The organism is Sphingomonas sp. 10B4 (genome assembly GCF_035019905.1).
Taxonomy (GTDB): domain Bacteria; phylum Pseudomonadota; class Alphaproteobacteria; order Sphingomonadales; family Sphingomonadaceae; genus Sphingomonas; species Sphingomonas glacialis.
The window spans coordinates 1-54,758 of sequence record NZ_JASJVC010000012.1 but is presented as its reverse complement, the minus strand read 5'-3'; the positions used below and the strand labels follow the sequence as shown (position 1 = coordinate 54,758).

Annotated in this window: 57 protein-coding genes, 3 tRNA genes and 3 pseudogenes (1 of these 63 running past the window's edge); 30 read left to right on the top strand and 33 right to left on the bottom strand. The window is 67.2% G+C overall.

What is annotated here, in order from left to right; genetic code table 11:
• Both cysN and QN347_RS05875 read left to right on the top strand, forming a co-directional pair.
• Positions 1 to 734, top strand: partial view of a sulfate adenylyltransferase subunit CysN gene (cysN, locus tag QN347_RS05880; RefSeq protein WP_322163009.1) — the 3' portion only. The gene continues 1,285 nt to the left of window position 1, outside the view; only the last 734 of its 2,019 coding nucleotides appear in the window; its start codon lies off the left edge, out of view; it ends in the stop codon at positions 732 to 734.
• Positions 731 to 1,486, top strand: coding sequence for a 3'(2'),5'-bisphosphate nucleotidase CysQ (locus QN347_RS05875; RefSeq protein ID WP_322163008.1), 756 nt, complete (start codon positions 731 to 733; stop codon positions 1,484 to 1,486). Before cysN ends, QN347_RS05875 begins: the two co-directional genes overlap by 4 nt.
• Before the next feature lie 292 nt (positions 1,487 to 1,778).
• Here the strand turns inward: QN347_RS05875 and QN347_RS05870 are convergent.
• Positions 1,779 to 1,855, bottom strand: a tRNA-Arg gene (locus tag QN347_RS05870).
• Between the two features lie 131 nt (positions 1,856 to 1,986).
• Between QN347_RS05870 and QN347_RS05865 the strand changes: the two genes are divergently transcribed.
• The gene (locus QN347_RS05865; protein ID WP_322163006.1) at positions 1,987 to 2,460 is read left to right on the top strand and encodes a hypothetical protein; all 474 of its coding nucleotides are present in this window, start codon (positions 1,987 to 1,989) and stop codon (positions 2,458 to 2,460) included.
• Here the strand turns inward: QN347_RS05865 and QN347_RS05860 are convergent.
• The 11 genes and pseudogenes from QN347_RS05860 to QN347_RS05810 form a co-directional block, all read right to left on the bottom strand.
• Positions 2,457 to 4,674: pseudogene (locus QN347_RS05860) on the bottom strand (spermidine synthase). The gene QN347_RS05865 and the pseudogene QN347_RS05860 overlap by 4 nt on opposite strands.
• Positions 4,671 to 5,201, bottom strand: coding sequence for a GNAT family N-acetyltransferase (locus tag QN347_RS05855; protein WP_322163005.1), 531 nt, complete (start codon positions 5,199 to 5,201; stop codon positions 4,671 to 4,673). The pseudogene QN347_RS05860 and the gene QN347_RS05855 overlap by 4 nt, the downstream one beginning before the upstream one ends.
• On the bottom strand, positions 5,198 to 5,743 hold the full coding sequence (locus QN347_RS05850) for a GNAT family N-acetyltransferase (RefSeq protein ID WP_322163003.1): 546 nt from the start codon (positions 5,741 to 5,743) through the stop codon (positions 5,198 to 5,200). Before QN347_RS05850 ends, QN347_RS05855 begins: the two co-directional genes overlap by 4 nt.
• Positions 5,740 to 6,732, bottom strand: a complete 993-nt coding sequence (hemB, locus tag QN347_RS05845; protein ID WP_322163001.1) for a porphobilinogen synthase — start codon at positions 6,730 to 6,732, stop codon at positions 5,740 to 5,742. The genes QN347_RS05850 and hemB overlap by 4 nt, the downstream gene beginning before the upstream one ends.
• Before the next feature lie 49 nt (positions 6,733 to 6,781).
• Positions 6,782 to 8,233 (bottom strand): MATE family efflux transporter, encoded by a 1,452-nt coding sequence (locus QN347_RS05840; RefSeq protein ID WP_322162999.1) that lies wholly within the window; start codon positions 8,231 to 8,233, stop codon positions 6,782 to 6,784.
• 127 nt (positions 8,234 to 8,360) lie between these two features.
• Complete coding sequence (locus QN347_RS05835) at positions 8,361 to 11,039, bottom strand: valine--tRNA ligase (protein ID WP_322162997.1); 2,679 nt, start codon at positions 11,037 to 11,039, stop codon at positions 8,361 to 8,363.
• 198 nt (positions 11,040 to 11,237) lie between these two features.
• On the bottom strand, positions 11,238 to 11,786 hold the full coding sequence (locus tag QN347_RS05830) for a hypothetical protein (protein ID WP_322162996.1): 549 nt from the start codon (positions 11,784 to 11,786) through the stop codon (positions 11,238 to 11,240).
• 217 nt (positions 11,787 to 12,003) lie between these two features.
• Positions 12,004 to 14,085, bottom strand: a complete 2,082-nt coding sequence (locus QN347_RS05825) for a S9 family peptidase (protein WP_322162994.1) — start codon at positions 14,083 to 14,085, stop codon at positions 12,004 to 12,006.
• A gap of 57 nt (positions 14,086 to 14,142) precedes the next feature.
• Positions 14,143 to 14,622 carry a DUF2497 domain-containing protein gene (locus QN347_RS05820; RefSeq protein WP_322162992.1) on the bottom strand — a complete coding sequence of 160 codons (480 nt, stop codon included), beginning with the start codon at positions 14,620 to 14,622 and terminating at the stop codon, positions 14,143 to 14,145.
• Positions 14,623 to 14,683: 61 nt separating this feature from the next.
• Positions 14,684 to 16,195, bottom strand: a complete 1,512-nt coding sequence (locus tag QN347_RS05815) for a TolC family outer membrane protein (RefSeq protein ID WP_322162990.1) — start codon at positions 16,193 to 16,195, stop codon at positions 14,684 to 14,686.
• A 20-nt stretch (positions 16,196 to 16,215) separates the two neighbouring features.
• Positions 16,216 to 16,881, bottom strand: coding sequence for a protein-L-isoaspartate O-methyltransferase (locus QN347_RS05810; protein WP_322162989.1), 666 nt, complete (start codon positions 16,879 to 16,881; stop codon positions 16,216 to 16,218).
• Between the two features lie 198 nt (positions 16,882 to 17,079).
• On the opposite strand from QN347_RS05810, the gene QN347_RS05805 reads away from it, so the two are divergent.
• Positions 17,080 to 17,153 (top strand) — tRNA-Cys (locus tag QN347_RS05805).
• A gap of 39 nt (positions 17,154 to 17,192) precedes the next feature.
• Here QN347_RS05805 and QN347_RS05800 read toward each other — a convergent pair.
• Positions 17,193 to 17,630, bottom strand: coding sequence for a (deoxy)nucleoside triphosphate pyrophosphohydrolase (locus tag QN347_RS05800; protein ID WP_322162988.1), 438 nt, complete (start codon positions 17,628 to 17,630; stop codon positions 17,193 to 17,195).
• Positions 17,631 to 17,684: 54 nt separating this feature from the next.
• Here QN347_RS05800 and QN347_RS05795 point away from each other — a divergent pair, with 54 nt between their 5' ends.
• Entirely contained in the window at positions 17,685 to 17,870 is a 186-nt protein-coding gene (locus QN347_RS05795) for a Flp family type IVb pilin (protein WP_322162987.1), read from the top strand.
• Positions 17,871 to 17,990: 120 nt separating this feature from the next.
• Positions 17,991 to 18,164, top strand: coding sequence for a Flp family type IVb pilin (locus QN347_RS05790; RefSeq protein ID WP_322162985.1), 174 nt, complete (start codon positions 17,991 to 17,993; stop codon positions 18,162 to 18,164).
• A 318-nt stretch (positions 18,165 to 18,482) separates the two neighbouring features.
• Here QN347_RS05790 and QN347_RS05785 read toward each other — a convergent pair whose 3' ends face one another.
• Genes QN347_RS05785 through QN347_RS05770 form a run of 4 tightly spaced genes read right to left on the bottom strand, consistent with a single transcriptional unit; the run spans position 18,483 to position 22,340 of the window.
• Complete coding sequence (locus tag QN347_RS05785; RefSeq protein WP_322162983.1) at positions 18,483 to 19,430, bottom strand: acetyl-CoA carboxylase carboxyltransferase subunit alpha; 948 nt, start codon at positions 19,428 to 19,430, stop codon at positions 18,483 to 18,485.
• Between the two features lie 12 nt (positions 19,431 to 19,442).
• The gene (locus tag QN347_RS05780; protein WP_322162981.1) at positions 19,443 to 20,378 is read right to left on the bottom strand and encodes a tyrosine-type recombinase/integrase; all 936 of its coding nucleotides are present in this window, start codon (positions 20,376 to 20,378) and stop codon (positions 19,443 to 19,445) included.
• Complete coding sequence (locus QN347_RS05775; RefSeq protein ID WP_322162979.1) at positions 20,375 to 22,222, bottom strand: hypothetical protein; 1,848 nt, start codon at positions 22,220 to 22,222, stop codon at positions 20,375 to 20,377. Before QN347_RS05775 ends, QN347_RS05780 begins: the two co-directional genes overlap by 4 nt.
• Positions 22,203 to 22,340: a hypothetical protein gene (locus tag QN347_RS05770; RefSeq protein ID WP_165954491.1), complete on the bottom strand. Its 138-nt coding sequence runs from the start codon at positions 22,338 to 22,340 to the stop codon at positions 22,203 to 22,205. The genes QN347_RS05775 and QN347_RS05770 overlap by 20 nt, the downstream gene beginning before the upstream one ends.
• Before the next feature lie 85 nt (positions 22,341 to 22,425).
• On the opposite strand from QN347_RS05770, the gene QN347_RS05765 reads away from it, so the two are divergent.
• From QN347_RS05765 to QN347_RS05755, 3 genes are read left to right on the top strand one after another with little or no spacing between them, the layout of a single operon-like run.
• The gene (locus QN347_RS05765; protein WP_322162977.1) at positions 22,426 to 22,980 is read left to right on the top strand and encodes a shikimate kinase; all 555 of its coding nucleotides are present in this window, start codon (positions 22,426 to 22,428) and stop codon (positions 22,978 to 22,980) included.
• Positions 22,977 to 24,068 (top strand): 3-dehydroquinate synthase, encoded by a 1,092-nt coding sequence (gene aroB / locus QN347_RS05760; protein ID WP_322162975.1) that lies wholly within the window; start codon positions 22,977 to 22,979, stop codon positions 24,066 to 24,068. Before QN347_RS05765 ends, aroB begins: the two co-directional genes overlap by 4 nt.
• Before the next feature lie 37 nt (positions 24,069 to 24,105).
• Entirely contained in the window at positions 24,106 to 24,255 is a 150-nt protein-coding gene (locus QN347_RS05755) for a DUF2256 domain-containing protein (RefSeq protein ID WP_133189151.1), read from the top strand.
• Between the two features lie 326 nt (positions 24,256 to 24,581).
• On the opposite strand, the gene QN347_RS05750 is transcribed toward QN347_RS05755, so the two are convergent.
• The 5 genes from QN347_RS05750 to radA are packed head-to-tail and all read right to left on the bottom strand — an operon-like array spanning position 24,582 to position 29,170.
• On the bottom strand, positions 24,582 to 24,911 hold the full coding sequence (locus QN347_RS05750) for a DUF423 domain-containing protein (protein ID WP_322162973.1): 330 nt from the start codon (positions 24,909 to 24,911) through the stop codon (positions 24,582 to 24,584).
• Entirely contained in the window at positions 24,908 to 26,707 is a 1,800-nt protein-coding gene (locus QN347_RS05745; RefSeq protein ID WP_322162971.1) for a cation:proton antiporter, read from the bottom strand. Before QN347_RS05745 ends, QN347_RS05750 begins: the two co-directional genes overlap by 4 nt.
• Positions 26,704 to 27,138, bottom strand: coding sequence for an iron-sulfur cluster assembly scaffold protein (locus QN347_RS05740; RefSeq protein ID WP_322162970.1), 435 nt, complete (start codon positions 27,136 to 27,138; stop codon positions 26,704 to 26,706). Before QN347_RS05740 ends, QN347_RS05745 begins: the two co-directional genes overlap by 4 nt.
• A 45-nt stretch (positions 27,139 to 27,183) precedes the next feature.
• The gene (locus QN347_RS05735) at positions 27,184 to 27,753 is read right to left on the bottom strand and encodes a CvpA family protein (protein ID WP_322162969.1); all 570 of its coding nucleotides are present in this window, start codon (positions 27,751 to 27,753) and stop codon (positions 27,184 to 27,186) included.
• 43 nt (positions 27,754 to 27,796) lie between these two features.
• Positions 27,797 to 29,170, bottom strand: a complete 1,374-nt coding sequence (gene radA, locus QN347_RS05730) for a DNA repair protein RadA (protein ID WP_322162967.1) — start codon at positions 29,168 to 29,170, stop codon at positions 27,797 to 27,799.
• A gap of 148 nt (positions 29,171 to 29,318) precedes the next feature.
• On the opposite strand from radA, the gene QN347_RS05725 reads away from it, so the two are divergent.
• Positions 29,319 to 29,729, top strand: coding sequence for a BLUF domain-containing protein (locus QN347_RS05725; protein ID WP_322162965.1), 411 nt, complete (start codon positions 29,319 to 29,321; stop codon positions 29,727 to 29,729).
• A 3-nt stretch (positions 29,730 to 29,732) separates the two neighbouring features.
• Here QN347_RS05725 and QN347_RS05720 read toward each other — a convergent pair whose 3' ends face one another.
• The gene (locus tag QN347_RS05720; protein ID WP_322162963.1) at positions 29,733 to 30,437 is read right to left on the bottom strand and encodes a glutathione binding-like protein; all 705 of its coding nucleotides are present in this window, start codon (positions 30,435 to 30,437) and stop codon (positions 29,733 to 29,735) included.
• A 76-nt stretch (positions 30,438 to 30,513) separates the two neighbouring features.
• On the opposite strand from QN347_RS05720, the gene QN347_RS05715 reads away from it, so the two are divergent.
• A complete protein-coding gene (locus QN347_RS05715; protein ID WP_322162961.1) occupies positions 30,514 to 31,692 on the top strand; it encodes a glycosyltransferase family 1 protein in 1,179 nt (392 codons plus the stop codon).
• Positions 31,693 to 31,766: 74 nt separating this feature from the next.
• Here QN347_RS05715 and QN347_RS05710 read toward each other — a convergent pair whose 3' ends face one another.
• Both QN347_RS05710 and QN347_RS05705 read right to left on the bottom strand, forming a co-directional pair.
• The gene (locus QN347_RS05710) at positions 31,767 to 32,081 is read right to left on the bottom strand and encodes a DUF2218 domain-containing protein (RefSeq protein WP_322162960.1); all 315 of its coding nucleotides are present in this window, start codon (positions 32,079 to 32,081) and stop codon (positions 31,767 to 31,769) included.
• Positions 32,081 to 32,620 (bottom strand): PadR family transcriptional regulator, encoded by a 540-nt coding sequence (locus tag QN347_RS05705; RefSeq protein WP_416350851.1) that lies wholly within the window; start codon positions 32,618 to 32,620, stop codon positions 32,081 to 32,083. The genes QN347_RS05710 and QN347_RS05705 overlap by 1 nt, the downstream gene beginning before the upstream one ends.
• A gap of 169 nt (positions 32,621 to 32,789) precedes the next feature.
• On the opposite strand from QN347_RS05705, the gene QN347_RS05700 reads away from it, so the two are divergent.
• The 4 genes from QN347_RS05700 to QN347_RS05685 all read left to right on the top strand — a co-directional run bounded on the left by QN347_RS05700 (position 32,790) and on the right by QN347_RS05685 (position 35,284).
• Positions 32,790 to 34,100, top strand: coding sequence for a replication-associated recombination protein A (locus QN347_RS05700; RefSeq protein ID WP_322162958.1), 1,311 nt, complete (start codon positions 32,790 to 32,792; stop codon positions 34,098 to 34,100).
• A complete protein-coding gene (locus tag QN347_RS05695; RefSeq protein WP_323493985.1) occupies positions 34,097 to 34,333 on the top strand; it encodes a hypothetical protein in 237 nt (78 codons plus the stop codon). The genes QN347_RS05700 and QN347_RS05695 overlap by 4 nt, the downstream gene beginning before the upstream one ends.
• A complete protein-coding gene (locus QN347_RS05690; protein WP_322162955.1) occupies positions 34,330 to 35,190 on the top strand; it encodes a hypothetical protein in 861 nt (286 codons plus the stop codon). The genes QN347_RS05695 and QN347_RS05690 overlap by 4 nt, the downstream gene beginning before the upstream one ends.
• Before the next feature lie 18 nt (positions 35,191 to 35,208).
• A tRNA-Thr gene (locus QN347_RS05685) sits at positions 35,209 to 35,284 on the top strand.
• Positions 35,285 to 36,294: 1,010 nt separating this feature from the next.
• Here QN347_RS05685 and QN347_RS05680 read toward each other — a convergent pair.
• The 5 genes and pseudogenes from QN347_RS05680 to QN347_RS05660 form a co-directional block, all read right to left on the bottom strand.
• The gene (locus QN347_RS05680; protein ID WP_323493984.1) at positions 36,295 to 36,810 is read right to left on the bottom strand and encodes a DNA-binding domain-containing protein; all 516 of its coding nucleotides are present in this window, start codon (positions 36,808 to 36,810) and stop codon (positions 36,295 to 36,297) included.
• Positions 36,807 to 37,658 (bottom strand): DUF692 domain-containing protein, encoded by an 852-nt coding sequence (locus tag QN347_RS05675; RefSeq protein ID WP_322162952.1) that lies wholly within the window; start codon positions 37,656 to 37,658, stop codon positions 36,807 to 36,809. The genes QN347_RS05680 and QN347_RS05675 overlap by 4 nt, the downstream gene beginning before the upstream one ends.
• 73 nt (positions 37,659 to 37,731) lie before the next feature.
• Positions 37,732 to 37,992 (bottom strand): annotated as a pseudogene (locus tag QN347_RS05670) (hypothetical protein).
• Between the two features lie 82 nt (positions 37,993 to 38,074).
• Positions 38,075 to 38,716 carry a DUF1109 domain-containing protein gene (locus QN347_RS05665; protein WP_322162951.1) on the bottom strand — a complete coding sequence of 214 codons (642 nt, stop codon included), beginning with the start codon at positions 38,714 to 38,716 and terminating at the stop codon, positions 38,075 to 38,077.
• Positions 38,713 to 39,252 carry a sigma-70 family RNA polymerase sigma factor gene (locus tag QN347_RS05660; protein ID WP_322164188.1) on the bottom strand — a complete coding sequence of 180 codons (540 nt, stop codon included), beginning with the start codon at positions 39,250 to 39,252 and terminating at the stop codon, positions 38,713 to 38,715. Before QN347_RS05660 ends, QN347_RS05665 begins: the two co-directional genes overlap by 4 nt.
• A 233-nt stretch (positions 39,253 to 39,485) precedes the next feature.
• Here QN347_RS05660 and QN347_RS05655 point away from each other — a divergent pair, with 233 nt between their 5' ends.
• From QN347_RS05655 to QN347_RS05645, 3 genes are read left to right on the top strand one after another with little or no spacing between them, the layout of a single operon-like run.
• Positions 39,486 to 39,761, top strand: a complete 276-nt coding sequence (locus tag QN347_RS05655) for a DUF2282 domain-containing protein (RefSeq protein WP_322162950.1) — start codon at positions 39,486 to 39,488, stop codon at positions 39,759 to 39,761.
• Positions 39,762 to 39,820: 59 nt separating this feature from the next.
• Entirely contained in the window at positions 39,821 to 40,279 is a 459-nt protein-coding gene (locus tag QN347_RS05650) for a DoxX family protein (RefSeq protein ID WP_322162948.1), read from the top strand.
• Between the two features lies 1 nt (position 40,280).
• Positions 40,281 to 40,967: a DUF1223 domain-containing protein gene (locus tag QN347_RS05645; RefSeq protein WP_322162946.1), complete on the top strand. Its 687-nt coding sequence runs from the start codon at positions 40,281 to 40,283 to the stop codon at positions 40,965 to 40,967.
• 22 nt (positions 40,968 to 40,989) lie between these two features.
• Here the strand turns inward: QN347_RS05645 and QN347_RS05640 are convergent, their stop codons facing one another.
• Positions 40,990 to 41,895: a LysR family transcriptional regulator gene (locus QN347_RS05640; RefSeq protein ID WP_322162945.1), complete on the bottom strand. Its 906-nt coding sequence runs from the start codon at positions 41,893 to 41,895 to the stop codon at positions 40,990 to 40,992.
• 114 nt (positions 41,896 to 42,009) lie between these two features.
• Here QN347_RS05640 and QN347_RS05635 point away from each other — a divergent pair, with 114 nt between their 5' ends.
• From QN347_RS05635 to QN347_RS05620, 4 genes are all read left to right on the top strand, one after another.
• Complete coding sequence (locus QN347_RS05635) at positions 42,010 to 42,555, top strand: carboxymuconolactone decarboxylase family protein (RefSeq protein ID WP_322162943.1); 546 nt, start codon at positions 42,010 to 42,012, stop codon at positions 42,553 to 42,555.
• A gap of 60 nt (positions 42,556 to 42,615) precedes the next feature.
• Positions 42,616 to 43,140, top strand: coding sequence for a pyridoxamine 5'-phosphate oxidase family protein (locus QN347_RS05630; protein WP_322162941.1), 525 nt, complete (start codon positions 42,616 to 42,618; stop codon positions 43,138 to 43,140).
• A 104-nt stretch (positions 43,141 to 43,244) separates the two neighbouring features.
• The gene (locus tag QN347_RS05625; RefSeq protein ID WP_322162940.1) at positions 43,245 to 43,724 is read left to right on the top strand and encodes a nuclear transport factor 2 family protein; all 480 of its coding nucleotides are present in this window, start codon (positions 43,245 to 43,247) and stop codon (positions 43,722 to 43,724) included.
• Positions 43,721 to 44,149, top strand: a complete 429-nt coding sequence (locus tag QN347_RS05620; protein WP_322162939.1) for an NADPH-dependent FMN reductase — start codon at positions 43,721 to 43,723, stop codon at positions 44,147 to 44,149. Before QN347_RS05625 ends, QN347_RS05620 begins: the two co-directional genes overlap by 4 nt.
• 310 nt (positions 44,150 to 44,459) lie before the next feature.
• Here QN347_RS05620 and QN347_RS05615 read toward each other — a convergent pair whose 3' ends face one another.
• On the bottom strand, positions 44,460 to 45,029 hold the full coding sequence (locus tag QN347_RS05615; RefSeq protein WP_322162937.1) for a CehA/McbA family metallohydrolase: 570 nt from the start codon (positions 45,027 to 45,029) through the stop codon (positions 44,460 to 44,462).
• Between the two features lie 39 nt (positions 45,030 to 45,068).
• Between QN347_RS05615 and QN347_RS05610 the strand changes: the two genes are divergently transcribed.
• From QN347_RS05610 to QN347_RS05580, 7 genes are all read left to right on the top strand, one after another.
• Positions 45,069 to 45,827: a TonB-dependent receptor gene (locus QN347_RS05610; protein ID WP_322162935.1), complete on the top strand. Its 759-nt coding sequence runs from the start codon at positions 45,069 to 45,071 to the stop codon at positions 45,825 to 45,827.
• Between the two features lie 110 nt (positions 45,828 to 45,937).
• Positions 45,938 to 47,287 carry a cytochrome c gene (locus QN347_RS05605; protein WP_322162933.1) on the top strand — a complete coding sequence of 450 codons (1,350 nt, stop codon included), beginning with the start codon at positions 45,938 to 45,940 and terminating at the stop codon, positions 47,285 to 47,287.
• The gene (locus tag QN347_RS05600; RefSeq protein ID WP_322162930.1) at positions 47,284 to 47,748 is read left to right on the top strand and encodes a (2Fe-2S)-binding protein; all 465 of its coding nucleotides are present in this window, start codon (positions 47,284 to 47,286) and stop codon (positions 47,746 to 47,748) included. The genes QN347_RS05605 and QN347_RS05600 overlap by 4 nt, the downstream gene beginning before the upstream one ends.
• Entirely contained in the window at positions 47,745 to 50,054 is a 2,310-nt protein-coding gene (locus QN347_RS05595; protein WP_322162928.1) for a xanthine dehydrogenase family protein molybdopterin-binding subunit, read from the top strand. The genes QN347_RS05600 and QN347_RS05595 overlap by 4 nt, the downstream gene beginning before the upstream one ends.
• A gap of 311 nt (positions 50,055 to 50,365) precedes the next feature.
• The gene (locus QN347_RS05590; protein ID WP_322162926.1) at positions 50,366 to 50,893 is read left to right on the top strand and encodes a DUF1440 domain-containing protein; all 528 of its coding nucleotides are present in this window, start codon (positions 50,366 to 50,368) and stop codon (positions 50,891 to 50,893) included.
• 26 nt (positions 50,894 to 50,919) lie between these two features.
• Entirely contained in the window at positions 50,920 to 51,363 is a 444-nt protein-coding gene (gene msrB, locus QN347_RS05585) for a peptide-methionine (R)-S-oxide reductase MsrB (protein WP_322162924.1), read from the top strand.
• Between the two features lie 268 nt (positions 51,364 to 51,631).
• A complete protein-coding gene (locus QN347_RS05580) occupies positions 51,632 to 52,384 on the top strand; it encodes an SGNH/GDSL hydrolase family protein (protein ID WP_323493983.1) in 753 nt (250 codons plus the stop codon).
• A gap of 48 nt (positions 52,385 to 52,432) precedes the next feature.
• Here QN347_RS05580 and QN347_RS05575 read toward each other — a convergent pair whose 3' ends face one another.
• A complete protein-coding gene (locus QN347_RS05575; RefSeq protein WP_322162920.1) occupies positions 52,433 to 54,373 on the bottom strand; it encodes an alpha-L-fucosidase in 1,941 nt (646 codons plus the stop codon).
• 80 nt (positions 54,374 to 54,453) lie between these two features.
• Here QN347_RS05575 and QN347_RS05570 point away from each other — a divergent pair.
• Positions 54,454 to 54,758, top strand: a pseudogene (locus QN347_RS05570) (IS21 family transposase); the annotation flags it as partial.

Below are 54,758 nucleotides of genomic sequence, written 5' to 3'. Positions count from 1 at the left end.
GCGTGGCGGAGGTCTACACCGACCGCGACATCGTCTTCGAACCCTTTGCCGAGGGCGCCGATCTCGGCGGCTTCATCCTGATCGACCGCGCGACCAACGCGACGGTCGCCGCCGGGATGCTCGATTTCGCGCTGCGCCGCGCGCAGAACGTCCATTGGCAGGCGATCGACATCACCAACGCCGCGCATGCCGACCAGAAGGGTCAGACCCCGCGGCTTTTGTGGTTCACCGGCCTGTCGGGCTCGGGCAAATCGACGATCGCCAATCTCGTCGAGAAGAAGCTGTTCGCGCTCGGCCGCCACAGCTTCCTGCTCGATGGCGACAATGTCCGGCACGGGCTCAACAAGGATCTGGGCTTCACCGATGCCGACCGCGTCGAGAACATCCGCCGCATCGGCGAGGTCGCCAAATTGATGACCGATGCCGGGCTGATCGTCCTCACCGCCTTCATCTCGCCGTTCCGCGCCGAGCGCGACATGGTGCGCGCGATGCTGCCGGAGGCATTCGTCGAGATCTTCGTCGACACGCCGCTGGCAGAGGCGGAGGCACGCGACGTGAAGGGCCTCTACGCCAAGGCGCGCGCGGGACAGATCGCCAACTTCACCGGCATCTCGAGCCCGTATGAGGCGCCCCAGCATCCCGACATCCGCGTCGACACGACGCGCGAGAGCCCCGAGGCGGCGGCCGAGCGGATCGTCGAACATATCATGGGCGTATGGAGTCACGACCTGTGAGCCAGCAGACCGACGCCCAACTCGCCCGCTCTGTGGCCCTCGCCGCCGCCGAGCTCCTGCGCGACCTGTGCGTTACGGGGGCCTGCCCGGATGCCGAACTGGGCGACCGAGGCGACACGGATGCGAATACGCTGATCCTGCGGCTGCTCCACGAAGCGCGCCCCGATGATTACGTCCTTTCGGAAGAAGCCGCCGATGACGGCCTGCGCTGCGCCGCGCGCCGCGTCTGGGTGGTCGATCCGCTCGACGGCACGCGCGAATTCCGCGAGCGGCGCGAGGATTGGGCGGTCCACATCGGCCTCGCTGTCGACGGCGTGCCCGTCACGGGCGCTGTCGCGCTGCCAGCGGTCCAACGCGTCTTCGCGACCGACGATCCACGCCAGCCGTTCGCCGCTGCCCCACAGCGCCCGCGCATGGTTGTCAGCCGCTCGCGCGCGCATCCGATCGTGCTGGCGGTGGCCGAGGCGATCGGTGCCGAGCTGGTGCCGATGGGCTCGGCCGGCGCCAAGGCGATGGCGGTCGTGCAAGGCGATGCCGAGATCTACCTCCACGCCGGCGGGCAATATGAATGGGACAATTGCGCACCCGTTGCGGTGGCGCTGGCGGCTGGGCTGTTCGCATCGCGAATCGATGGCAGTCCCCTCGTGTACAATTGCCGCGACCCGCTGCTCCCCGATTTGTTGATCTGTCGCCGCGAATATGCCGAGCACGTGCTCGCGGCGGTTGCCGCAGCAACCCACCTGCTGCCCTAACCATCCATACGTCACCCCGGGCTAATCCCGGGGTCCACCGGGCCGCACAGCGAGCCAGCGACGCCCTTGCTTTCGTAGCGCGACACCTGACTCATCTTCGTCACCCCGGGCTCGTCCCGCGGTCCACCGTGCCGCACAGCATGCCCGCCAAGCGCGCGTGGCACGGTGGCCCCCGGCACAAGGCCGGGGTGACGTCGGGCGCTGAGGATGTGCCCCCACCGACACCCCCAAAACGCAGAAAAGCCGGGACATTTCTGTCCCGGCTCATCGCCCGCCATCCGGCGGAAATAGGTGGTGCACCCAGAGCGATTCGAACGCCCGACCCTCAGATTCGTAGTCTGATGCTCTATCCAGCTGAGCTATGGGTGCAGTGGAGTGGCGCTGTTAGCGGCGTCTTTCGGGGGACGCAAGGGCGTTGCGTCACCTTTCTTGCCAGCATAGAGAATTTATCGATGAACCAGCCGCTTTTGCCCGCCCGCCCCGCCGCTTTTGCGCTGGCCATGACCCTCATTCTCGGAGGATGCGCCGCGCAGACGTCGACGCGTTATCCCTCGCTGCTCCCGCGCGCGATCGAATCCCGCAGCGATGCCGAGCCCGAATCCCCCGTGGTGCTTGCCGAACCCGAACCCTCGACCGATTCGGCGCTGGCCGACCTGCGCAAGACGCTCGACCGCACGAGCGCCGACTTCGCGCCCGCTGCGACGCGCGCCGAGCGGCTCGCCGACGCCGCCCGCGGTGACGCGCCCGGTGGCGAACGCTGGATCGCGGCGCAGACCGCGCTGGCCGAACTCGACGGTTATCGCGCAACGACGTCGGCCACGCTCTCCGCGGTCGATACGATGGCGTCGGACCGCATCACCGGCGGCAAACCCGAATATCCCGCGATCGCGACCCTCCAGACCGCGGCACAGGCCGCGCTCGAGGCGCAGAGCACACGCATCACCGCAATCTCGGCAAAGCTGCGTAGCGCCTAGCGGACGCCTTTGAGCAGCGGCAGGATCGTCGAATAATCGTCGGTCCACGGCGTGAACCCCGCGCGCACCGGGACCGCCCCCCATGCCGCGTTGCCGCGCTGCAACGCCGCGATGATCTTGGGGTCGTGCGACAAGGCCACCCATTGCGACTTGGTCGCGCCTGCCGCGTTGGCCTGCGGCGGACGATAGAGGAGCTGGACGGCGTGCCACCCCCCGACCTCAGCGGCGCCCGCAACGACGGGTTCGAGATCGAGGAAGCGGTTCGAGATGTGCACCAGCAACAGCCCGCGCGGCGCAAGCACGCGCGCATAGTTCGCGAACGCCTCGCGCGTCATCAGGTGCATCGGCACCGAATCGGACGAGTAGGCATCGAGCGCGAGGAAATCGAGCGATCCGCTCGCCGCGTGCGCAAGGTTGAGCCGCGCATCGCCGAGCACCACCGGGGCATCGGGCAGACAGCGCGACAGGAAGCTGAAGCGCGTCCGCGCGATTCGGACGATCGCCGGATCGATCTCGTAGAACCGCCAGTCCTGTCCGGGCTTGGCATAGCAAGCCACGGTCCCTGCCCCCAACCCGACGATGCCGACGCGTGCCGCCGGCCCGTACAGCGCCGGGACCGCCTGCAACGCTTGCCCGATGCCAGCACCCGGGACGTAATAGGTCGTCGCGGTCCGCTCGCGCGCGGGCGTGCCGAGCAGTTGCAAGCCATGCACCGTCGTGCCGTGCGCGAGTTCGCGTTCGCGCGGGTTTCCGCGGACGGTGTAGATGCCGAAATAGCTGCGCGTGCGCGCATCGGGCTCGAGCGAGATCATCACCGCGTGATAGCCACCGAATGCGATCAGCGATCCGAACATGGCAATCGCGAAAGCACGGCGCGATCCGATCGTCAGCAAGCCGAGCGCCACCATCACCATCAGCGTGATGTGCTGTGTCGGTCCGGGGCGACCGATCGGGCCGGGATAGGTGAGCACGAGCGCCACGAGCCCGACCACCGCGATCGCCACCCCATAGAGCAGGATCCGCTGCCGCTGCGCATTGCCGTCCCACAACCGCGCGACCACACCGAGCAAGGCGCGTTGCGGCGTCAGCACCGCCGCGGCGAGAATCAGGATCGGATATTCGTAGGTCCCGTCGAACAGCAGCGGCGCGAGCAGCGCCGAGAACACCCCCCCCGAGCGCCCCGCCGACCGACATCGCGAGGTAGAATCCGGTCAGCCGGTCGGGCTCGGGCCGCAGCCGGTACAGCGCGGTATGGAGCGCGACCGAGACGAGGAAGAGCACCGCCAGCGCCATGATCGCGCCGAGCATCGGCATCCCGGCCATTCCGCCGACGAGCAATCCGCCGAACAGCAGCATCGCGATCGGCGCGATTCGCGTCTGGATATCGGCAGTGGTGCGGTCGCTCGCAAACGCGATCGTAAAGCTCAGCAGATACAGCCCGAGGGGAAGCACCCACAGCAGCGGCATCGCGACGATATCGGTAGTGATCAGCGTCGAGGTCGCGAGCATCAGCCCCGACGGGACGAACGCCAGGAGGATCCAGTGCGCAACGCGTCGTCGCCCCGGCGCGGGCGACGTGGCGCGCGGTGCAGCATCGGCCACCGGCCCGCCGCGCGGCAGCGTCGCCGCGCACAGCGCCACCAGCAACCCGACTAGGATATAGCCGCTGCTCCACACCACGCGCTGCCCGTACAGAGCGAGCCCGGGCTCGACGAACAGCGGGTAGGCCAGCAGCCCGGCAAAGCTCCCGAAGTTCGACGCGGCGTACAGCGCATACGGATTATCGCCATGCCGCGTCAGGCTGAACCAGCGCTGCAGCAGCGGTGCCTGCGCCGAGATCGCGAAGAACAATGGCCCGATCGACAGTCCTAGCAGCCACGGCACCCAGATCGCGGGCTGCGCGGTCGGGCTCGGCTGGAGCGCGGTGAGCCCGATCGGCAGCCACAACCCCGCGACGAGCAGGACGCCGAGATGCGTCATCGCCTGCGCGCGTGGGTTCATCCGCCCGAGCCAGTGCGCATAGCCGTACCCGGCGAGCAGCAGCGCCTGATAGACGAGCATCGCCGAATTCCACACCGCCGGCGCGCCGCCAAGCCGCGGCAGCGCCATCCGCGCGACCATCGGCTGGACGAGGAAGAGCAGGAACGAGCTTGCCAGGATCGTCAGCACGAACAGCGGCCGGGCAAGGCGCATGGGAGCTCGGAGGGTCGTCATGCGGTCGGCCGATCGATTCGATAGAGGATGTGGCGCCGGAGCGGATCGCCCACGGCAAGACCCGGATGGTCGAAATCGCCACCCACGACGCGCGTCATGCCAAGCTGCTCCATCAGCCCCCAGCTGCGCGTATTGGCGGGGACGGTGATTGCGGTGACACGCGGAATGGTGAGGTTCGCCCAGCCCCAGGCGAGGCTCGCCTCGGCCGCCTCGCGCGCATAGCCCTGCCCCCACGCATCGCGCGCGAGCCGCCACGCAATCTCGGTTTCGCCCGCAAGGAAGCTGTCGCCCGGCTTGATCCCGCAGAATCCGATGAACGCGCCGTCGGCACGACGTTCGACCGCCCAGAAGCAGTAGCCATGCGCCGCCTGGCACGCGACCATCCGGTCATGCCCCTCGCGCGCGGCGTCGATGCTCAGCGGCGGGCCGAGATAGCGCATCACCTCAGGGTCCTGCCCCATCGCGTGCAACGGCGCGATATCGCGCTCGCGCCAGCCGCGCAGGATCAAGCGCTGCGTCTCGATCATGCGCGCGGACGGTCGATCACGTAGACCACGCTGTCGCGCAGCCGGTGCCCTTCGGCAAAGGCGGGATGCTCGAAATCGAGCGCGGGCGCGGCGTGCATGCCGATCCGCTCCATCAGCCGCTGGCTCGCGACATTCACGCGGGCGGTAATCGCGCCGACTTGGGCGTCGCGGCAGTTCGGCCACGCCCAGGCGAGTACCCCCGCCGCTGCCTCGCGGGCATAGCCCTGCCCCCAGTGCGCGGGCCCGAACATCCAGCCAATCTCGAGCGCGCCCGCCAGCGGCGTTTCGGGGTTACCGCGCTTCAGCCCGCAAAAGCCGAGCGGCACACCGTCCCGCGCGCGCTCGACCAGCCAGAAGCCGAGGCCTTCGCTGCGATACCCGTCGTGCCGCGCGATCGCGGCATCCGCCGCCGCTGCGTCCATCGCCGGCGCGAGATCGGCCATCACCTGCGGATCGCCGAACCAGCCATGCAGCGTCGCGCGGTCGCCCGGTCCGGGGACGCGCAACCGCAACCGCTCGGTCTCGACGACCGCGTCGCTCACGCGCCCAGCAAGCGCGCCGCGTGCGCCGCGTGATAGGTCAGCACACCCGAGCAGCCCGCGCGCTTGAACGCCATCAGCGTCTCGAGCACCATCGGGTCGCGCTCGGCGGCGCCGGCCGCGACCGCCGCCTCGATCATCGCATATTCGCCGCTGACCTGGTACGAGAACACCGGCACCTCGAACGCCGCTTTCACGCGCGCGACGATGTCGAGATACGGCAGCCCGGGCTTGACCATCACGCTGTCGGCACCCTCGGCGAGATCGAGCGCGACCTCGCGCAGCGCTTCCTCGGCGTTGGCAGAGTCCATCTGATAGGTCTTCTTGTCGCCCTTCAGCAGCCCGCGCGAGCCCACCGCATCGCGGAACGGGCCGTAGAAGGCGCTCGCATACTTGGCCGCATAGGACATGATCTGGACATTGTGATGCGAATCGCGCTCGAGCGCCTCACGGATCGCGCCGATTCGGCCGTCCATCATGTCCGAAGGGGCAATGATGTCCGACCCCGCCGCCGCCTGGTTGAGCGCCTGCGCGACCAGCGCGTCCGAGGTCGCGTCGTTGAGCACATAGCCTGCCGCGTCGAGCAACCCGTCATGCCCGTGGCTGGTATAGGGATCGAGCGCGACATCGGTCAGCACGCCCACTTCGGGCACCGCGTCCTTGAGCGCCTTCACCGCGCGGCACATCAAATTGTCGGGATTGATCGCTTCCTCGCCCGTCGCGCTGCGCAGATGCCCCGGCGTATTCGGGAACAGCGCGACGCACGGAATGCCGAGATCGCGCGCTTCACGCCCGCGTGCGACAATCCCGTCGACCGACCAGCGCGACACGCCGGGCAGCGAGGCGATCGGCTCCTCGACGCCGGTGCCTTCGGCGATGAACAGCGGCCAGATCAGATCGGCGGGGGTCAGCACCGTCTCGGCATAAAGCCGCCGGCTCCAGGCCGAGGCGCGAGTACGACGAAGGCGAAGCGCTGGATATTGGGCGGTCATGCTGCGCGTTCTGGAACCTCGCGCGGGCGGGCGCAAGCGGTCTTGCGCGTCAGCTCGACGGGTGCAGCCGCCCCGCGGGTTCGGCCGAGCTCGGCACCTGTTCCTGCGCGCGCTCCGCCGGCACGACGAGCCGCTGGTTGCGCCAGCCGCCGTAACGATAATAGCACAGCGCCATCACGAAGTTGGCGCACGAGCCGAGCGGGAAGCTCCACCACAGCGCATCCGCCCCCATCGTCGGCTGGAACAGCAGCGCAAAGCCGATCCGCACCGGATACATCGCCACGAACAGCATGATCAGCGGCGCCCATACCGCGCCGTTCGCGCGGACGGTCGAGAACAGCACCATCGTCATGCCGAAGATGATGAAGTTCCAGCTCGCCAGCACCTGGATATGCCGCGCGATCGCAATCGCCGGGCTCTCGCTGCCGAGGAACAGCCCCATCACCGGCCGGTCGAACGCGATTATAGCGAGCACCATCGTCGAGGTCAGCACCGCGCTGAAGATCAGTCCGGCGCGCGTGATGCGGTCGACCCGGTCCCAGAAGCCCGCACCGATATTCTGCGCCGCCATGCTGCTCACCGCCGCGCCGACCGCGAGCGCGGGCATCTGGATATAGCCCCAGAGCTGCAGCGACACGGCATAGGCCGCGGTCGTCTCGATCCCGTAGCGATTGACGAGCCCGGTCATCGTCAGCGCGGCGACCGACATGACGAGCATCTGCGCGCCCATCGGCAGGCCCTTCGCCAGGATCGTCCGCGTCAGCGCTAGGCTTGGGATGAGGTAGGACAGCTCGTGCCCACGGAGCCGGATCGGCAGGTCGCGCGCATAGACGTATGCAAGCAGCCCGAACGCCGCGACATGCGAGGCGATCAGCGTCGCGGTCGCCGAGCCGGCGATCCCCATCGCCGGAATCCCGAACCAGCCGCGGATGAACACCGGGTTCAACCCGCTATCGAGCAGCACGCTGAGCAACGTGAACCACAGCGGCGTGATCGAATCGCCGATCCCGCGCAGCGCCATGCTGAGCAGCACGAGCAGCATCGACGCCGGCAGGCCGAGGAAGATCACGCGCAGATAGGCGAGCGCGAGCGGCATCGCGCTCGGCGGCGTCGCCAGCACGCGCAGGATATCGGGGGTGAAGATCCAGCCGAGCGCCGCCACCACCACCGCGCCTGCCATGACGAGCCCGATCGACGCGCCGAACGCGCGGCGCGCCGCCTCAATATCGCGCCGGCCCATGCTCTGGCCGATCAGGATGGTCGAGGCCATGCCGAAGCCGAACACCAGCGCGAACATCAGGAACATGATCGTATTGGCGTTGGCGGTCGCCGCAACCGCGCCCTCGCCGAGGAAGCGTCCGACCCAGATCGTGTTGATCGAGCCGTTGAGCGACTGGAGGATGTTCGAGCCGAGCGTGGGGAGCGCAAACGCGAGCAACGTCATCGCGATCGGCCCGGTCGTCAGGTCGCGTTGACCGCGGCGCGTCGGGGAGCTTGCCATCTTCCGTCCTTACTCCCCTTCGTCACCCCGGCCCCGTGCCGGGGTACACCGTCCCGCGAGAGCAATGCTGCCCGCACGTGCGCGAAGGTGGACCCCGGCACAAGGCCGGGGTGACGACTCTCCGATTTCAGCCCAGCCGCTCGAGCGCCGCCGTCAACCGCTCGGCCTCGGCGGACTTCTCGGCGTGATCGGCGCGCGCCTTCTCAACCGCCTCGGGCTTCGCGCGTTCCACGAAGCTCGCGTTGCCGAGCCGTCCGGCGAGCGCGTCGCGCTCCTTGGCGGCGGCGGCAATGCCCTTGGTCAGCCGTTCGCGCTCGACGGCGAGGTCGATGATCCCCTCGAGCGGCAGCACGAAGGTCGCGCCATCGACCACCACCTGCAGCGCGCCGCCACCGGGCGCATCCTGCACCACGCTCGCCCGCGCGAGGCGAGCGATCACCGGCGCCTGCCGCTCGAGCCGCGCGAGCGTCTCCGCATCGGCATCACGCACATGCATCTGCATCCGCGTGCCCGGCGCAATGTTGACCTCGGTCCGCGCGGCGCGGATTTCCGACACCAGCCGGATCAGCCAGTCGATCTCCTTGCTCGCCGCCGGATCGAGCGAACGCGCATCCGCCATCGGCCATTTCGCGACGATCAGGTCGTTGTCGCGCGGCCCCATCGCGTGCCACAGTTCCTCCGTGATGAACGGCATGAACGGGTGGAGCAGCACGAGGATCTGGTCGATCACCCAGCCCGCGACCAGCTTGCTCTCGGGGTCGATGCTGCCCTTCTCGTCGCCGTCGAACACTGGCTTGATCAGCTCGAGATACCAGTCGCAGAAGCGGCTCCACACGAACTGATAGACCGCATTCGCCGCGCCATCGAAGCGCAGGTCGGCGAGCGCGAGATCGACTGCCTGGACGCAGCCGATCGTCTCGGCGATGATCCACTTGTTGACCGCGAGCTCGGCCGCGGGCGCCTCGAGCGTGGCGCTCGCGACGATGCCGTTCGACTGCGCGAAGCGGCACGCGTTCCACAGCTTGGTGGCGAAGTTGCGATAGCCCTCGACGCGCTTCTCATCCATCTTGATGTCGCGGCCCTGGCTCTCCATCGCCGCCATGAAGAAGCGCAAAGCATCCGCGCCATACTGGTCGATCAGCCCGAGCGGGTTGACGACATTGCCCTTCGACTTGGACATCTTCGCGCCATCGGCGGCGCGGACCAGGCCGTGGAGGTACAGCTTCTTGAACGGCACATCGCCCATGAAGTGGATGCCCTGCATCATCATGCGGGCGTCCCAGAAGAACAGGATGTCGAAGCCCGAGATGAGCACGTCGTTGGGGTAGCGACCATGCAGCGTCGGCGAGGTTTCCTCGGGCCAGCCCATCGTCGCGAACGGCCACAGCGCAGAGGAGAACCACGTGTCGAGCACGTCGCTATCCTGGCGCAGCGCCACGCCCTCGCCGGCCTGCGCCTGCGCTTCGCCCTCGGTCAGCGCGACGTAGATCGACCCATCCTCGGCGAACCAAGCCGGAATCCGATGCCCCCACCACAATTGCCGCGAGACGCACCACGGCTGGATATTCTCCATCCAGTTGAAGAAGGTCTTCTCCCACGTCTTGGGCACGATCTGGATCGCGCCCGAGCGCACCGCCTCGATCGCCGGCTTCGCCAAGGTTGCCGCATCGACATACCATTGGTCGGTCAGCCACGGCTCGATCACCACGCCCGAGCGATCGCCGTACGGGGTCTGGATCGTGCGCGGCTCGGCGTCATGCTCGACGCCGTCCTTGTCGGTGTGCGCGATGAGGAAACCCTCGGCCTTCAAACGCGCGACGACCGCCTTGCGCGCCTCCGCGGTCGTCAGCCCGAGCAGCTCGGCCGGGATCAGCCCGTCGGACACCTGCACGACCTGCGCCTTGGCATCGAGCATGTTGAGCATCGCGCTTGCCGCGATCCCGGCGCGCTTGCCGACCTCGAAATCGTTGAAGTCGTGTCCCGGCGTGATCTTTACCGCGCCCGAGCCCAGTTCGGGATCGGCATGGTCGTCGGTCACGATCGGGATCAGCCGCCCGGTGATCGGCAGCTTGATCTGCCTGCCGACGAGATGCGTGTAGCGCTCGTCCGACGCGTTCACCGCGACCGCCATGTCGGCGAGCATCGTCTCGGGCCGCGTCGTCGCGACCTCGATGAAGCCCGACCCATCCGCCAACGGGTAGCGCAGATGCCAGAAGCTGCCCTTGATCTCGCGCGTCTCGACCTCGAGGTCGCTGATCGCGGTGCCGAGGCCCGGATCCCAATTCACCAGCCTTTTGTCGCGGTAGAGCAGGCCTTCCTTGTGCAGGTCGACGAACACTTTCAGCACGGCCTTGGAGAAACCCTCGTCCATCGTGAAGCGCTCGTTCGCCCAGTCCATCGAGCAACCGAGCCGGCGGAGCTGCTGCGTGATCTCGCCGCCGCTCTCTTCCTTCCATTCCCACACCTTGGCGATGAACTCTTCGCGGGTGAAGTCGGTGCGCTTCTGCTGGCGTTCGCCCATCTGGCGCTCGACCACCATCTGCGTCGCGATCCCCGCGTGATCGGTGCCGACCACCCACAGCGCATCCTTGCCCTGCAGCCGCGCATGCCGCGCGAGAATGTCCTGCAGCGTATTGTCGAGCGCATGGCCGATGTGGAGCGAGCCCGTGACGTTGGGCGGCGGGTTGACGATCGTCCACGGCTCGGCGCCGGGGCGGTCGGGGCGGAACAGCCCGTTCGTTTCCCAATGCGCGTACCAGCGCTGCTCGAGTTCGGCGGGGTCGAAGGTTTTGGAGAGCTCAGTCATAGCCTTCAGGCTTTAGCCGCGATGCCGCAAAAGAAAAGGGCGGCCCGTACGGACCGCCCTCCAGGATTTCGGCAATGCCCCCATCCCGTTCGGGCTGAGCCTGTCGAAGCCCTGCCCTGCCCACGTCCGGCGTTCCCGGTGGAGCGGTGCCCTTCGACAGGCTCAGGGCGAGCGGAGGGGGAAGTTCGCGCAGCCCGGTCAGACCGCGTCGTGCGGGACGGTCTTCGGGGCTTCGATCGCCTTGGCCGGCTTGGGGGCCGCCTGCAGCTGCCCAGCCTTGCTGCAATCGCCACTGCTCTGCGAGACCACCTTGGGCTCGGCATTGCCGTAGGCGGTCATTTGGTAGCTCTGCGTGCAGCCGCCATTGCTCGAGCTGTACGCGGTGAACGAGTAGCTCGCCCCCGCCGGCATCGCCTTGAGCGCCGCCTGGTCGATCTTGCCGCCCGCCGGCGCCGACGCCTGCAGCGCAGCGGCGTGCTGTATCATCACCGCCGCCTGGCGATCCATTTCGGCGAACATCTGGTCGAACCGGGCAAACGGCGAATCGAGCAGCGCGACGGGAATAGTCCGCTCGACCGGCACCAGCTCAACCTTGGGCGCGACGTCGCCCTGATAGAGCAATTGCGCGACCGAGCCATCGGGAAGCGCTACGTTCATCCGGTGGAATTCGCGATCCGCGGCATAAGCCGTCCCGGCAAGCGTGCAGGCCGCGGCACCGGCCAGCGCGATCTTGGACATCAAACGCATGGGTTTCCTCCTCGTGGCAGTGAATGAGGAGAAGAAATCTACGCAGCCAAGCTGAACCCTAGATGAAAGTGGAGTGCCACACCCCTCTCCCAACGGGAGGGAGGGGCCCGCTCGGCGAAGCGGAGTGGGAGGGTGAGGGCAGCATCCAACCACCGCCCGCCCTCACCCCGCGGCGCATCCGCGCCTGCCCCTCTCCCACAGGGAGAGGGGGATAGGGTCACCCGCCCTTTCGGCCCGATGCGCCCACCACGGGCTCCGCCACGTCACGCCCGGTCCACTTGCCCATCCAGCCCAGCACTTCGCGATACCATTGGCGGCTCTCATTGGGCTTCTGCACCCAGTGGCTCCCGCCCGGATACACCACCAGCCGCGACGGGATATCGCGCCGCTGGAGCGCGGTGAACGCCGCGATCCCCTGCGTGTACGGAATACGATAATCGCCCTCCGAGGTGATGACGAGCTGCGGCGTCTTCCACGCGGTCACATGGTTGACCGGGTTCCATTTCTCGAACGCGGCGGGGTCTTCGTAATAGGCCTTGCCGCCATGCTCCCACTCGTCGAACCACAGCTCCTCGGTCTCGTACGCCATCGCGCGCGCGTCGAACACGCCGTCATGCTGGACGATGCACTTGAAGCGATCGGGCCAATTGCCCTCGATCCAGTTCATCATATAGCCGCCGTACGACGCCCCCAGCGCGCACGCATTGTCGCCGTCGAGCCAGCTGAACTTGGACGTCGCTGCGGCAAGGCCCTTCTGCAGATCCTCGAGCGGCCACCCGCCCCAGTTGCCCCGGATCGCATCGGTGAAGGCCTGCCCGTACCCGGTCGACCCGTGGAAATCGACCGCGACGAGGCCATAGCCAGCGCCCGCGAACACCGCCGGGTTCCAGCGATACGACCAGCTGTTGTTGCTCGATCCCTGCGGGCCGCCATGCACCATGTACGCGACGGGCACCTTCCCGGTGCTGCCCGCGGGCTTGACCGCATAGCCCCACACCGTATCGGCGTTCGCACCGGTGAAGCTGAACTTGGTCACGCTCGGCATGTCGATGCCGGCGAGCTTGGTCGCGTTGACCGAGGTCAGCCGCGCGGTCTTGGTGCCCGTGAGCCGGTAGAAATCATCAGGCGCGGTCAGCGAATTCATCGCGAACACCACGCCGCTCGCGGTCGGCAGCACCGCCGTGACGTTGCCCGCCTGCGTTAGCCGGGTGACCTTGCCGCTGACCGGCGAGACCGACCAGATCGGATTTTCCTGCGTGTCCTCGGCGGTGACGAGGATCGTTTTGCTGTCGGGCGCCCAGGCGATCGACCCGATCGAGCGATCCCAATCCTGCGTCAGCGCGCGGACCTGCCCGCTCGCCAGATCGCGGAGCATCAGCACTTGCCGGTCCGCTTCATACCCGGCGCGCTTCATCGCGACCCAGGCGAGCGATTTGCCATCGGGCGACACCGTCGGAAAGGTGTCGGTCCCCGTGTTCGCCGCGGTCAGATTGGTCGGCGCCGCCGCTCCATCCGCAGGCGCGGCGAAGATATCGAGATTGGTCGAGAGCGGCTCGATCCGCCCCGCCTCGCGCAGCGCGAAGAAGACGGTCCTGCCATCGGCGCTCCACGACACTTCCTCGCCGCCGCCGAACGGCTTGGAGGGCGCATCGCCGACGAGCGCGCCTTCGATCGGAACGCCGTTCCCCGTCGCGCCCGTCGGCGTCAGCGGCAGCACGAACAGTTGCGAGCGCGTTCCGTCGGACCAGCTCGCCCAATGCCGCACGAACATCTGGTCGTACACGCGCCCGTTGCCGGCATTGTCATCCTTCTTGACCATCGCCGGCTCCAGGCTCGGCGCGCCAGGACGGCGATCCGCCCAGACGAGCAATTTGTCGTCCTGCGGCGAGACCTTGAAGCCGCCCATCCCGCCCTTGAACTGCGTCAGCCGCGTCGCAGCACCGCCCGCGATGCCGATCGACCAGACCGCGTCGTCGCCGCCCTTGTCCGACTGGAAATAGACCGCCCGCCCGTCGTGCGAGAATTGCGGTGCGGTCTCATTGACCTCGGCCTCGGCGGCAAGCCGCTCGGGCGCGGCGCCCTTGCGCGCGAGATCGAGCCGCCACAAATCGAAACGCCCGCCGTCGATCGACAAGTCAGTCTCGCGCTGCTGCCACACGAGCCAGCGCCCGTCGGGCGAAACCGCAGGCGCTGAGACGCGCGACAGCGCGACGACGTCGTCGACGGTGAGTTGGCGGGCAGCTGCGGGAACAGCGACGAAAGCGGCGCTCAGGGCGGTCGCGGCAAGAAGCATCTTCATGGCGGCAGGTTACAGCAGAACCCGCCAGCTCCCGCAATCGGTCTTGCCGGATAGGTCTTACTTGCCGGTGATCCGATCGATCTCGCGCGCGACCATCGCCTCGACCATCGTCGGGAGATTGGCGTCGAGCCAGTCACGCAGCATCGGCCGCAGCATTTCGCGCACCACGCCCTCGAGCGTGTCCGATCCGGTCACCTCGGGCTTGACCACCAGCCGCGACAAAGCGTCGAGCGGGCTGCGCGAGGCTTCGGCGGTGCGCGCCGACAGCAGCGATTCGGGGCTCGGTTCGGGCGCGACGGACGCCGGCGCAGGCTTGGCGGCCACCGCTACAGGCTCCGCTGCGGGCGCAGGACGGGGGGCAGGCTCGCGTGCATATTCCGGCTCATGGACGGGCTCGCTCAGCTCGAGGATGTCGTGGTGGAAGGGTTCCGCTTCGGAGCGCGGCGGCAGCGAACGCGGCGGGCGCTTGCTGCGGCCCGGCGTCGCGTCGTTTTCCTCGGCGATGATGCGCTTGATCGACGAAAGGATGTCTTCCATCGATGGCTCCGCGCTCAGATCACCCATTACCGCATTCCTAGTTTGTGCGTAGATCCGATGGTTAACGGTTCTTCGTCGCATTACCTGCAGTGATCGGCGCGCTTCTGTCAACTGGCGCTTCGAGAATTGGGTCGAGCGGTTGCGTCATCTTCGCGGTCTGCGGGCGCGTGGCGTTGGTCCGCGTGCCGGTGACCGCCGGGTCAGGATCCGACGACCAATCCCAGATCCGGTGCCGCACGCTGGTATAGTGTGCGACCGGATCGTAGAGCGGACCGCCGTCGAGCCCGAGATTGCGCGCTTCCGCCTCCCCCATCGCCGCTAGCAAGGCGAAGCCCGCGACATAGGCGTCCCGCTGCGCCGTAACGAGCGTGACCTGCGAGTTGAGCAATTCCTGCTCGGCGTTGAGGATGTCGAGAATCGTGCGGTTGCCGACGCTGTTCTCGGCGCGGACGCCCTCGAGCGAGAGCTTGTTGGCGTTGACCGCGACTTCGCTCGACGCGATCGTCTCGAGCGAGGATTTCCACACCGCATAGGCCGACCGCGCCTGCGCGATGACGCCGCGCTCGGTCTCGGTCACTTGTTCGATCGCCCGCACCCGCGCGTCTTGCGCCTGGCGAATCTGCGCGGCGGGGCGGCCGCCCTGATATAAGGGCATCGTCAACCCGAGCCCGACCGTGGCCGCCTTCCCGCTCTGTCGGACCGCAACCCCCGTGCCCGAGCCGAGCGAGCCAAGATAATTATAATAGTTGCCGCCAACATTGACCGCGACCGTCGGCAAGCGGTTGGCGCGTGCAACGCCGATATCATAGCCCGCCGCATCGCGCGCCTTGGCCGCCGCGAGCAAGGTCGGATTGTTCTTCAACGCGACATCGACCGCGACATCGGGTTCGGCCGGCAGATTGGGCAGGTCGGGCGGCGTGTCGAGCCGGCCGGGCTCGGTGCCGACGAAGCGGATATAGCTCTCGCGGCTGGTGATCAGCTGCGCTTGCGACGATTGCAGCTGGCTGCGCGCGACCGCGAGACGCGCCTCGGATTGCGCGACGTCGGTGCGGGTCAGGTCGCCGACCTGGAACCGATCGCGGCTGGCCTGAAGGTTGACCTCAAGCACGCGGACGTTCTGCGTGTTGAGCCCGACGATCGCCTCGTCGCGGATCACGTCCATATACGCGCCGACCACGGTGGTGAACAAGCTCGCCTCGGTCCCGCGCAAGCTCTGCTGCCCGCTCTCGACTCGCGTCTGTGCAGCGCGAATGCCGTTGCGGACCGCGCCGCCGCTGTAGATCGGCACCGCGAGCGTCACGCTCGCCCCGGCCTGGCGATCGGGCGAGACAAAGCTGTTCGCCGCCTTCACGACATTCTCGGTGTAGGTGCTTTGCAGCTGAACGCCGGGCAGCCCCTGCGACCGGATGATCGGCACGTTCTCGTCCACCCCGCGCTGGCTCGCGCGTTGCGCGGCGAGCGTCGGGTTGGTGTTATACGCCTTGACCAAGGCCTCGCGCAGCGTTTCCGCCGACAGCGGTGCTGCGACCAGAGCGAGCAGCGCTGTACCGGTGACGAAAAAGAGTGCGCGCATGGCTCGGCGTGTCTTTCTGATCAGAACGTGAAGGAGCGCGGCCGCGAGAAGCCCGGCAGCGGAACGCAATCGATGTCGGCAAAATCGAGCAGCGCAAAGCCGCCCGCAGTCTTGCGGCCCGAGGTCAGCCGCGTCATGCCGCGATCGGCGATCCCCGTGACGACCCGCCCGCCGATCGCGACTTGCGCAACCAGCGCGTCGGACACTGCCTCGACCGCGCCGTCGATGACGAGCACGTCGTACGGCGCACCGGCAGCGTGGCCCGCCTCGAGCGGACCCTCGACCACGGTCACGTTGGTGGCATCGGCCAAGGCCGTGCGCGCCGCTGCCGCCAGTGCCGGCTCGCATTCGAGCGCGACGACCGAATCCACCAGATGCGACAGCACCGCCGCGGTATAGCCGCCCGCCGCGCCGACGAGCAGCACGCGGTCGGTCGCGCGCAGTTCAGCCTGGGTCAGCAGGCGCCCGGTCGCGATCGGCACGTTCTGCGCGCGGCCATGGCCGAGCGGCACTGCGGTATCGCGATACGCGATCGCCTGCGCATCGGCGGGCACGAAGGCTTCGCGCGGGACGCTGTCCATCGCGGCCACCACGCGCGCATCGCTCACCGCATTGGTGCGAAGCTGGCTGGCCACCATTGCGTGGCGCATCGCCACCATCTCGGAATCCTGCGTCGTCACTGTCATCGAACCACACCCTTGTCGGACATCAGCTTTGCACAACTGTTGTAGCTGTGCAATACACTCGTTTGCTGCGCTCGCTTCTATCGTGATGGAAAGGCTACGCCAAGCGACGCTTAGCGGCATTTTTGCACGCCCGCGGTTGACAGCGCGCGTGCGCCCCTGCATCAGCGCGCCTCCCCGAAACGCCCCACAGCGTCTCGTGGCCCGATGGCGGAGTGGTGACGTAGAGGACTGCAAATCCTCGCACCCGGGTTCGATTCCCGGTCGGGCCTCCATATTCTTTCCTGCCCCGCGGCGCGGCAGGCGCGACGATCCTAGCGGTCGTCCCCGATATCCTCGAGCGCAGCGATGAACGGCCAGTCGGCCGGCGGCATCGCCAGGTTGCGCAGTGCCGCTGGTGCGTGCCACGCGAGCGCGGTCGCATCGAGCGCTTGCGGCACCCCGCCCCACGCGCGGCAGACATAGAGCAGCAGCAGCAAATGGCGTCCGGGCAACGCCGCGCTGGCGAAGGTCAGCGGCGCCAGCGCGTCTTGCGCAAAGACGATCCCCAATTCCTCCTCGAGCTCGCGCACCAGCGCCGCCTCGGGTGTCTCGCCTGGCTCGACCTTCCCGCCGGGAAACTCCCACAGCCCCGCCATCGCCTTACCGGGCGGGCGCAGCTGCACCAGCACGCGCCCGTCGCGATCGATCAACGATGCCGCAACCACCGGCATCAGCGAGGCCGCCTCGCCCGCTCCCAAAGGTTTAGACATTCGTTAATCATCCTTAGGTATCAAACGCCGGAACCTGGCTCAGAGAGTATCGCCATGATCATCCGACTGCTGAAATCTCTGCTTGGCGACCGCCGGGGTGGCACCGCTATCGAATATGGGCTGATCGCCGCGCTCGTCGTGATCGCGATGATCGCTTCCCTGACGCAAGTCGCCAATACCACCGTCGGCATGTGGGGCAATGTCAGTGCCCAGGTCAGCGCCGCGCGTTCCGCGAATTAACCCGCGTACGGCACGCCCCGCCTTAAACTTTTATCAACTCTGTCCTTCTACAAAGGCATTGTTGGTCCGGGATCCCGGCCCGACCGGGTACTGAAGCATTTACCTACGGAGACCGGAATCATGAAGACCATCCGCAATTTCATCAAGAATTCGAAGGGCGCGACCGCGATCGAATACGGCCTGATCGCAGCGCTCATCGCCGTTGCGGCGATTGCCGCGATGCAGGGCCTGGGTAACCAGCTCAAGACCACGTTCACCAACGTCTCGGGTTCGATGAAGTCGGGCGCCACGTAAGCTTTGCCGCTTCGGCGACAATGGGCGGGCGGCAGGACGATGGTCTTGCCGCCCGTCTTTGTATGCGCATCGCTACGCAATCGCATTTTTCTGAAACGCCCGCATCCCCGCCTATAAAGATCGAGATGGGAGAGGTTCGATGCGAACTTTGGGGGGGACGCGAAAAGCGCGACTCATATCGAATACGGGCTGATCGCGACGTTGGGCGCGGTGGCCGCGATTGCCACGATGCAGGTGGCGGGCAATCAGCGCGTGCCGATCTTCACCAACATTTCGGGGACGATGCAGTCCGGTCGAGTCGGCAAGCCGCGGAGCGGCTTAGAGCCGCCCCATCGCCAGGAACTTCTCGCGCCGGCTGCGGCGCAACTCGGTGGGAGTCTTGCCGTCGAGCTTGATCAACGCCGCCTCGATCGCATCGCCGAGCGCCGCGATCGCCGTGGCCGGATCGCGCTGCGCACCGCCAAGCGGCTCGGGAACGATCGTGTCGATGACGCCGAGACCCTTGAGGTCCTGCGCCGTGATCTTCATCGCCTCGGCCGCTTCCGGCGCCTTGTCGGCGGTGCGCCACAGGATCGACGCGCAGCCCTCGGGCGTGATCACCGCGTAGATCGCATGTTCGAACATCATCACGATATTGCCGGCCGCCAGCGCGATCGCGCCGCCCGAACCGCCCTCGCCGACCACCGCCGCGACCATCGGCACGCCGAGCGCAAGGCACGCCTCGGTCGAGCGCGCGATCGCCTCGGCCTGGCCGCGCTCCTCGGCCTGGATGCCGGGAAACGCGCCGTTGGTGTCGACCAGCGTCACTACGGGCAGGCCGAAGCGATCGGCGAGCTGCATCAGGCGAATCGCCTTGCGATAGCCCTCAGGCTTGCCCATCCCGAAATTGTGCTTGAGCCGGCTCGCGGTATCGTCGCCGCGCTCGTGACCGATCACGAGGATGCGGCGCCCGCGAAACGTCGCAAAGCCGCCGAGGATCGCCTGATCGTCACCGAACGCGCGGTCGCCCGCGAGCAGCATGAAATCCTCGAATAGGCCAGCGACATAGTTCTTGAAATGCGGCCGCTCGCCGTGGCGCGCGACTTGCGCCTTCTGCCACGGGGTTAGCCTGGAATAGGTGTCGCGCAGCAGCTTGTCGGACTTTGCCTGGAGCCTGCCGACTTCCGCGCCGATATCGACCGTCCCTTCGGACGCGGTCTCGCGCAGCTCGTCGATCCGGCTCTGAAGCTCGGCGATCGGTTTTTCGAAATCGAGGAAACTTGCCATAGCCAGCGGCGGTTAAGGCCCGCCGCGCTTTGCGTCAACGCGCGCTGTCGCCTCGGCAAGCGGATGGCGCGTATTGACGAGCTCCACGAGCCGGCTCGCATCGACATGCGTGTAGATTTCGGTCGTCGCGATATCGGCATGGCCGAGCATCGATTGCAGCGCGCGAAGATCGGCCCCGCCCGCCAGCAAGTGCGTCGCAAAGGCATGGCGCAGCACGTGCGGACTGACGCGATCGGGCGGAATCCCCGCCTCGCCCGCCAGGCCCTTGAGCAGCTGATACAGCCGGATCCGGCTGAGATGGCTCTTGCCCGAGGGGAACAGCCACGGGCTCTCTTCGGGGACATGCAACCGCCACACCGCCACCGCCGCACGGGCGCGATCGGAGAGCGGGACGAGCCGCTCCTTGCCGCCCTTGCCGCGCAGGATGAGATACGGCCGGTCGGGCGCCACCGCGCGGCGCGGCAGCGACATCAGCTCGGTCGCGCGCAGCCCCGATCCGTAAAGCAATTCGACCAACGCGGCGAGCCGCAGGTCGTTGGGATCGGGCGGCTCGCGTGCGATTCGCGCACTGATCGCGGCAAACAGCCGGTCGATATCGGCATGGTCGAGCACCTTGGGCAGCCCGCGCGATGCGCCAGGCCGTGGGAGCGCGGCACCCGGATCGTCGCTGCGAAACCCCTCATCGACCAGGAACGCGAAAAAGCGCCGCAACGCCGCCGATTTGCGCGCCACGCTCGCCTTCGACAGCGCAAGCCATTCGCCACCGAGCCGCGCGAGATCCTCGGCACCGGCAGCGCTCAAGCGCCCTTCAAGAAACCCCGAGGCAAGCTCGAGATCGCTGCGATAGGCGAGCACGGTATTCTTCGCCGCCCCCGATTCGGCGACCATCATCTCGAGAAATCGCTCGATCAGCGCGCGGTCCCCGCCCGCTGCCGACGGCTTGGTCACAACCGGCTCATCGCCTCGACCGCGACCATCTTGGCCTCGCCGGGCAGGCCGACCGCACGCAGCGCGGTCACGATGTGATAGAGAGCCTCGGGCGACACGCCGCGCCACGCACGCGTCTGCATCCCCACCGCCGCCAGCAACGCCACCGTGCCGGGCTCGCGGTCGACGACCGCGGTCTTGAGCGCCCGCGTCCAGCTGTCCTCGCGCCCGACGCGCACGCCGAGCGTCCGCGCGCCGCGCTCGATCTCGCTCGCCGACATCCGGCCCAGCCCCGTCAGGCCAGCAAAGAACATCCGCCGCTTGAGCCCGTCCGAATCGTTCGCGCCGGCATAGGCGCTGACCTCGTCATAACTCGCCACCGGCTCGGCCGGGTCGACCAGCGTCAGCATCGCCCAGGCATTGCTGCCGCGCTCGGCCTTTTCGCGCCAGCGCATCGCGCGTGGATCAAGCCCCGCACTCAGAATCGCCGCAACGATGCGGTCGATATCGGGCTTCTCGAGCGTCTGCGGCAACCGCGCCGCCGCGCCCGCGGTGAGCACGAGCCGCGCATAGCGGCCTTCATCGGTCTTGGGTTCGTCCCACAGCCGCTTGAGCGCATCGGCACGCCCCGCCACGTTGCTCGCGTCATACGACGCGCGCAAGTCGCGGGCGATGCCCGCTTCGGCGACCGACTGGTCGTCCCCGGCGTCGATCGCGCTGTAGAGGTCGATCAGCGCCGCGCTCGACAGGATCCCGCGTGCCGCCGCAAGCTCGGCCGCCGCCGCGCGGACGTTCGGCGCGAGCGTCGGCGCAAGCGCACGCCAGCCGTCGACCGCAGGCGTTCCCGTCGCGAGCAGCGTCGCCGGGATCTCGACCCCAGCGGCCGTGGCGAGGCCATAGCGCCATGCGGTCAGTTGCGAGACATCGTCCCACTCGATCGTGACCGCCTGACGACCGCTCTGCCCGGTGCCGGCAACCTTCTGCGCAAGCAACAGGTCGACGTCCCCGGCCAGCCGCGTCCGCCGCGCCTGGGTCAGCAACGGCTGCACCTTCGCGGGCATTCCCGACAGGCCAGCGCACATCGCGCGCGCGAGGATCCAGCCGCGCTCGGCGCCAAGCGTCGCGCCCGCCTCGACCGCCGGGCACAACGCCGCGGGATCGCCCGCAGCGAGCGCCGCCTGCATCGCCGCGACGAACATCTTGGGCGTGTAATCTTCGGTATCGACAGCTTGCACCATCGCCCGCGCGGCGACCGATTCGCCCATCCGCACCAGCAGCCACGCGCGCTCGGCGGCGAAGTCCGCGCCGTTGACACCGCGCGGCGTATCGACGCGCGCGAGCAAGGCGCGCCGCAGCACGATCGACACCCAGCGCGACGCGACCGGCGGGTTCAGCCGCCGCATCAGTGTTTCGAGATAGCGGCCATTGGCGCGGCCGAACGCGTCGGTTGCCATCGCGCCCTGTGCCGGGCCGACGACGCCGACCTGCGCCAGCGAGCGGCGGGCGTACGCCGGCATGTCGGCGCGAACGAACGCCGCAAAATCGGTCGCCGCAGGGGGCGCGACGGTCGGCACCGGCGTTGCGAGCGGCGTCGGCGCGGCATCGGGGCCTCCGGGACCGAGCGGTGTGAGACCGAGCGGGGCGGGAACGAGCGGAGCCGCCGCAGGGGCCGCCGGCCGCGCCGCGGTCGGCGCGGCGTCGGGCCGATTCGGCTGGGCAGCGCGCGGACGCGGTGCGCTCGGCGGCGGCGTCGGATCACCGAAGCCGGGCGGAAGAATCGATTCGGGCTTGTCCTGGCCTAGCGCCGGAATCGCCAGCGCCGCGGCCAGCGCGGCGATCGCGACCTTACTTCTGGAGATTCGCAAGCGGGACGGCCTTCTCTACATGCTTCAGCGGCTTTTCGTGCGACAGACGCGAGAGGCCGAACAGCAAAGCGACCACCACCACGAGGACGACGATGAGAGCGACGATCGAACGGGGCATGGGCTCACAACCTGCAACAAACTGAAAATGGGCAACGACCAAGCTTTTGCCCGAGACGCAGGTGCGCTGTATAGCGCTCGCTTCGATGTTGCAAAGCCCCGCCCCCTCTCCGCCCGAACCGCCCATCTGGACCGGCCAGCCGATCGTGCTGGTGGGATTGATGGGGGCCGGCAAATCGACCGTCGGGCGCAGGCTCGCCACGCGCCTCGACCTCCCCTTCGTCGACGCCGATACCGAGATCGAGATCGCCGCCGGCATGGCGGTGTCCGAAATCTTCGAGCGATTCGGCGAAGCGCATTTCCGCGACGGCGAACGCCGCGTGATCGCGCGGCTGATGGACGGCGAGCGCCGCGTCATCGCGACCGGCGGCGGTGCCTTTGTCGATCCGCAGACGCGCGCTGCGATCCTTTCGAACGGCTTTGCGATCTGGCTCGACGCGAAGCCCGCGGTGCTCGTCGAGCGCGTCTCGCGCCGCGACACCCGCCCGCTGCTGCGCAATCGCGATCCGCTCGCGGTGCTCGAAGAACTGGCGCGCGTGCGCAACCCGTTCTACGCGACGGCACACCTCCGCGTCTCGAGCCACCGTGCGCCGCACGACGCGACCGTCAACGCCATCCTGAAAGCGCTCGGCAAGATATGACGACCATCCCCGTGGCGCTCGGTTCGCGCAGTTACGACGTCGTGATCGAAGCCGGCGTCCTCGCGCGGGCGGCCGATTGGCTGAAGCCCTTGTCGCGCGGACGGCGGATGGCGATCGTCACCGACGAGAACGTCCTGCCGCATCTGGCGACGCTGCAGGCGTCGCTCACCGCGGCGGGGGTCGAGAGCGACGCGATCGTGCTGCCGCCGGGCGAGGGCACCAAGAGCTGGGCGATGCTCGAACAGCTCACCGACCGGCTGCTCGAGCTCGGCATCGAGCGCGGCGATCATGTCGTGGCGCTTGGCGGGGGCGTGATCGGCGATCTGGTCGGCTTCGCGTGCAGCATCGTCAAGCGCGGCTGCGGCTTCGTCCAGATCCCGACGACGCTGCTCGCACAGGTCGATTCGTCGGTCGGCGGCAAGACCGCGATCAATTCACGCGCCGGCAAGAACCTGGTCGGCGCGTTCCACCAGCCCGCCTTGGTGCTGATCGACCCGGATGTGCTCGACACGCTGCCGCTGCGCCACGTCCGCGCGGGCTATGCCGAGGTCGTGAAATACGGGCTGATCGACGACCCCGCCTTTTTCGAATGGTGCGAGGCGAACGCGCCCGCCTTGGTCGCCGGTGATCCCGCCGCGCGCGCCTACGCCATCGCGCATTCGGTCGCCGCCAAGGCGCGGATCGTCGCCGAGGACGAGCGCGAGACGACCGGCAAGCGCGCCTTGCTCAACCTCGGCCACACCTTCGGCCATGCGCTCGAGGCCGAGGCTGGTTTCTCCGACCGCTTGCTCCACGGCGAGGGCGTCGCCGCCGGGATGGCGCTGGCGTTCGGCTATTCGGCGGCGCGCGGGCTCGCACCCGCCGCCGATGCCGATCGCGTCGCGGCGCATTTGCGCGCGATCGGCTTGCCCGATGGTGTAGCGGCGGCCGGGATCGAGGCCGATGGCGAGACCCTCGTCGCGCACATGCTCCACGACAAGAAGATGGACGCGGGCAAGCTCCCCTTCCTGCTCGCGCGCGGGATCGGTGGGACCTTCCTCGACATATCGGTGAACCTCGCCGACGTCCGGGCGTTTCTCGACGCCTGAGCGTCGGTCCACGCGCAGCACCAGGAAGGCCCCCCTCATGCCCCAAGGCATCGCCAAGGCGAACCTGCCCGAAAAGACCTGCCCGGTCTGCCAGCGCCCCTTTGCCTGGCGCAAGAAATGGGCGCGCGACTGGGACAACGTCGTCTATTGCTCGGAACGCTGTCGCCGCGCCGCAAAGAGCGGGTAACGGCGCACGGGAGGATTTGGCGGCGATAGCTGGTGGCAATCCCACCAACCTCGCAACTCGGACTCGTTACGCTATCAGGCTCGCAAAGACCGCCCGCGACAGCAACACAAACCCCACGTCGAGCGTGAGATGATCCAGCACCATTTCCGCTCTTCGTCACGATTGGGCGCACACCATTCTGCTGTCCTACAACCCACCGCACATGATACTGTTGCAGCGGCGTTTGGAAGGGTCCCCCGGGATCCGCATCGGTACAAAAACGGAAACGATCGCCCCGGTCGATCGCGCGTCTGGGGGTCCATCGAGTCAACCGATCCGTGCGTCGCTTACCCCCGGGCGATCCAGGCCAGCCACAGCCAGCCGGCGATCAGCGCTGCGCCGCCGATCGGCGTGATCGCGCCGAACCAGCGCGGCGCGCCGAGCGCCATCAGGTAGAGCGAGCCCGCAAAAATCGCGCCGCCGGCGAGGAACAGCCACGCCGGCCCGCGCGCTTCCATCTTCAGCGCGACGAGCGCCGCGACCGCATGGATCAGCTGATAATGCGCGCCGGTCTTGAGCCATTCGGCCGCGTCCTTGCCCGCGCCATGCGCGCCGAACGCGCCCGCGCCGATCGCCAGCGCCCCCGACAGCGCAGCGAGAATGGCAATCCAGTTCATCGTGGTTCCTCCACCGATGCTTCGTCCTCGGGCAGCGCCGATTCGCGTTCGTGCTGCGTGATGATCTTCTCGCGCGCGGCGCGGATGTCGCCCGCGGCGACTTGCGCGCGCAGCCGCTCTTTGTCCTTGCGGCGATAGGTGTCCTCGGTGCGGTCGATCTCGGCCTGGTCGACGCCGATGCTCTTGAGCGCCATCCGCCCCATCTTCACCGCCGATTCGAGCACCTCGCGCACCACCCCGTCGAGCGGCGCGCCCTTGAGCTTGATCACCGCGCGGCGATCATAGGCGCGGACATAGATCGAGGCGTGCGGGAACGCCTCCTTCACGCCCTTGACGAGATCGGCAGAAATCTGGTCGCCGTCCATGCAGAACATGATCAGCTCGGCCTCCCCCGCCCCCGCCTGGCGCAGCATGTCGAGCCGCGTGCCGTCGCCATAATAGACCTTCGCGCCGAACTCGCTCGCGATGTCGATCATCTCGATATCGGTGTCGATCAGCGTCACCGGGACCCCTTGCGCGATCAGCATCTGCGCGACGGTCTGGCCGAAGCGCCCATAGCCGACGATCAGCGCGTTGGCGCCGTCCGCGGTCGGCCCGTCGCGCTCGCCGGCGATGATCGGCTCTTCGCGGATGCGCTGCGTGATCATCATCAGGAACGGCGTCGTCGCCATCGACAGCGTGACGATCGCGCCGAACAGGCTCGCCGCCTCGGGCGCGATCAGGAAGGCGTGCTGCGCCTGCGCGAACAGCACGAAGCCGAACTCGCCGCCCTGGCTCAGCAACAGCCCGAGCGCGAGCGCCGCGCGCCACTTCATCTTGAACAGCATGCCGATGCCGAAGATGATCAGCGCCTTGGTAGCAATCAGCGCCAGCGCCATGCCGATGACGAAGAACGGCCGCTCGGCGATCGCATGCAGGTCGAGCATCATCCCGACCGCGAGGAAGAACAGCCCGAGCAGGATCGAGCGGAACGGCTCGACATCTGCTTCCAGTTCATGCCGATACGGGCTGTCGGCGAGCATCACGCCCGCGACGAACGCGCCGAGCGCGGTCGACAGGCCGAGCGATTCCATGATCGCCGCCGCGCCGATCACAGTGAACAAAGCGGCAAACACGAACATCTCGCGCTCGCCCATATTGCCGATGATTCGGAACAGCGGCCGCAGCAGGAAGCGTCCGGCAGCGACCAGCCCCGCCACCGCACCGACGGTGTAGAGGAACAGCAGCCATCCCGGCGGACCACCGGCATCGGCGGGATTGCGCGACAAGACCGTGACGAGCGTGATCAAGGGCACGATCGACAGATCCTGGAACAGCAGGATCGAGAAGGCGCGCTCCCCGAACGGGGTGCGCAGCCGCCCCGCCGATTGCAGCATCGGCAAAACCTGCGCGGTCGAAGACAGCGCGAGCGGCAGGCCGAGCACGAGCGCCGCGGCCCAGGAGAAATGCTGCGGCGATCCGCCGAGCCGCGTCGAAAGCCAGACCACGCCCGTCACCGCGAGTCCGCACAGCACGACCTGCATCAGGCCAAGCCCGAAGATTTCCTTCTTGAGCGCCCACAGCCGCGTCGGGTTGAGCTCGAGCCCGACGATGAACAGCAGCAAGATGATGCCGAGCTCGGCGATGCCCATCTTCGATTCGGCATTGCCGACCAGATGCAGCACTTGCGGCCCGACCACCGCGCCCGCGACGAGATAGCCGAGCGTCGCACCGAGCCCGAAGCGGCGGAAGATCAGGACGAAGACGAGCGCGAAGCCGCCGAGGATGACGCCATCGAGCAGCAGCGATTCGCTCATGCCGGTGCCTTGCCGGCAGCGGCTTGCGCCGCCTCGGCCGCCGCCTCGAAGGCCAGCCGGATCGAGGCATGGCGCGCGCTGTGCGGCAGCGCGGGCGCGAACAGCTCGAGCCCCGTCCAGCTCGGCGGCGGCCCCTCGCTCGCCAGCCAGGCAGCCAGCGCATCGCGCGCTGCGACGAGTTCGGCGGGGGTCTTGCCGATCACCTCGGCCCCCATCAGCGACGCCGATGCCTGGCCCAGCGCACAGGCGCGCACCAGCATCCCGAGCTCGGCGACCCGCCCGTCGCGATCCATGTTGACGTCGACCGTCACGCGGCTGCCGCACACCGGCGAGCGCTTCTCCGACGAGCCCATCGGATCGGGCAAACGCTGATGGTGCGGAATCGTCGTCGAGAGGCGAAGGATCTCGGTGGTGTAGAGCGGCGCGGTCATGCCGCCTATGTAGGCGGGCTCGCCGCGCGCGTCACCCCGCCGCGGTCAGTCGGCGGCGTTGTCGGGCTCGGCGGCGCGCGGCGTCCGCACATGGGCCGGGCCGAACACCGGCTCGCCACGGCGGCGGCGATCGACGAAGTCGGCGATGCTCGCGCTGGTCGTGTTGAGCAGGGGATAGACCTTGGCCTGGGTCAGCCATTCGGGCCGGTGCGTCGGGCCGCCGCTCATCGTATCGGTCATCAGCACGACGAGCAGGAAGGCGAGGCTCGCCAGGATCAGCCCCTTCAGCGCGCCGAAGCCGAAGCCGAGCGCGCGGTCGACCGGCCCGAGGATCGAATCGCGCGTGCGCGCGCCGATCGCATTGGCGACCATCCGCCCGCCGAAATAGGTCACGCCTCCAAGGATCGCGAAGGCGAGCACAGCAGCGCCCGTGGTGGTCCCGACCATGCCGGTCAGCGCATGCGTCAGCGGCACGTGGAACAGCTTTACCGCGAACACGATCGCCACCCAGGCGAACAGCGAGAGCACTTCGGTGACGAACCCGCGCACCAGCCCGAGCGTGGCGGATCCGCCGATGGTCAGCAGGACAAGGATATCGAGCGCGGTAAGATGCATCCCCGCGCCTTATCGCCGAGCGATGGGTTAAGTCGAGGGGCTGCTATCGTCCAAGCATATGCTCGACGAAACTCCCGAGCGTGCGGAAGCCGGTCAGCTTCAACCCGCTCTTGTCGTCTTGCACCGCCGCGGGCAGCAACGCTCGCTCGAAACCGAGCTTGCCCGCTTCCTTCAGCCGCAGCGCGCCGTGCGCCACCGGCCGCACCTCGCCCGACAGCGCAAGCTCGCCAAACACCACCGCGTCGGCGGGCACCGGCCGCTCGGACAGCGCCGAGATCAACGCCGCCGCCACCGCGAGATCGGCCGCCGGATCCTGCACGCGGTAGCCGCCGGCAATGTTGAGATAGACTTCGCTCGACGAGAAACTCAGCCCACACCGCGCCTCGAGCACCGCGAGCACCATCGCGAGCCGCCCGCTGTCCCAGCCGACCACCGCGCGCCGCGGCGTCGCCCCACTTGCGAGGCGTACGACGAGCGCCTGGATCTCGACCAGCACCGGCCGCGTGCCCTCGAGCGCGGGGAACACCGTCGTCCCCGTCATCCCCTCGTCGCGCTGCGTAAGGAACAACGCCGAGGGATTTCCGACCTCGGACAAGCCTTCCGAGACCATCGCGAACACGCCGATCTCGTCGGTCCCGCCAAAGCGGTTCTTGATCGCGCGCAGGATGCGATATTGGTGGCTGCGCTCGCCCTCGAAGCTCAGCACGGTGTCGACCATATGTTCGAGCACGCGCGGCCCCGCGATCGACCCGTCCTTGGTGACATGGCCGACCAGCACCACTGCCGTCCCGCGCTCCTTGGCGAAGCGGATCAGCTCCTGTGCCGACGCCCGTACCTGGCTGACGGTGCCCGGCGCGCCTTCGATCAAGTCGCTGTGCATCGTCTGGATCGAATCGATCACGAGCAAGGCGGGTGGCTGCCCCTGCCCCAGCGTCGTCAGGATATCGCGCGTCGAACTCGCCGCCGCGAGCTGAACCGGCGCATGCCCCAGTCCGAGACGCCGCGCGCGCAGGCGGACCTGATCGGCAGCTTCCTCGCCCGAGACGTACGCAACGCTCAGGCCCGCGAGCGCCATCTTCGCCGCCGCCTGCAGCAGCAGCGTCGACTTGCCGATCCCGGGATCGCCGCCGATCAGCGTCGCCGATCCCTCGACAAAGCCACCGCCCAGTGCGCGGTCGAGCTCGGCGATTCCCGACGTCATCCGTTCGGGCAGCTCGATCTCGGCATCGAGCCCGACCAGCGTCATCGTCCGCCCGCCCGACTGGAGGTTATGCTTGGCCTGGAACGGCGTCACGGTGCCGCCGCCTGCTTCCTCGACCAGCGTGTTCCATTCGGCGCAGTCGGCGCACTGCCCCTGCCAGCGGTGCGACACCGATCCACAGGCCTGGCAGACATAGCGTTTTTGAGGTTTGGCCATGGGACGAGCATAGCGAGCGGAGAACGAGAGGGGAACAGATTTTCCGACGCTGTACCTTTATGCGCTTTCAAAATGTCGTAGCGCGAGATCTTAACCGTTCTTTCGCGCTTTGCGCAGAAACCGGAGGTTCCAGGTCTGGAGCGTAAGCATGCAGCGTCTTATCTATATAAGCAGCACCCGATCCCCGCTCACGACGGTGGAACTCGATGCTATCCTGATCGCATCACGCCGTAACAATGCCGCCGTCGGCGTGACCGGCCTGCTCGTCGCGGGTGGACGCCGCTTCCTCCAGGCGCTCGAAGGCCCGGAAGCTGCCGTCGAGACGGTCTTCAACAGGATCAAGGCCGATCCGCGCCACCACGCCGTCGTCATCCTCTCGCGCACGACGATCGATACGCCGACCTTTGGCCAATGGGCGATGGGCTTCAACCGCGGCGGCACGGGAGGCGGCGATGCAATAACGCTCCCCGAAACCGTCGCCACGCTGGTCGAGCCGATCACCGACCCGACCGTGCGCGGCTATTTCGAAGGCTTTGCGCAAGTCCACGCCGCCGCGTGAGCGCTACGCGCGCGCCGGGATGGTGAGCCCGCGCTGCACCGCCGGCCGCGCGAGCCCACGCGCGAGCCACGCCTTGACGTTGGCAAAGTCGTCGAACCCGACAAGCTCGCCCGCGCCGTAAAAGTCGACAACCGCGTTCACCCAACCCAGCATCGCGATATCGGCGATCGTATAGTCCTCGCCAACAAACCAGCGCTTGTCGGCGAGCGCGACATCCATCACGCCGAGCAAGCGCCTGACCTCGGCGACATAGCGGTCGCGCGGACGCTTGTCCTCGAAGTCCTTGCCGGCGAACTTCACGAAGAAGCCCATCTGGCCGAACATCGGGCCGACGCCGCCCATCTGGAACATCACCCACTGGATCGCCTGAAGCCGCGCGACCGGGTCGCTCGGCAGGAACCGGCCGGTCTTCTCGGCAAGGTAAAGCAGAATCGCACCCGATTCGAACAAAGCCAGCGGCGCACCGCCCGGGCCGTCGGGATCGAGGATCGCGGGGATCTTGCCATTGGGGTTGAGCGATTCGAATTCGGGGGTCTTCTGGTCGTCCTTCGCAAAATCGACCAGATGCGGCTCGTACGCCAGCCCGGTTTCCTCGAGCATGATCGAGACCTTGACGCCATTCGGGGTCGGCAACGAATAGAGCTGCAACCGCTCGGGATGCTGTGCCGGCCAGCGCTTGGTGATCGGGAAAGCGGAAAGATCGGGCATTGCGAACTCCTTTGGCGCGCCACGATGGCGTGCAGGAGATAGTCACGCGCCCCGCGCTTCGCTATGGCGCCATCCGATGCAAGCTTCCGATCTCCGTGTCGCGCTCTTCAGCGGCAACTATAACTATACCCGCGATGGTGCGAACCAGACGCTCAATTTGCTCGTCGGCCATTTGCTGAGCCGCGGCGTCAAGGTGCGCGTCTATGCCCCCACCAGCCGCACGCCAGCCTTTCCGCCGACCGGCGACCTTGTCAGCGCACCCTCGATCAAGATCCCGCTGCGCGGCGAATACAAGCTGACGCGCGGCATGGGCAATCGCGTGCGGCGCGATCTCGCGGCGTTCGCGCCGAACCTGATCCACCTCTCGGCGCCCGACTGGCTCGGCCACAAGGCGCTCGCTTATGCCGAGAAGCACGACATCGCGTGCGTCGCTTCGTACCATACGCGCTTCGAGACCTATATGAGCTATTACGGGCTCGGGTTTCTGGTGCCGATGATGATCCGCGCGCAAAAGCGCTTCTACAGCCGCGTCGACGAAGTGCTCGCGCCGAGCCAGATGATGGGCGAGATCCTGCACGATTGGGGCGTGCCGACGCCGGTCACGCGCTGGTCGCGCGGCGTCAATCCCGAACGCTTCAACCCCGCGCGGCGCGATCTCGCGTGGCGCCGCAGCCTCGGCATCGCCGATGACGAGATCGCGGTCGGGTTCCTCGGCCGGCTGGTCAAGGAAAAGGGCCTCGATGTGTTCGCGCAGGCGCTGCGCGCGCTCGACCAGCGCGGCGTCAAGCATCGCACCTTCGTCGTCGGCGAAGGCCCCGCGCGCGACTGGTTCGCGCAGCAAGCGCCCAATGCAGTGTTCGCGGGGTATCTGACCGGCGACGATCTCGGGCGTGCTGTCGCGTCGATGGATGTGTTCTTCAACCCGAGCCTCACCGAAACCTTCGGCAACGTCACGCTCGAGGCGATGGCAGCGGGCGTCCCCGTGGTCGCGGCGCGCGCGTCGGGTGCGGTCGGGCTGATCGCCGATGGCGTGACCGGGCTGATCGTCCCGCCGACCGATATCGAGGGCTATGCCGATGCGCTCCAGCGCCTCTGCGAGGACGACACGTTCCGCCACAGCGCAGGCGCTGCAGGCCACGCCGCGGCAGCGGCCTATCAATGGGAGCGGATCAACCAGGTCGTGCTCGACACCTATCTCAAGGTACTCGAGCGCCGCGCTTCCGGGCACCCGACCGGCGCCGCGCACGCCGCGTAAAGCGGTCGATGCCCGCGACCCGGCATCCCCTGTGGGAAGCGCGGATCGCGGGTCAGCCACACGGCGGACAGGTCTTATCGCCAGTCATAACTCAGCGGCGCCTCGCGAAACGCGAAGCGATCGACATGGCGCGCGACGGCGCCCTTCAGGCCCTCGAGCTGCTCGACCGACGTCGCGTCGATCCGCACCTCAAGCACATCGGGATGCGCATCGAACGTCACCGTCGCATCACCGGGATGCGCGGCGCCGCGCGCATCCTTGGGGAAGACGATCGTCCCATGTTCGGGGGTGAACACCACCGCCAGAGTGTGCTCCCAATGCTTGCACGTCTGCTGGAGGTATTTGCTCGCCGAGGCGGTCGGCACGCGGGCGGTTGCGGTATAGGCCATCACAGCCGCTCGATCTTCTGCGCGGCGTCGTCGATCAGCGCGACGATCTGGTGGAGCGTTTCCTGCTCGACCTGCTCGTGGCGCAGCTTGTGCACCAGCACCTCGCGCAGATTGCCCATCGCGCGGCGCACCGCCGAACTCTCGGTCCGCGCCCGCTCGGCACCGACCTCGGCGAGCCGCGCGAACAGCGCCTCGACCAATTCGCCATTTTCGGCGAGCAGCGCCGTCCCGCCCTCGGTGGTCGCAAAGAGCTTTTTCGCCCCCTCGGCCTGCCGCGCTTCGATCAGCTCCATTTCGTCGAGCAGCGTCAGCGTCGGATAGACCACCCCCGGGCTCGGCGCGTAGGCGCCACCGGTGAGATCCTCGATCGAGCGGATCAGGTCATAGCCGTGGCGCGGCTCGTCGGCGATCAGCTTGAGCAGGACGAGCCGCAGTTCGCCACCGTCGAACATCCGCCGGCCGCGCGGGCCACCGCGCATGCCCATACGGCCGTGCCCGGCTTGGCAGCCGTGGCTGCCGCGTTCTGAAAATCCAAACATAGCGTTCCTTCTGTATAACACGATGGCACTAAGATATATCTTAATGCGCTCTTCGCAAGGTCTGCCGCGCACTTTTTTGAGGCCCTGCTCGCGCCTCGCCCACGAGAGCCAGCCCAGGCCCCATCCGCCACGGGTGGTTAGCGCCCGTCGGAACGCCTATCTTGCTTGGATGCCCGATCTTTTCGCCGCCTTCGATCCGCCCGCCGCCGAGGCTGTCAGCGCCACTGCCCCGCTCGCCGATCGCCTCCGCCCGACCACGCTCGCCGAGGTCGTCGGGCAGGAGCACATCACCGGCCCCGAGGGCGCGATCGGGCGGATGGTCGCCGCGGGGCGGCTGTCGTCGATGATCCTGTGGGGCCCGCCCGGCACCGGCAAGACGACGATCGCACGGCTGCTCGCCGATGCCGTCGGCCTGCGCTTCGTGGCGATCTCGGCGGTGTTTTCAGGCGTCGCCGACCTCAAGAAAGCCTTTGCCGAGGCGCGCGACCATGCCCGGCTGGGCAAGCGGACCTTGCTGTTCGTCGACGAGATCCACCGCTTCAATCGCGCGCAGCAGGACGGCTTCCTGCCCTATGTCGAGGACGGCACCGTCACCCTGGTCGGCGCAACGACCGAGAATCCGTCGTTCGAGCTCAACGCCGCCGTGCTCAGCCGCGCGCAAGTGTTGATCCTCCACCGGCTCGACCACGCCGCGCTCGGTAAATTGCTCGACCGCGCCGAGCAGATCGAGGACCAGCCGCTCCCGCTCACCGCGTCCGCGCGCGATGCGATGATCGCCAGCGCCGATGGCGACGGCCGCTTCCTGCTCAACCAGGCCGAGACGCTGTTCGCGGTCAACCTGCCCGAGCCGCTCGACCCCGCCGGCCTCTCCGCCTTCCTGCAGCGTCGCGTCGCGGTCTACGACAAGGATCGCGAGGGGCATTACAATCTCATCTCCGCGCTCCACAAAGCGGTGCGCGGATCGGACCCGCAGGCCGCGCTCTATTACCTCGCGCGGATGCTCACCGCGGGCGAGGAACCGCTCTATCTGCTGCGCCGGATGGTCCGCATGGCGGTCGAGGATATCGGCCTTGCCGATCCGAACGCGCTGACGCAGTGCCTCGCCGCCAAGGACGCCTATGATTTCCTGGGATCGCCCGAGGGCGAGCTCGCGATCGCGCAGGCATGCCTCTATCTCGCCACCGCCCCCAAATCGAATGCCGCCTACAAGGCGCAGAAGGCGGCGTGGAAATCGGCACGCGAGACCGGATCGCTGATGCCGCCCGAGAATATCCTCAATGCGCCGACCAAGCTGATGAAGGAGATCGGCTACGGCAAGGGCTATGCGTACGATCACGATACGGCCGATGGCTTTTCAGGATCGAACTATTGGCCTGCGGAGATGGAGCCGCAGACCTTCTATGTCCCGACCGATCGCGGCGTCGAAAAGCGGATCGCCGAACGCATGGCGTGGTGGGCGAGCTTGAAAGACGCGCAATGAAGGACTGGGCTTCCCGCGCCGCCTCCGCGTTGACCTTGCCTGACACCATCGCCGCGACGCCTGATGACGGCGCGGCGGTCAAGGTCGGATCGAACGGCCGGACCTTCGTCTCGATCGGCTGGTCCACCCTGCTCGTCCGCCACGGCAGCGACGATCCCGACCGCGTCGAGGCGATGATCGCGCGCGACCCGGCGGCTGCGCGCAAACGCAGCAAACCGCGCACAAGGGCGTGATCCCGACCCACTTCACTCGCTTCGCCGCGATCGATTGGTCGGGGGCGAAGGGCGCGCGCCACCCCGGCATCGCGCTCGCGCTGTGCGAGACGGGCGCGGCGGCCCCGACGCTCGTCTCGCCGCCGCGCGGTGTCTGGTCGCGCGCCGACATCCTGCACTGGCTGCGCGATCAGGCCGAGACGCCGCTGCTCGTCGGCTTCGACTTCAGCTTTGCGCCACCCCATGTCGAGCGCGGCGCCTATCTGCCCGGCGAGGCTGCGCCGACGACCGCGCGCGCCTTCTGGGGTTATGTCGATGCGCACGCCCCCGATGCCGATCTCGGCGCTGCCTCGTTCCTCGAATTGCGCCGCGGCACGCATTTCTATCTCGGCGCGGCCGACGGCACGAAAGCCGATTTCCTCCACTTCCGCCGCTGCGAGGCGCATCACAATGCCGCTGGGTTCGGCAAGCCCTCGACCGTCTACGACGCGATCGGCGCAGCGCAGGTCGCCAAGGCGAGCTTTGCCGGCATGCGGCTGCTGCACCATCTCGCGCCAGCCATCCCGGTCTGGCCGATCGACCCCGCCCCCCACACCGGAGCGTGCGTCGTCGAAATCTACACGACGATCGCCGCGCGCGCCGCCGGGGTGCGCAAGGGACGCAGCAAGGTGCGCGATGCCGCCGCGCTCGACACGGCGCTCGCCACGCTTGGCAGCCGCGCGCACACGCCGCTCGCGCGCTATACCGATCACGCGACCGACGCGATCCTCACCGCCGCCTGGCTCCGCTCGAACGCGGCGCGCACCGATTTTTGGCACCCGAGCGCGCTGACCCCCCAAATTGCGCGCACCGAGGGCTGGACCTTCGGCATATCCTGACGCATTGAGCGACAGTGTGCCGGCTTAGCTCAGTTGGTAGAGCGCCAGTTTTGTAAACTGGATGTCGCGGGTTCGATTCCTGCAGCCGGCACCATGACCACCTTATGGGCCTGGAAACGCTCATAATTGGCAGTTTTCCGTGACTTTCGCCCTCGCCAAGGTACAGCGGGAAGGTACAAGAAAGTGGCGGTCAGATTTATTTTGCATCATATCCTCATCAACCGAAAAACAGGCCGACTCAGCTATCGACGGGCCTTCCCGGCCGCCCTCGTCCCGTTCGTGCCGGCGGGGCCTTCAGGTAAGGCGCCCGCCTTTCTCAAGGTCTCGCTAGCCACCAAGGACTCGAGAACACCAGAGTTCCACATACGCTACGCCGCCGCTGCAGCCCGGTTCGAAGCGGTCGTGGGACAAGCCCGCAAGATGGCTACGGGAGCGTATGACACCCTCGACGCCCCGCGCATCGCGTATCTCGGCAAAGTCTTTGAGGCCGATTGGTTGGCGAGGCACGAAGCCTCTCGTTGGGAGGGAGGGCCGGATCGGGCGGCCAGGATCAAGAACGGCTGGGATTTAATGTTGCCCAGTCTGAAGGGTTGGCGCGGCAGTGGCGACCTGGACGCTATTGAGAACCAGTGGGCCGCATCGGCGATCAAATTGCTGGCGGCGCAGGATCACGCTTTGGACCCTGCCGACCATGCAGGCTTCGCTTCGTTGTGCCTCGAATTGAACGATACCGCGATCAGGGTCCAGGCACATTGCAGGCCACCGCCGCCCCGATCGTCTCCGCACGCGGCTAGGGTCCCATACGGGTTCCCACGGGCCCCTTCTCGAACGGCGGGTCCCGGCTGTGCACATCGCGATTGCCAAGGCGCGTGACGAATAGAATAAAACGACGATTTATCGATGCCTACCGATTATTCCCGCCTCATGTAGACCTGAGGCTGGTCGTTACTGGAACCTTAAGTGGGCCCGAACGACGCGGCCGATGCCAGGGATGCACGCGGTCACGCTCTCCTTCCTGATGCGTGATACCGACGACATCAGAGAACCCAGGTCGGCCCCAAATCCTCACATCGATCGTCCTTAAAACCACCTAACCCGGATTATTCATGAGTCTTCGTACCAGGGCTTTGCCGACCCGGCTTTGCGGTTTGACGACCGCGGCGGGCGGCAGTTTCCCGTGGCGCAGGTGACGGCGCGATTTCGGGTGTTTGCGGGTTTGCGGGGATGGGCTTGATCGGCGGCACGGCCGCATCGGCTATCCGGACCGACAAACGCCTCCCCTAGCGCGTATTCGATCCACGCAAGCTCGGCGACTTCGGGATCATCGGGATACAGCAACGCGAGCGTTGCCGGAAAATCCCGCGGATAGGCGTCGAGCGTCCAGCTCGTCGGTGGCACGCGCTCGATATGGGCGACGATGGCATGATGAAACGCCTCGCCGCCAACCCAGGCGCGCGTCTGCACAAAGCTTTCCTCAAGGCACGCGACCAGTTGGGCGCGATACGTGTTCTGATAAACCAGCAAGCCGGCTGCGGCCGCGCTGCCATAGCGGTTTGCCGCGTCGGCATCCGCAGCGACGAGCCACGCGCGCATATCGCGCTGGAGCGTGAGCAAGCTCATGCCGCTTTGGCCAAGGGCTGTCCGCCGATCTGCCGGGCAAGGTCCAGCTCGGCCAGAAGCTCGTGCAACGGCGGGATGTCGTCGTCACGCTCGATCATCGTAGCGACCGGCCCGAGCATCGGCAAACCATGCGCGTACAGGTCCCATACCGAGGTTGGTACAGGCTGATCGTGCGTATCGATCAGCATGTCCTGTCCGCGGCTGTGCCCGGCCAGATGAATCTGCCGCACGCGTTCGTGCGGCACGCCGTTGAGATAGGCGATCGGATCGAAGCCGTGGTTGGTCGCGCTGACGAACACATTGTTGACGTCGAGCAGCAGTCCGCAGCCGCTGCGCGCGCACATCGCATCCAGGAACTGCCATTCGGTCATGTCGGCACCCTCGAACGCGATATAGGTGGAGGGATTCTCGATCAGCATCGTGCGGCCGAGGGTGTCCTGCGCGCGGCCGATATTTGCGCAGACCAGGGCGAGGGCTTCGTCTGTGTAGGGCAAGGGGAGCAGATCGTGCGAACTGAAGCCCTCTATGCGAGTCCAGCTGAGATGATCGGATACGAACAGGGGCTCGATCTCATCGACCAGCGCGCGCAGCCGGGCGAGATACGCCTCGTCCAGTCCGTCGGCCGATCCGATCGACATCGAAACGCCGTGCAGCGCGACCGGATAGGACGCGCGGACATCGCGCAGGATCTGGCGCGGCTTGCCGCCATCGACCATGAAGTTCTCGGAAATCACTTCGACGAAATCGACCGCGACGCGGTGTTCGAGAAATCCGGCATAATGCGGTTTACGCAAGCCGAGTCCGAAACCGGCAAAGGGCGTGATGGGCAAGGCCATGGGCTTTGGCATGGGGTCCGTCCTGATCCGTGCTGGAGAGAAGGTCGGTCCGGTCCCCTGACGGTGACCGGGCCGAGTCCCGCGATCAGTTCGGCGCGGTCAGGCTGCCACCGGCCTTGGTGCACTGTTTTGCCGACAGCGCCTTGAAGCCCTGTCCTTAACAGTCATTCTGGCCCTTGCATTCGTTCTTGGCGGTCTTGCAGTCCGACGTGCCCTTGCAGGTATTGACGCCGTAGCAGTGCACCGTGTCGCCATCCTTTGCGACCGCGACGGTCGGGGCCGCAGCACTGATGGCGACGACGGCGGCGGCGGCGGCGAAGCTGATGCCGGTACGAAGAGTAAGCATGGAAAATCTCCCGGAAGGGGTTTGCCGGATTGGCTCCTCCAATTCGCGGGTTCACGATCGACGGTTACAGCTTCGCCAAAACTTACCAACGCAACAGGCGCGGCCCCACCAGCGCGCCGAACGATGCGGCGAGCAGGATGCCGAGCGAATACCAGGTCAGCACGAAGATCGCCGAAGCTTCGGGACAATGCAGGCAATAGACGGTGGCGGCGAACGCGCCCGCCGCCAATCCTGCCGCCGCGCCGGCCAGACGCAATCGCGTTGGCGCGAGTCGCCTGAACGACCAGAGCAGCCCGATGAAGATCGGCATCGCGAGCGATAGTACGCGCCAAGGACATTGTTTCCAGCTTTGGCCCAACCACATCGCCAACCATTGGGTCTGCGGTGTGTGGAGGAGTTCGAACACGCCGACGCTGGCCAGCAGCAGTACCGGGATCGCCAGCAGCCACAGCCATCGCAACCGATGCGTTTCGGGACGCGCCAATTGCGCGGTCAGCGCCAACGCCCCGAAGGCGAGCGAAATCGTGTACGCCCACTTCATCCAGAAGTAGAAACCGTGCATCGCCACCGCCAGATCAGGCCGCGCGCCCCACATCAGCAACACATAGCTTGCCGACACGGCCGCACCCGCCGCGATACCAAGGACGAGCCGTCGACCCACCGCACTGCGCTTCACGGGCGGGACATCGCTGCCGAGCGTCGCGATCAGGTCGTCGGTGTTCATGCCCGTCCTCCCTGGATGCGCGCCATCAAGGTCTTGAGCCCGCGATGGACCGAGATCTTCACGTCGGATTCGCCAAGACCATGCGTATCGGCAGCCTCGGCGACACTCAGCCCTTCGATCCTGGTCGCGCGGATCATCCGCGCCTGTTTGGGCGGAAGCGTGTCGAGCAAATCGTCCACGTCCATGCGCGCGGAACTGGCGTCCTCGAACCCTTCGGCGATCAAGATGTCTTCCAGCCCTTCGATCGGCTGAGTCCGACGGTTACGGCGGAAATGATCGATCATCTTGTAGCGTGCGATCGCGAACAGCCACGCGCTGAACGGGCGGTCGCGGTCGTAGGTCGAACGGCGGGTATGAACTGCGATCAGCGTATCCTGCACCAAATCCTCGATATCGTCGCCGTCGCCGCTTGCAAGACGCCGGTAGAATCCCCGAAGCATGGGGACCAGCAAGCGCAGCAACGCCGCGTGGTCGTCGGCATTGCCGTCGAGCCCAGCGATCATCAATCCGCGCAACTGTTCCTCACTTGCTCGCATGAGCCCTCCCGAGGATGTTTTCGTGCGACATGGCCAGAAGGTTACACCGGAGCGCGCCAGCGGCGGAAAATTCTTTCGCGCCGGCTTTTGCGTAACCGAACCAGCCGTGCCGCCGAATTGGCCCATGTGACCGGGTTTGCCCCGACGCCTCCTTCCTGGTCACCGCGTGGTTCGGCGGTCCCCATCGCCGAACCACGCGCCGCAGAGGCCTCCATCATCGAAGGAAACATCTCGTGCATCCGACCCATGCCGCACTCGCCGCCAGCCTTGCCCTCGCAGTGGCCGGCGGTGCCACCCTTTCCGGTGTTGCCCACGCCGCGCCCGCGATGGAGAAATGTTACGGGGTCGCGCTCGCCGGCAAGAATGACTGCAAGGCCGGTGCCGGCACCAGCTGCGCCGGCACGTCCAAGGCCGATTATCAGGGCAATGCCTGGAAGCTCGTCAAGGCGGGCACCTGCGTCTCGATCATGACGCCCAAGGGCACTGGTTCGCTGACGCCCAAGGCGTAATCGCCAGCCCAGAGCCGGGGTGTCGCCCGCGCGCCTCGGCCATTTTTTCGGAGACGCCCATGATGTCGCTCGTCGCCTTGTACGATCGCACCGTTCGACGCGCGGCTGCCTTGCTCCCCGATGCGGCGCTGCTGCTGATCGCCCGGTTGGGGATTGCAGCGGTGTTCTTCCTGTCGGGCCGGACCAAGGTCGATGGGCTGCTGCAGATCACGGACAGCACCTACGAACTGTTTCGCACCGACTATGCGCTGCCGCTGGTTCCGCCCGCGATTGCGGCGGTCGCCGCGACCTATTCGGAGCATCTCTTCTCGATCCTGCTCGTCCTCGGCCTCGCGACACGTTTCTCGGCAGCCGCCTTGTTGCTGATGACGCTGACGATCGAGATCTTCGTCTATCCCGATGCCTGGCCGACGCATCTCAGTTGGGCGGCGATCCTGTTGCCGCTGATTGCCCGCGGCGGCGGAGCGTGGTCGCTCGACCGCGTCCTGCCGACGCTTCCGACCGAAAAGGAACAGTAAAATGAAGTTCGGACTCCTTCCCGCGCTTGCAGTGATCGCGAGCGGCGCGCCGGCATTGGCCAATGACCCCACGCATCCGACCGTCGTCGAGCTGTTCCAAAGCCAGGGTTGTTCGTCCTGCCCGCCCGCGATCGCAAATATCAACGGCATCGCCGATCGCCCGGAGATCCTCGCGCTGACCTTCGCGGTCACGTATTGGGATCAGCTCGGGTGGAAGGACAGCTTCGCCAAGCCCGCATTCACCGAGCGCGAACGCGATTATGCCCGCACCGGCATCAGCCAGTTCGCCACGCCGCAGACGGTCATCAATGGCCGAGCCTCCGTCAATGGCGGCAATCGTGCACAGCTGGTGGCGGCAATCCGCGCGCAGGATCGTGGTCCGGCTGGCCCGGCCATCGAGGCTGCGCCCGGCACGGTGACGATTGGGAAAGCCGCGACCGCGCAGCCCGCGACGATCTGGCTCGTGCGCTACGATGCAAGGGCGCTCAGCGTTCCCATTCGTGCGGGCGAGAATGGCGGCCGAACGCTTGTGCATCGCAACGTCGTGCGGTCGCTCAGCATCATCGGAACGTGGAACGGGACGTCGAAAACGGTGGTGATCCCGACGAATTCCGATCCCAACCTCAAATCAGCCGTGCTTGTGCAAGCAGGACGTGGCGGGAGGATCGTGGCCGCATCCCGCATTTGACACGTCGAACCGACATCTAATTCTACGCAGCGCGACCGGTCAGATCCAATCCGCTGAAATGCGCGCGCGCTGCATCGATGAAGGCGCGCACGTTGACCGATGTGCGTCGATTGGCCTGATAGACGAGGTGGACGGGTACGGGCGGCGGCGCGGCTTCGTCGAGCAGCGTGACCAAGCGGCCCGACGCGACGGCCGCGAGCGCCTGATAGGACAGCACCCGCGCGATCCCCACGCCATCGGCCGCAGCCGCAATCGCCGCATCGGCGGTGTTGACGGTCAGCCTCGGTTCGATCCGGATGGCGGTCTTGCCAGTCGCTCCGAAGCGCCATTCGTGCGCTCGATCGATCTCGGTGAAAGAGATCAAGGCATGGTCATGCAGCGCTGGCACGGTCACGGGCGTTCCGCGTGCCGCGAGATAGCCAGGGCTGGCGACGAGAACCCGCCGCACTTCCGCAACCTTGAGGGCATGGAGCGCGCTGTCTGACAGATCGCCGATCCGCACGGCGACATCGATCCCCTCTTCAACCAAGCGGACGACGCGATCGATCAAAGTCAGTTCGACACCTAACCGCGGATGGTTGCGCAACAGGCTGGTCGTGATCGGCAGGATATGGAGCCGCCCAAAGGTCACCGGCGCTGTGACGACAAGATTGCCTCCCGGCAAAGCACCGGTGCCGCGCAACGCCAGCACTGCATCGTCAAGTTCGATCAGCGCGGCGCGGCAGCGCTCGAGATATGCTGCGCCCTCGTCGGTCAGCCGCACCGATCGCGTCGTCCGCCGCAACAAGGGTGTTCCGAGATCAAGCTCCAGCGTCGCCACTGCCCGGCTCGCCGCCGTAGGCGAAACGCGCAGTCGGCGCGCGGCCTCCGCAAAGCTCGCATGATCGGCGACGGCGACGAAGGTGCGCAGCATGTCGAGCCGATCCATGATTGTCCCGATTTGCGCATGAGTGAAGTGTCGAACGAACGGATTATCACATCTTAGCCCAAAGCGCATCTTCCATGGGCAGGCCGCATCCAGCCGCCTACCCGGAGAAAAGACGTGTCCCGCATCGCCATCCTCACCCGCGAAGATTCCCCCGCAAAATCGCAGCCGCTGCTTGATGCGGTCGAAAAGCAGCTTGGCATGGTCCCCAACCTGTTCCGGCTCGTCGGCAGCAGCCCGGCTGCGCTGGAGGGCTATCTTGGCCTCAACGGCGCACTGGGCCGCACGCTCGACGCCAAGACCCGCGAACGCATCGCGCTTGCGATCGCGCAAGCCAATGGCTGCGATTACTGCCTGTCCGCGCATACCTATCTCGGCCTGAACCTCGCCAAGATCGACGCCGCCGAGATCGCGCTGAACCGCGCCGGTCATTCGGGCGACGCCAAGGCCGATGCGGCCGTCGGCTTCGCCCGCAAGGTCCACGAGGCGCGCGGCCAGGTCAGCGACGCCGACCTTGCCGAAGTGCGTCTGGCCGGCTTCAGCGAGGCACAAGTGATCGAGATCGTCGCGTCGGTCGCGCTCAACGTGCTGACCAACTACATCAACAATGTCGCCAGAACCGACATCGACTTCCCTGTCGTCCTGGCGGCCGAAGCCGCTTGATGGTCCGGCGTCGGCGGTATGCGCCCGCCGACGCCGCCCTGCAGCAACCGGAGCTCGATCATGGCCAATGCCTTCCTCACCCTTGCGACGACGCCGAGCGTGCTCGCGGCACAGGTAGCGAATGGGAGTGCCGGGCTTTACGACACCGTCGGCGGGCGCCGGCCAGCGGACTGTTTCGGACCAGCCGAAGTCCAGTTCATCGCCGAGCGCGACAGCTTCTACATGGCGAGCGTATCGGAAAGCGGCTGGCCCTATGTCCAGCATCGCGGTGGCCCGGCGGGTTTCCTCAAGGTGCTTGACGAAAAGACGCTCGCCTTCGCGGACTTTCGGGGCAATCGCCAATATATCAGCCTTGGCAACGTGGCGGCGAACAACCGCGTGGCGATTTTCCTGATGGACTATCCGCGCCGTCGCCGACTGAAGCTCTATGCCCGGATCGAGGCGCGTAATCTCTCGACCGATCCCGTGCTGGCGAGCAAGCTTGATCTGCCGAGCTATCGTGGGGTGCCGGAACGCGTGTTCCTGCTGCACCTCGAAGCGTTCGATTGGAATTGCCCGCAGCATATCACCCCGCGCTTTACCTAGGCCGAGATCGCCGCGGCATCTGCGCCACTCCACGCCAGACTCGCGGCGCTTGAAGCCGAAAACATCGCGCTGCGCACCGCTCTCGCCGAAAAGGACCTCCCCGCATGAGCACGCTCGAAATTCCACGGCCCCCGCTGCCGCCCTTCACGCGCGAGAGCGCCTTGCTCAAGGTGCGGGCGGCGGAGGATGCCTGGAACAGCCGGGATCCCGAGCGGGTGGCGCTGGCCTATACGATCGACAGCGAGTGGCGAAACCGGGACAGCTTCGTCACGGGGCGACCCGCCATTATCTCCCTGCTGAGCGCCAAATGGTCGCGCGAGCAGGACTATCGCTTGGTCAAGGACCTGTGGGCGTTCACCGACAACCGGATCGCGGTGCGGTTTCAATACGAGTGCCGCATCGCTGGTCAGTGGTATCGGAGCTACGGCAACGAGCAGTGGGAGTTTGCCGAAAACGGACTGATGCGCCGGCGCGAGGCGTCGGTGAACGATCTGGCGATCGCGGAGGGGGAGCGTCGCTTCCTGTGGGATGCCCACGCACCGCGTCCGCAGGCGTATCCCGGCTTGGCCGGCGTAAACGGATGACCGCGATCCGCATCGCGGCCGTATCGGGCAGCCTGCGGGCAAGTTCGATCAACACGGCATTGCTGCGCACGATCGCATCTGGAGCGCCCGAGGGCGTTTCCGTCGAGCTGGTTTCGCTCGGCGCGCTGCCGCTGTTCAACCCCGATTTGGAGGCGGATCTGCCCGAAGCCGTCAAGGTCTTACGCGCAACGATTGTTGCCGCGGACGGGGTGATCGTGGCGAGCCCGGAATATGCGCACGGCATCAGCGGCGTACTCAAGAATGCGCTAGACTGGCTGGTCGGTTGCGAGGGGGTTTCGGGCAAGCCTGTCCTCGTGCTCAATGCTGCCCCACGGGCCCATCATGCCATCGCCGCGCTTAGAGAAACGCTGTCCACAATGGCAGCGCGGACTGTCGCCATCCGGCTGATCAGGCGAGATGCATGAAACCAGTCGGTGAGCTGCGGGTCAGCCGCATTACGCCTCGCTCGCCAAAGTGCCGGCTCGCGAGCGAAACGACCGAATGCATCGAGCGGCCCTGCCATATGATCGCGGCCGACGCGGCGCGATCCGGTCGGGTCGGTCCGCACGCAGTGTTTCTTCCTTCCATGCTTGACCGTGGCGACCCGATGGTACCCAGACCATGTGATAGGCGGCTTGGAATCCTCCGCGATGCCCCCGGCCGAATTTTGCATTCCCTCTCATGTTCGGCGCGCGCTGCGCCATGCTGCTCCCATATCGCCGCCACACGATCGGCTTAGCGTTTGAGACCCTTGGCGAACACGATGTAGATCGGGTTGCCGACAAGCAGCAGGCGACCGTCGGCATCGCGAACATCGACGCGGATCCAGTGCGCTCCCCCATCACTGTGCCACGGCGCCAGCGCGATCGGGTGGGCGGCGTCGAACTTCGTCTCCAAACTGGGTGCGACCCGGCCGTCGACGATAACCTGGATTATCCCGCTCGGAACGCCGTTGAGCTCGGCAAAGAAGCGAACGGTCTCGCCCGCTGGAACGGGCAGCGTCCCGCCCATCGCCGCCTGCCGGTCGCCCGCTCGTGCCGACAGATCGAGCAACCGGTTGCGCGTTCCCTCGACGTCGATGAACGCGCGACCCGATCGCACCCCGGCAAGCAAGCCGTGCACTGAGAGCTCCGGCATATAGACGACTGTCGTCGGACTGCCGATCGCGCCCGCCTCTCGCGATGGCCGATCGGGGTCGTGGCTGTCGCTGCCGCCGATGCCGGTGACGTGCCAACCCGCGTTGAGCAGCGTGTTCGAATAGCCGAAGCCCTGGAATGCGGCATCGGCCGTATGGGTCGCGCGCATAGTGCCGGGCCGAAGACGTTGCTATGCCCCCAGAAAGTTGTGATCTCGCGCGCCGGCACGAGCAGCATACGGTCGATCGCCCCCTGCAGCTCGCGCAGCGCACCGCGTCGGTCCGACGACGTCGCGGTCGCGGTCCCGATCACGATGATCGAGGCCGGGCTGCTCTTGCAGCATGCAAGGTGGACTCTCTCGGCGGTCGCATTCAAGACGCGCTTCTCGCACTTGCCCTTCACCGACTATCACTTCGAGACCGCATCCTACAGCTATGTCGAACGCACTTCGATCGCCGACACTTCGACGATCGGGCTCGAACTGACTGGCCACGCCGACCTGTTCGGCCCGTTGAAACTCGACGTGCTGGCGACCTTGCAGGACCCGCGCTATCGCAATTTCTGCTATAGCGAGCTGATCGGCGGGGCCCCCGTGCTACGCGATGCGACCGACAATCAATTGATCCGCGTGCCGCGCCTGTCGCTGCGCGCGACGCCGAGCCTGACGTTTTTCGACGGCAGGCTGCGGCTCGATACCGAGCTCGTTTACTCTTCTGTCCGGTTCGCGGACAGCGCGAACTCGCAACGGCTGCCGCCATATTCGCTGATCAACATGGATGTGAACGCGAAGCTCACCCCTCGGCTGACGCTCGCGCTGCACGCCACCAATCTCACCAACGCGCTCGGCCTGACCGAGGGCAACCCGCGCGCAGGGTCGTTCGACGCCGGCGGAAGCGCACCTGCCTTTTTCATGGCACGCCCGGAATTTGGCCGCGCCGTCCGTGCGACGGTGACCTTCGCCTCCTGATTGAGCGATAGGCTGGATTGCGGTCCTACGTGCGGCTGACCTCAAAAACACTCCGCAATACGCGGATACGCCGCTTAAACGGCCACTAGACGCGACAGCGTAAGAGGCCGATGAGGCAAGGCCTCGGATCATCCGATCGAAGGGCGGCGCATGAGATCCTGTTCACCGTGCTGAAGCGCCTGCTTCTCGGTCTCGTCGGCGTCATCGTCGTCGGACTCGTCGCGTTCTGCATCTTCGCGTGGCGCCCAGCGATCGCCGAGATCGCCCCGCCCGCGCCCGGCAGCTTTGCGCCCGCGCTGGTCGCACAGGGCGAAGCTCTGGCCAGCGCCGGCTATTGCTCTGCATGCCATACCGCCAAGCACGGCAAGCCGTTCGCCGGCGGCTATGCGATGGCGACGCAGTTCGGCACGATCTATTCGACCAACATCACGCCCGATCCCGCGACGGGGATCGGCAAATGGTCCGAACCCGCGTTCCGGCGGGCGATGCATGAGGGGGTGTCGCGCAACGGCGCGCATTTGTTGCCGGCGTTTCCCTACGACCATTTCACCAAGCTGACCGACGGCGACGTGGCCGCGCTGTATGCGTATTTCATGACCCGCTCGCCCGTTCGCCAGGAAGCCAGCGACAACACCGTGCCCTTCCCGCTCAACATCCGCCTGTTGCAGGCCGGGTGGAAGCTGCTGTTCTTCACTCCCGGCCGCTTCCAGCCCCAGCCGGCACAAAGCGCCGAATGGAATCGGGGCGCCTATCTTGCCGAGGGCATCAGCCATTGCGGCGCCTGCCACACGCCGCGCGGCAAGCTCGGCGCCGAGATCCGGGATCGCGCCTATGCAGGCGCACCGATCGACGGCTGGATCGCGCCGCCGCTCGACAAGACCAACCCCTCGCCCGTGCCGTGGACGCACGCCGAGCTGGTCGCCTATCTCGGTACCGGCATCAGCCGCTATCATGGCACCGCCGCCGGGCCGATGGGCGCGGTTCCGCGCGGTCTCTCCCACCTCCCCGCTGCAGACGTCGCCGCGATCGCCACCTATTTCGCCAGCCGCAACGGATCGGCGAGCCAAGCCGCGCAGGGCGATGCCGCGATCGTGAAGGCCTTGGCCGCCGACAAGATCGGTACCGGGCTGACCTACGATCCCGCCGCGCGGCTCTATGCCGGGGCCTGCGCCGCGTGCCACTATAACGGTCGCCAGCTCAACCCGCTGCGCCCCGATCTCGCGCTCAACAGCGCGGTCAACCTCGACGATCCGACCAATCTGATCCGCGTCATCCTCTATGGGGTGAGCGCGCAGGACGGCGCGCCGGGCGTGGTAATGCCGGGCTTCGCGCACGGCTTCACCAACGCCGACGTCGCACGGATCTCCGCCTATCTGCGGGCGACCCGGACGACCAAGCCGGCCTGGGCCGATCTCGAGACAAAAGTCGCCACCATCCGCGCGCAAGGCCAGGGCCAATGACCAGCTTCACCATCAACGGCCGCGCGGTGACCACCGACGTCGAGGACGACACCCCGCTCTTGTGGGTGATCCGCGATCATATCGGGCTGACCGGCACGAAATTCGGCTGCGGGATCGGGATGTGCGGCGCCTGCACCGTCCATGTCGGCGGGCGCGCGACGCGCTCCTGCATCACCCCGCTCGCGTCGGTCGAGGGCGCCGCCGTCACGACGATCGAGGGACTCGACCCCGCCGCCAACCACCCGCTGCAACAAGCGTGGCGCGCGCTGCAGGTGCCGCAATGCGGCTACTGCCAGTCGGGCCAGATCATGCAGGCAGCGGCGATGCTGCAGGATTTTCCCGCCCCCAGCGACGACGAGATCGACGCGGTGATGACCGGGAGTCTGTGCCGCTGCATGACCTATGTCCGCATCCGCGCGGCGATCAAACAGGCAGCCGCCGAGATGGGAACCAAGGCATGAGCCGCCTCATCACACGCGCCGAAGCGACGACGCCGTTCAGCCGCCGTGGCTTCCTCGTGGCGAGCGGCGCGGCGGGGGTCGCGTTCGGCTTCTCGCGCGTGCTGGCGGCGATCGATCCGGCGGTGCCGGGCAGCGTACCAGCGGCTGCCACCGGGCCGCAGTTCGAACCGACGATCTGGTTCGGCATCGACGCGGCCGGTATCGTCAGCGTCAACATCATCCGCGCCGAGATGGGCCAGCACGTCGGCACCGCGCTCGCGCGCATCCTCGCCGACGAGCTCGAGGCGGATTGGGACAAGGTGCGCATCGTCCATGTCGACAGCGATCCGAAATGGGGCTTGATGGTCACCGGCGGCAGCTGGTCGGTGTGGCAGACCTTCCCGGTGTTCAGCCAGGCGGGCGCCGCAGGGCGGATCGCGCTGATCGAAGCCGGCGCCAAGCTGATGGGCGCCAACCCCGCCAGCTGCACCGCCAAGGGTGGCGCGGTCCATGCCGGCGGGCGTTCGATGTCCTTTGGCGACATCGCCAAGAGCGGCACCGTCGCGCGGCAATTCACCCCCGACGAGCTCAAGGCGCTGCCGATCAAGCCGGTCAAGGAGCGCCGCCTGATCGGGCGCGAAACGCACGGTCTCGACATCGACGCCAAGACCAACGGCACCGCGGTCTACGGCATCGACGCCAAGCTGCCGGGGATGGTCTATGCCCGCCCCAAGCTGCCACCGACGCGCAACGGATCGAAGGTCGTGTCGGTCGACGACGCCGCGGCCAAGAAGGTCAAAGGCTATCTGCGCTATCTGGTGCTCGATGATCCCTCGGATACCGTCCCCGGCTGGGTGATGGTGATCGCCACGTCTTACTACGCCGCGCTCAAGGCGACCGACCTGCTCGACGTCACATGGACGCCCGGCCCCGGCGCGGACATGACCGAGCAGACGCTGCAGGACCATGCCCGCGCGCTCGTCGCCAAGGCCGATGGCGGCATTTTGCTCGACATCGCCGACGACGACAGCACGCCGAACTTCACCGCCGCCGCGGCGAGCACGATCGAGCAGATCTACACCACCGCCACCGTGCTCCATTTCCAGCTCGAGCCGCTCAACGCGCTCGCGTTCGAAAAGGACGGCGTGTTCGAGATCCACACCGGCAACCAGTGGCAGAGCCTGATCCTGCCGACGCTCGCCAAGGCGCTCGGCGTGGCCGAGACCAAGGTGGTGCTGCGCAGCTATCTGCTCGGCGGCGGCTTCGGCCGGCGGCTCAACGGCGACTATACGATCCCGGCCGCGCTCGCGACCAAGGCGCTTGGCCGCCCGGTCAAGATGATCATGACGCGCGAGGACGATGCGCGCTTCGATTCGGTGCGCTCCCCTTCGGTGCAGCGGCTGCGGATGCAGTTCGACGGCAGCGGTCAGATCCAGGCGATGGAGCATCACGCTTGCGCCGGCTGGCCGACACAGGTGATCGCCGGGCCGACCTTGCTCGCCAAGACCAAGAAGGGCGGCCAATACGATCCCTTCGCGATCTCGGGTGCGGACCATTGGTATGATGTCGGCCACCAGCAGGTCCGCGCGGTCGCCAACGATCTCGCCAACGCCACCTTCCGCCCGGGCTGGCTGCGCTCGGTGGGACCAGGCTGGACCAACTGGGCACTCGAGAGCTTCATCGACGAAGCGGCGCACCACACCAAGATCGATCCGGTGGCGTTCCGGCTGAAGCTGCTGACCGGCAAGGGCCGCAACGCCGGCTCCGCGCCCAACGCGGTCGGCGGCGCGCTCCGCCAGGCCGAAGTGGTGCGCCGCGTTGCGGAGAAGGCCGGCTGGGGCGCCAAACTTCCCGCCGATACCGGGCTCGGGGTCGCCACCAGCTTCGGGCAGGAGCGCGACATGCCGACCTGGGTGGCCTGTGCGGCGCAAGTCCATGTCGATCGCGCGACCGGCATCGTCCGCGTGGAGAAGCTGACGCTCGTGGTCGACGCCGGCACGATCGTCGATCCCGACGGCGCGCTGGCGCAGGTGCAGGGCGGCGCGCTGTGGGGCCTGAGCATGGCGCTGCACGAGGGCACCGAATTCGCCGCGGGCCAGGTGAAGGACACCAATCTCAACACCTACACCCCGCTGCGCATCGCCGACGTGCCGCAACTCGACATCAGTTTCGTCGAGAGCGAAAACGTGCCCGTCGGGCTGGGCGAGCCCGCCACGACGGTCGTCGGCCCCGCGATCGGCAATGCGATCTACGCCGCGACGGGGATCCGATTGCGCCACATTCCCATCACCCCGGCGGCGGTCCTGGCCGCATTGAAAGCGCGGTAGATGTACGCTCGCCGCGGCTGACAGCGCCGCTCACGGAAACCCTGTACCGCCCGCGATCGTCGGCATTCAGATCTTTTGCGCCGGGCTTGGTCGCGTCGCGTCGCGATGCCGGACGAAAGCTGGAAGCTGGCCGAACGCCTCGACCCGTCGAGCGGTCTCCTCATGGCCGCTCGCTTGCGCGTCTGCACCGCGAAGCCGACAGTCGAGCATGCCAACCGAAGCGGCCGAGGCAAAACGCCATCGCAAGCGTTCCCGTCGCAACCCGTCTGCCGCTCCGTCGTTGTCGCGCGGCAGACCCCAGGAGATGTGCGATGGCCTCGACCCCAGCCAAGACCGATGAGAGCGTTGCCGCAAGGCTGGCAAGAGGTGCCGTAGCGGGCGTGATAGCGGGCGCCGTGGCATCCTTTGCGATGGACCGGTTCCAGGCCGCGGTATCGCCGTTGCTGCCGTCGAGCGGGAGCGATTCCGAGCCCGCGACGGAAAAAGCCGCCGATGCGGTGTTGGAGAGCCTGACGGGCCAAGCCGTCGCCGCCGCGGACAAACCGCTTGCCGGCCAGGCGGTCCACTATGCCGTCGGGATTGCGCTCGGCGCGGCCTATGGCATCGCAGCGGAGTTTCGCCCGTCGGTCACCTCCGGCTATGGGCTGGGGTTCGGGCTCGGCACCGCAACGGTGCTCGACGAAGCCGCCGTTCCCGCGACCGGGCTCGGCAGCGCGCCGTGGAACGCCGGGATCGCAAGCAATGTGTATTCCTACGCCTCACATATCGTCTTCGGCGGCGTGAGCGAGATCGTCCGCCGGCAAGTCGCCGGTACGCTGCTGCCCCGCCAGGGCGACTGAACGATAGCAACGCAAGGAGCATGACCATGGCTGATTATCGCAAGACCGACGCCGCAATCGCGCGGCTCTCGCCCGAACAATATCGCGTAACGCAGAAAAGCGGCACCGAGCGTCCCGGTACGGGCGAATATCTCCACACCACGGACGCCGGCATCTATGTCGACATCGTTTCGGGGGAGCCGTTGTTCGCGTCTGCCGATAAATACGAATCGCATTGTGGCTGGCCGAGCTTCACCAAGCCGATCGAGCCCGCCAATGTTGCCGAGTTGCGCGATGCCACGCTCGGCATGGTCCGCACAGAAGTCCGTTCCGCGAACGGTGACAGCCACCTCGGACACGTTTTCAATGACGGTCCGCGGGATCGCGGCGGGCTACGCTATTGCATCAACTCGGCATCCTTGCGCTTCGTACCCCGCGCAGCGATGGAAGCCGAGGGCTATGGTGCGTATCTCGATCAAGTCCAGGGCTGAACGCCGCTTCTGCGCCACCGCTTCCTCCGCAGACGGACGCTCAGCGCAGACCGTTTGGCAATCGCGTGACCGCGCTGTTTCCGGCATGTAACGCGCATGAGGGGTCCCGTGCTATCGACGGGTGCCGGGGGGTGAGAGCATGACGGATCCAAACGGTTCACGCTGGCGGGCAGGTCTGGTGGTCGGCGTGTCCGCGTTGCTCGCGGCCTGTACGACAAGCCCGCATCCCCAGGCCCGCGTTGTAGCGCCCGGCGCCCGCTATGTCGCAATGGGAAGCTCGTTTGCGGCGGGGCCCGGGGTCACGTCATCGGCCGACCAACCCGCCACGCGTTGCGCCCGTTCGACAGACAATTATGCGCATCTCCTCGCGCGCAAGCTCGGCTTGCAGCTCGACGATGTAAGCTGCAGCGGCGCGACGACGGCGCATATTCTCGGGCCCTGGGACGCGCTGCCGCCGCAGATCGACGCGCTGACCCGCGATACCCGGCTGGTGACGATCACGATCGGCGGCAACGATGTCGGCTATATCGGCGGCCTCGGATCGGCCTCGTGCCGCAGCTTTGCTTCGCCGCCATCCGGAACGCCGGGAGGCCGATGCCCCGCGCCCCCGCAGGTCCTCGAGGCCGACTGGGCGAAGCTCGACACCGCGCTGCGCAGCATTGCGGCCGAGGTGCATCGCCGCGCGCCCGCGGCGCGCTTGATCTTCGTCGATTATGTCGCGGTATTGCCGCCGGTCGAGACATGCGCGAGCGTACCGCTGTCCCGCGCCGAGGCCGATACCGGCCGCGCCACGGCGCGACGGCTTGCGGTGCTGACCGCGCGCGTCGCAGCCGAGACTGGATCCGAAGTCCTGAAAGCATCCGACCTGTCGAGCGCCCACACCGCGTGCAGCGCCGAGCCGTGGGTCAATGGCTTCCCCCTGCCCGGCGGACCGAGCTTCGTGCCATATCACCCGAACGCCCGCGGAATGGCCGCGATCGCCGAGGCGCTCGGCCGGCAGATTCAGTCGCGGACGACCTGAGTCCCAAGCCCGGACGCCGCGAGCAACCGACGAAACCTCACCGCCGCCCTACCGTTTGAGGAACGCCCCGATCCCTGCAAGCGCAAGCTTGTCGGCGGGGACGGCGGTTTCCGTGAAGCTGAGGCGCAACCACCGCGCCGGCCGCGTCGTGCCGAACGCGATCCGCTGCGTCGCCAGCGCATAGGCGATATTGGAAAGTTCGCCCGCCGCCGCGAGCTCCCAGCGCGCGCCGTCGAGGCTCGTCTCGCACCGATAATCGCGCGGCGGCGCCACGCCTTTGGCGATCGTCCGCGACGGCGTTACGCTGATGCCAGCGAGCGCTGCCACCGCACCCATGTCGATCGTCACGCTGGCGGGCCGGCCCGGCGTCGGGGCAGGCACGGTCCAGCGCGTCGCCGCGTCGTCGTCGAGCAGAGCCTCGGCGCCGGGGCCCGAGGCGGTCACGATCCGCCAGCCCGCGCTCGACAGTGTCGTCGCATCGTGCGCACGCACCGGCACGACCGCAGCCGGCTGGACTTGCAGGAACAGCGCGACTTCGCTGATCGCCGGGCAGACCGGCGCCGCGAGGATGCGGAGACGGACCCGCCGCGCCGTGATCGGCTGCGGCAACCGGATGATGCGCTGCGGTCCGATCGCCTCATGTTCGGCAAGTGTCCGCCATGCGCCGTCGATCTCGACATCGATCGCGAAGCGCGTGACGCGCGCGCCGAGCGGCAGATATTCGCGCAGCCGGATCACGTCGAAGCGCCGTCCCGGCGGCAGATCGAGCGTCAAGCTCGGCGTCGTCACCGCGTCGCCGCTCGACCAATAGCTGTCGCGCCGGCCATCGAGCACGCGCGCGGCGGCAAAGGCCGGGCCGCGCGTGTCGCTCGCGTTCGCAATCGCGCCCTGTGCGAGGTCGCGCGCATAGGTCGCGGCCTGCGCGGCGCCGAAGGCGCGGAGCACCGCGACGTCGCCATCGGCCAGCCGCCCGCGCCGATCGGGCGGCAGATTGAGGTTGAGGTTGGTGCCGCGCCCGACCGAGGTGTCGTACAGCTCCAGCAACTGCGCGGGCGTCTTGACCTTGGCATCCTCGTCGGCGTGGTAGAACCAGCCGGGGCGGATCGACACGTCGGTCTCGGCCGGCCACCACAAGGCGCCGCCGCGCACACCGCTATTGCCCTCGGACTGGACGTAGAGGTGGTTCGGCATGGTCGGCCAGCACGGATCGCCCGCGACGCCGTCCTCGTTGCCGACCCAGCGCAGGTCGGCGCCGAGCGGATCGAAGGTACACGCCATCGGCTGATACTGATGCACCAGCGCGACCGTTTTGGGCCAGTCGTAATAGGCCGGCGCATCGATCTTGCGAGTCTCGCGCGCGCCGCCATAATAGCCGTCGCCGCCATTGGCACCGTCGAACCAGAATTCGAACAGCTCGCCATAGCGCGTGCAGAGCTCGACGATCTGCTTGCGGAAATAGTCGACATAGGCGGGCCGGCCGTACTCGGGATGATGCCGGTCCCACGGCGAGAGATAGAGGCCGAAGGCGAGCCCCGCGCGACGCGTCGCCGCCGCCATCTCGCCGACCACGTCGCCCTTGCCCTGCTTGTACGGCGTGTTGCGGATGCAGCGCTCGGTCAGATGCGTCGGCCACAGGCAAAAGCCATCATGGTGCTTGGCGGTGAGGATGATGCCCGTCATGCCGGCCGCCTTGGCCGCCGCGACGATCTGCTCGGGCGAGAAATCGGTCGGGTCGAACAGCGCCGGATCCTCGTCGCCATACCCCCATTCCTTGTCGGTGAAGGTGTTGATCGAGAAATGGACGAAGGCATATTGCCCGCGCGCATGCCAGGCGAGCTGACGCTTCGACGGCGTCGCGCCCCACGGCTGCGGCGGTGCCACCGCACCCTTGGTCAGCGCGGGCACGGCAGTGGCGGCAGCAGTGGCGGCAAGGCCGGAGGCAAGCACGCGGCGGCGCGAAGTGGATGCGGCGGTGACAAAGCAGGCCATCGGAACGCCGGCACGGTGCTGAGCGTGGCGGAGTAAAATCCAGCCGTTGGTAAGGTTGCTTCTTTTGGGAGCGGCCTGGGATGTTTGCCGTGGAGAGCTATGCCGCCGTTCGGCGCTTCGTATTCGTGGAGGGTCACAGCCGCCGCGAGGCGGCGCGGGTGTTCGGGCTGAACCGGGAGACGGTGGCCAAGATGTGCCGGTTCTCACTGCCACCGGGATATACGCGCAGGGAGCCTGCAGCGAAGCCGAAGCTGGGGCCGCTGCTGCCGGTGATCGATGCGATCCTGGCAGCGGATCAGACAGCGCCGGTGAAGCAGCGGCATACGGCCAAGCGGATCTTCGAACGGCTGCGCGACGAGCATGGTTTTGCCGGCGGATATACCGT

Coding starts and splice junctions, on each gene's coding strand:
- QN347_RS05865 (WP_322163006.1), top strand. CDS start 1,987: ATGACCCTCATTCTCGGAGGATGCGCCGCGCAGACGTCGACGCGTTAT.
- QN347_RS05855 (WP_322163005.1), bottom strand. CDS start 5,201: ATGATCGAGACGCAGCGCTTGATCCTGCGCGGCTGGCGCGAGCGCGAT.
- hemB (WP_322163001.1), bottom strand. CDS start 6,732: ATGACCGCCCAATATCCAGCGCTTCGCCTTCGTCGTACTCGCGCCTCG.
- QN347_RS05840 (WP_322162999.1), bottom strand. CDS start 8,233: ATGGCAAGCTCCCCGACGCGCCGCGGTCAACGCGACCTGACGACCGGG.
- QN347_RS05835 (WP_322162997.1), bottom strand. CDS start 11,039: ATGACTGAGCTCTCCAAAACCTTCGACCCCGCCGAACTCGAGCAGCGC.
- QN347_RS05830 (WP_322162996.1), bottom strand. CDS start 11,786: ATGCGTTTGATGTCCAAGATCGCGCTGGCCGGTGCCGCGGCCTGCACG.
- QN347_RS05825 (WP_322162994.1), bottom strand. CDS start 14,085: ATGAAGATGCTTCTTGCCGCGACCGCCCTGAGCGCCGCTTTCGTCGCT.
- QN347_RS05820 (WP_322162992.1), bottom strand. CDS start 14,622: ATGGAAGACATCCTTTCGTCGATCAAGCGCATCATCGCCGAGGAAAAC.
- QN347_RS05815 (WP_322162990.1), bottom strand. CDS start 16,195: ATGCGCGCACTCTTTTTCGTCACCGGTACAGCGCTGCTCGCTCTGGTC.
- QN347_RS05810 (WP_322162989.1), bottom strand. CDS start 16,881: ATGACAGTGACGACGCAGGATTCCGAGATGGTGGCGATGCGCCACGCA.
- QN347_RS05800 (WP_322162988.1), bottom strand. CDS start 17,630: ATGTCTAAACCTTTGGGAGCGGGCGAGGCGGCCTCGCTGATGCCGGTG.
- QN347_RS05795 (WP_322162987.1), top strand. CDS start 17,685: ATGATCATCCGACTGCTGAAATCTCTGCTTGGCGACCGCCGGGGTGGC.
- QN347_RS05790 (WP_322162985.1), top strand. CDS start 17,991: ATGAAGACCATCCGCAATTTCATCAAGAATTCGAAGGGCGCGACCGCG.
- QN347_RS05785 (WP_322162983.1), bottom strand. CDS start 19,430: ATGGCAAGTTTCCTCGATTTCGAAAAACCGATCGCCGAGCTTCAGAGC.
- QN347_RS05770 (WP_165954491.1), bottom strand. CDS start 22,340: ATGCCCCGTTCGATCGTCGCTCTCATCGTCGTCCTCGTGGTGGTGGTC.
- QN347_RS05765 (WP_322162977.1), top strand. CDS start 22,426: ATGTTGCAAAGCCCCGCCCCCTCTCCGCCCGAACCGCCCATCTGGACC.
- aroB (WP_322162975.1), top strand. CDS start 22,977: ATGACGACCATCCCCGTGGCGCTCGGTTCGCGCAGTTACGACGTCGTG.
- QN347_RS05755 (WP_133189151.1), top strand. CDS start 24,106: ATGCCCCAAGGCATCGCCAAGGCGAACCTGCCCGAAAAGACCTGCCCG.
- QN347_RS05750 (WP_322162973.1), bottom strand. CDS start 24,911: ATGAACTGGATTGCCATTCTCGCTGCGCTGTCGGGGGCGCTGGCGATC.
- QN347_RS05745 (WP_322162971.1), bottom strand. CDS start 26,707: ATGAGCGAATCGCTGCTGCTCGATGGCGTCATCCTCGGCGGCTTCGCG.
- QN347_RS05740 (WP_322162970.1), bottom strand. CDS start 27,138: ATGACCGCGCCGCTCTACACCACCGAGATCCTTCGCCTCTCGACGACG.
- QN347_RS05735 (WP_322162969.1), bottom strand. CDS start 27,753: ATGCATCTTACCGCGCTCGATATCCTTGTCCTGCTGACCATCGGCGGA.
- radA (WP_322162967.1), bottom strand. CDS start 29,170: ATGGCCAAACCTCAAAAACGCTATGTCTGCCAGGCCTGTGGATCGGTG.
- QN347_RS05725 (WP_322162965.1), top strand. CDS start 29,319: ATGCAGCGTCTTATCTATATAAGCAGCACCCGATCCCCGCTCACGACG.
- QN347_RS05720 (WP_322162963.1), bottom strand. CDS start 30,437: ATGCCCGATCTTTCCGCTTTCCCGATCACCAAGCGCTGGCCGGCACAG.
- QN347_RS05715 (WP_322162961.1), top strand. CDS start 30,514: ATGCAAGCTTCCGATCTCCGTGTCGCGCTCTTCAGCGGCAACTATAAC.
- QN347_RS05710 (WP_322162960.1), bottom strand. CDS start 32,081: ATGGCCTATACCGCAACCGCCCGCGTGCCGACCGCCTCGGCGAGCAAA.
- QN347_RS05705 (WP_416350851.1), bottom strand. CDS start 32,620: ATGTTTGGATTTTCAGAACGCGGCAGCCACGGCTGCCAAGCCGGGCAC.
- QN347_RS05700 (WP_322162958.1), top strand. CDS start 32,790: ATGCCCGATCTTTTCGCCGCCTTCGATCCGCCCGCCGCCGAGGCTGTC.
- QN347_RS05695 (WP_323493985.1), top strand. CDS start 34,097: ATGAAGGACTGGGCTTCCCGCGCCGCCTCCGCGTTGACCTTGCCTGAC.
- QN347_RS05680 (WP_323493984.1), bottom strand. CDS start 36,810: ATGAGCTTGCTCACGCTCCAGCGCGATATGCGCGCGTGGCTCGTCGCT.
- QN347_RS05675 (WP_322162952.1), bottom strand. CDS start 37,658: ATGCCAAAGCCCATGGCCTTGCCCATCACGCCCTTTGCCGGTTTCGGA.
- QN347_RS05665 (WP_322162951.1), bottom strand. CDS start 38,716: ATGAACACCGACGACCTGATCGCGACGCTCGGCAGCGATGTCCCGCCC.
- QN347_RS05660 (WP_322164188.1), bottom strand. CDS start 39,252: ATGCGAGCAAGTGAGGAACAGTTGCGCGGATTGATGATCGCTGGGCTC.
- QN347_RS05650 (WP_322162948.1), top strand. CDS start 39,821: ATGATGTCGCTCGTCGCCTTGTACGATCGCACCGTTCGACGCGCGGCT.
- QN347_RS05645 (WP_322162946.1), top strand. CDS start 40,281: ATGAAGTTCGGACTCCTTCCCGCGCTTGCAGTGATCGCGAGCGGCGCG.
- QN347_RS05640 (WP_322162945.1), bottom strand. CDS start 41,895: ATGGATCGGCTCGACATGCTGCGCACCTTCGTCGCCGTCGCCGATCAT.
- QN347_RS05630 (WP_322162941.1), top strand. CDS start 42,616: ATGGCCAATGCCTTCCTCACCCTTGCGACGACGCCGAGCGTGCTCGCG.
- QN347_RS05625 (WP_322162940.1), top strand. CDS start 43,245: ATGAGCACGCTCGAAATTCCACGGCCCCCGCTGCCGCCCTTCACGCGC.
- QN347_RS05620 (WP_322162939.1), top strand. CDS start 43,721: ATGACCGCGATCCGCATCGCGGCCGTATCGGGCAGCCTGCGGGCAAGT.
- QN347_RS05615 (WP_322162937.1), bottom strand. CDS start 45,029: ATGCGCGCGACCCATACGGCCGATGCCGCATTCCAGGGCTTCGGCTAT.
- QN347_RS05605 (WP_322162933.1), top strand. CDS start 45,938: ATGAGGCAAGGCCTCGGATCATCCGATCGAAGGGCGGCGCATGAGATC.
- QN347_RS05600 (WP_322162930.1), top strand. CDS start 47,284: ATGACCAGCTTCACCATCAACGGCCGCGCGGTGACCACCGACGTCGAG.
- QN347_RS05595 (WP_322162928.1), top strand. CDS start 47,745: ATGAGCCGCCTCATCACACGCGCCGAAGCGACGACGCCGTTCAGCCGC.
- QN347_RS05590 (WP_322162926.1), top strand. CDS start 50,366: ATGGCCTCGACCCCAGCCAAGACCGATGAGAGCGTTGCCGCAAGGCTG.
- msrB (WP_322162924.1), top strand. CDS start 50,920: ATGGCTGATTATCGCAAGACCGACGCCGCAATCGCGCGGCTCTCGCCC.
- QN347_RS05580 (WP_323493983.1), top strand. CDS start 51,632: ATGGGAAGCTCGTTTGCGGCGGGGCCCGGGGTCACGTCATCGGCCGAC.
- QN347_RS05575 (WP_322162920.1), bottom strand. CDS start 54,373: ATGGCCTGCTTTGTCACCGCCGCATCCACTTCGCGCCGCCGCGTGCTT.